The organism is Paenibacillus endoradicis (assembly GCF_024721975.1).
In genome coordinates, this window is record NZ_JANQBB010000004.1 from 230,686 (window position 1) to 288,356 (window position 57,671).

51 protein-coding genes (1 of these 51 running past the window's edge) are annotated in these 57,671 nt (G+C 37.6%); 32 read left to right on the forward strand and 19 right to left on the reverse strand.

Annotated elements, in window-relative coordinates; translation table 11 throughout:
- Positions 1-249 carry the end of an NAD(P)H-dependent oxidoreductase gene (locus NV377_RS15080; RefSeq protein ID WP_258201614.1) on the forward strand. 369 nt of this gene lie to the left of the window's left edge, so 249 of the gene's 618 nt are visible here — the last part of the coding sequence; its start codon lies off the left edge, out of view; the stop codon is at positions 247-249.
- Between the two features lie 123 nt (positions 250-372).
- On the opposite strand, the gene NV377_RS15085 is transcribed toward NV377_RS15080, so the two are convergent.
- The 11 genes from NV377_RS15085 to NV377_RS15135 all read right to left on the reverse strand — a co-directional run bounded on the left by NV377_RS15085 (position 373) and on the right by NV377_RS15135 (position 12,714).
- A complete protein-coding gene (locus NV377_RS15085; protein ID WP_258201615.1) occupies positions 373-1,581 on the reverse strand; it encodes an MFS transporter in 1,209 nt (402 codons plus the stop codon).
- A 162-nt stretch (positions 1,582-1,743) separates the two neighbouring features.
- Positions 1,744-2,262: a PCYCGC motif-containing (lipo)protein gene (locus tag NV377_RS15090; RefSeq protein WP_258201616.1), complete on the reverse strand. Its 519-nt coding sequence runs from the start codon at positions 2,260-2,262 to the stop codon at positions 1,744-1,746.
- Between the two features lie 111 nt (positions 2,263-2,373).
- Positions 2,374-3,231, reverse strand: a complete 858-nt coding sequence (locus NV377_RS15095) for a metallophosphoesterase (RefSeq protein ID WP_258201617.1) — start codon at positions 3,229-3,231, stop codon at positions 2,374-2,376.
- A 130-nt stretch (positions 3,232-3,361) separates the two neighbouring features.
- A complete protein-coding gene (locus tag NV377_RS15100) occupies positions 3,362-4,768 on the reverse strand; it encodes a sensor histidine kinase (RefSeq protein WP_258201618.1) in 1,407 nt (468 codons plus the stop codon).
- Positions 4,761-5,411, reverse strand: a complete 651-nt coding sequence (locus NV377_RS15105) for a response regulator transcription factor (protein WP_258201619.1) — start codon at positions 5,409-5,411, stop codon at positions 4,761-4,763. The genes NV377_RS15100 and NV377_RS15105 overlap by 8 nt, the downstream gene beginning before the upstream one ends.
- A gap of 170 nt (positions 5,412-5,581) precedes the next feature.
- On the reverse strand, positions 5,582-6,679 hold the full coding sequence (murG, locus tag NV377_RS15110) for an undecaprenyldiphospho-muramoylpentapeptide beta-N-acetylglucosaminyltransferase (protein WP_258201620.1): 1,098 nt from the start codon (positions 6,677-6,679) through the stop codon (positions 5,582-5,584).
- A complete protein-coding gene (locus tag NV377_RS15115; RefSeq protein ID WP_258201621.1) occupies positions 6,676-7,662 on the reverse strand; it encodes an SDR family NAD(P)-dependent oxidoreductase in 987 nt (328 codons plus the stop codon). The genes murG and NV377_RS15115 overlap by 4 nt, the downstream gene beginning before the upstream one ends.
- A gap of 188 nt (positions 7,663-7,850) precedes the next feature.
- Positions 7,851-8,945, reverse strand: a complete 1,095-nt coding sequence (locus tag NV377_RS15120) for a Gfo/Idh/MocA family protein (RefSeq protein WP_258201622.1) — start codon at positions 8,943-8,945, stop codon at positions 7,851-7,853.
- Between the two features lie 89 nt (positions 8,946-9,034).
- Positions 9,035-9,904, reverse strand: a complete 870-nt coding sequence (locus NV377_RS15125) for an aldose epimerase family protein (protein ID WP_258201623.1) — start codon at positions 9,902-9,904, stop codon at positions 9,035-9,037.
- Positions 9,905-10,082: 178 nt separating this feature from the next.
- Entirely contained in the window at positions 10,083-11,960 is a 1,878-nt protein-coding gene (locus tag NV377_RS15130) for an FtsX-like permease family protein (protein ID WP_258201624.1), read from the reverse strand.
- A complete protein-coding gene (locus NV377_RS15135) occupies positions 11,947-12,714 on the reverse strand; it encodes an ABC transporter ATP-binding protein (RefSeq protein WP_258201625.1) in 768 nt (255 codons plus the stop codon). The genes NV377_RS15130 and NV377_RS15135 overlap by 14 nt, the downstream gene beginning before the upstream one ends.
- A gap of 358 nt (positions 12,715-13,072) precedes the next feature.
- On the opposite strand from NV377_RS15135, the gene NV377_RS15140 reads away from it, so the two are divergent.
- The 6 genes from NV377_RS15140 to NV377_RS15165 all read left to right on the forward strand — a co-directional run bounded on the left by NV377_RS15140 (position 13,073) and on the right by NV377_RS15165 (position 19,628).
- Positions 13,073-13,747: a response regulator transcription factor gene (locus NV377_RS15140; RefSeq protein WP_258201626.1), complete on the forward strand. Its 675-nt coding sequence runs from the start codon at positions 13,073-13,075 to the stop codon at positions 13,745-13,747.
- Positions 13,744-14,769 (forward strand): sensor histidine kinase, encoded by a 1,026-nt coding sequence (locus tag NV377_RS15145; RefSeq protein WP_258201627.1) that lies wholly within the window; start codon positions 13,744-13,746, stop codon positions 14,767-14,769. Before NV377_RS15140 ends, NV377_RS15145 begins: the two co-directional genes overlap by 4 nt.
- A 34-nt stretch (positions 14,770-14,803) precedes the next feature.
- Positions 14,804-15,139: an MGMT family protein gene (locus NV377_RS15150; RefSeq protein WP_258201628.1), complete on the forward strand. Its 336-nt coding sequence runs from the start codon at positions 14,804-14,806 to the stop codon at positions 15,137-15,139.
- Between the two features lie 21 nt (positions 15,140-15,160).
- Complete coding sequence (locus NV377_RS15155) at positions 15,161-15,619, forward strand: SRPBCC family protein (protein ID WP_258201629.1); 459 nt, start codon at positions 15,161-15,163, stop codon at positions 15,617-15,619.
- Positions 15,620-15,822: 203 nt separating this feature from the next.
- Complete coding sequence (locus tag NV377_RS15160) at positions 15,823-17,772, forward strand: ABC transporter ATP-binding protein/permease (protein WP_258201630.1); 1,950 nt, start codon at positions 15,823-15,825, stop codon at positions 17,770-17,772.
- The gene (locus NV377_RS15165) at positions 17,772-19,628 is read left to right on the forward strand and encodes an ABC transporter ATP-binding protein/permease (protein ID WP_258201631.1); all 1,857 of its coding nucleotides are present in this window, start codon (positions 17,772-17,774) and stop codon (positions 19,626-19,628) included. Before NV377_RS15160 ends, NV377_RS15165 begins: the two co-directional genes overlap by 1 nt.
- 152 nt (positions 19,629-19,780) lie before the next feature.
- Here the strand turns inward: NV377_RS15165 and NV377_RS15170 are convergent, their stop codons facing one another.
- The 3 genes from NV377_RS15170 to NV377_RS15180 form a co-directional block, all read right to left on the reverse strand.
- Positions 19,781-21,445 carry a sensor histidine kinase gene (locus NV377_RS15170; protein WP_258201632.1) on the reverse strand — a complete coding sequence of 555 codons (1,665 nt, stop codon included), beginning with the start codon at positions 21,443-21,445 and terminating at the stop codon, positions 19,781-19,783.
- 7 nt (positions 21,446-21,452) lie between these two features.
- On the reverse strand, positions 21,453-22,136 hold the full coding sequence (locus NV377_RS15175) for a response regulator transcription factor (RefSeq protein WP_258201633.1): 684 nt from the start codon (positions 22,134-22,136) through the stop codon (positions 21,453-21,455).
- Between the two features lie 159 nt (positions 22,137-22,295).
- A complete protein-coding gene (locus NV377_RS15180; RefSeq protein ID WP_258201634.1) occupies positions 22,296-23,378 on the reverse strand; it encodes a peptidoglycan-binding domain-containing protein in 1,083 nt (360 codons plus the stop codon).
- Between the two features lie 213 nt (positions 23,379-23,591).
- On the opposite strand from NV377_RS15180, the gene NV377_RS15185 reads away from it, so the two are divergent.
- The gene (locus NV377_RS15185) at positions 23,592-24,650 is read left to right on the forward strand and encodes a bifunctional transcriptional activator/DNA repair enzyme AdaA (RefSeq protein ID WP_258201635.1); all 1,059 of its coding nucleotides are present in this window, start codon (positions 23,592-23,594) and stop codon (positions 24,648-24,650) included.
- A gap of 262 nt (positions 24,651-24,912) precedes the next feature.
- Here the strand turns inward: NV377_RS15185 and NV377_RS15190 are convergent, their stop codons facing one another.
- On the reverse strand, positions 24,913-26,280 hold the full coding sequence (locus tag NV377_RS15190; protein ID WP_258201636.1) for a dicarboxylate/amino acid:cation symporter: 1,368 nt from the start codon (positions 26,278-26,280) through the stop codon (positions 24,913-24,915).
- Positions 26,281-26,633: 353 nt separating this feature from the next.
- Between NV377_RS15190 and NV377_RS15195 the strand changes: the two genes are divergently transcribed.
- The 3 genes from NV377_RS15195 to NV377_RS15205 all read left to right on the forward strand — a co-directional run bounded on the left by NV377_RS15195 (position 26,634) and on the right by NV377_RS15205 (position 32,174).
- Positions 26,634-27,401: a hypothetical protein gene (locus NV377_RS15195; RefSeq protein ID WP_258201637.1), complete on the forward strand. Its 768-nt coding sequence runs from the start codon at positions 26,634-26,636 to the stop codon at positions 27,399-27,401.
- Between the two features lie 61 nt (positions 27,402-27,462).
- Positions 27,463-30,483, forward strand: a complete 3,021-nt coding sequence (locus NV377_RS15200) for an S-layer homology domain-containing protein (RefSeq protein ID WP_258201638.1) — start codon at positions 27,463-27,465, stop codon at positions 30,481-30,483.
- Positions 30,484-30,758: 275 nt separating this feature from the next.
- Entirely contained in the window at positions 30,759-32,174 is a 1,416-nt protein-coding gene (locus NV377_RS15205) for an alanine/glycine:cation symporter family protein (protein ID WP_258201639.1), read from the forward strand.
- 65 nt (positions 32,175-32,239) lie between these two features.
- Here NV377_RS15205 and NV377_RS15210 read toward each other — a convergent pair whose 3' ends face one another.
- Both NV377_RS15210 and NV377_RS15215 read right to left on the reverse strand, forming a co-directional pair.
- Positions 32,240-32,809 carry a dihydrofolate reductase family protein gene (locus tag NV377_RS15210; RefSeq protein ID WP_258201640.1) on the reverse strand — a complete coding sequence of 190 codons (570 nt, stop codon included), beginning with the start codon at positions 32,807-32,809 and terminating at the stop codon, positions 32,240-32,242.
- Positions 32,810-32,845: 36 nt separating this feature from the next.
- Positions 32,846-33,385, reverse strand: coding sequence for a dihydrofolate reductase family protein (locus tag NV377_RS15215; RefSeq protein ID WP_258201641.1), 540 nt, complete (start codon positions 33,383-33,385; stop codon positions 32,846-32,848).
- 67 nt (positions 33,386-33,452) lie between these two features.
- On the opposite strand from NV377_RS15215, the gene NV377_RS15220 reads away from it, so the two are divergent.
- The 18 genes from NV377_RS15220 to NV377_RS15305 all read left to right on the forward strand — a co-directional run bounded on the left by NV377_RS15220 (position 33,453) and on the right by NV377_RS15305 (position 50,056).
- Positions 33,453-34,355, forward strand: a complete 903-nt coding sequence (locus tag NV377_RS15220) for a helix-turn-helix transcriptional regulator (RefSeq protein ID WP_258201642.1) — start codon at positions 33,453-33,455, stop codon at positions 34,353-34,355.
- 112 nt (positions 34,356-34,467) lie between these two features.
- Positions 34,468-35,472 carry a sigma-70 family RNA polymerase sigma factor gene (locus NV377_RS15225; protein ID WP_258201643.1) on the forward strand — a complete coding sequence of 335 codons (1,005 nt, stop codon included), beginning with the start codon at positions 34,468-34,470 and terminating at the stop codon, positions 35,470-35,472.
- Positions 35,473-35,685: 213 nt separating this feature from the next.
- Positions 35,686-36,933: a glycosyltransferase family 4 protein gene (locus tag NV377_RS15230; protein ID WP_258201644.1), complete on the forward strand. Its 1,248-nt coding sequence runs from the start codon at positions 35,686-35,688 to the stop codon at positions 36,931-36,933.
- Between the two features lie 441 nt (positions 36,934-37,374).
- The gene (locus tag NV377_RS15235; RefSeq protein ID WP_258201645.1) at positions 37,375-38,907 is read left to right on the forward strand and encodes a sensor histidine kinase; all 1,533 of its coding nucleotides are present in this window, start codon (positions 37,375-37,377) and stop codon (positions 38,905-38,907) included.
- Complete coding sequence (locus tag NV377_RS15240; RefSeq protein ID WP_258201646.1) at positions 38,900-39,679, forward strand: response regulator transcription factor; 780 nt, start codon at positions 38,900-38,902, stop codon at positions 39,677-39,679. The genes NV377_RS15235 and NV377_RS15240 overlap by 8 nt, the downstream gene beginning before the upstream one ends.
- A 156-nt stretch (positions 39,680-39,835) precedes the next feature.
- Positions 39,836-41,482, forward strand: coding sequence for an extracellular solute-binding protein (locus NV377_RS15245; RefSeq protein WP_258201647.1), 1,647 nt, complete (start codon positions 39,836-39,838; stop codon positions 41,480-41,482).
- 30 nt (positions 41,483-41,512) lie between these two features.
- The gene (locus NV377_RS15250; protein WP_258201648.1) at positions 41,513-42,403 is read left to right on the forward strand and encodes an ABC transporter permease; all 891 of its coding nucleotides are present in this window, start codon (positions 41,513-41,515) and stop codon (positions 42,401-42,403) included.
- A 15-nt stretch (positions 42,404-42,418) separates the two neighbouring features.
- On the forward strand, positions 42,419-43,306 hold the full coding sequence (locus NV377_RS15255; RefSeq protein WP_258201649.1) for a carbohydrate ABC transporter permease: 888 nt from the start codon (positions 42,419-42,421) through the stop codon (positions 43,304-43,306).
- A 29-nt stretch (positions 43,307-43,335) separates the two neighbouring features.
- The gene (locus NV377_RS15260) at positions 43,336-44,058 is read left to right on the forward strand and encodes an SDR family NAD(P)-dependent oxidoreductase (protein WP_258201650.1); all 723 of its coding nucleotides are present in this window, start codon (positions 43,336-43,338) and stop codon (positions 44,056-44,058) included.
- A 43-nt stretch (positions 44,059-44,101) separates the two neighbouring features.
- Positions 44,102-44,737 carry a ThuA domain-containing protein gene (locus tag NV377_RS15265; RefSeq protein WP_258201651.1) on the forward strand — a complete coding sequence of 212 codons (636 nt, stop codon included), beginning with the start codon at positions 44,102-44,104 and terminating at the stop codon, positions 44,735-44,737.
- A gap of 9 nt (positions 44,738-44,746) precedes the next feature.
- Positions 44,747-45,967 carry an MFS transporter gene (locus tag NV377_RS15270; RefSeq protein ID WP_258201652.1) on the forward strand — a complete coding sequence of 407 codons (1,221 nt, stop codon included), beginning with the start codon at positions 44,747-44,749 and terminating at the stop codon, positions 45,965-45,967.
- A 221-nt stretch (positions 45,968-46,188) separates the two neighbouring features.
- A complete protein-coding gene (locus NV377_RS15275) occupies positions 46,189-46,746 on the forward strand; it encodes a TetR/AcrR family transcriptional regulator (protein WP_258201653.1) in 558 nt (185 codons plus the stop codon).
- Positions 46,746-47,060, forward strand: coding sequence for a DMT family transporter (locus tag NV377_RS15280; protein ID WP_258201654.1), 315 nt, complete (start codon positions 46,746-46,748; stop codon positions 47,058-47,060). Before NV377_RS15275 ends, NV377_RS15280 begins: the two co-directional genes overlap by 1 nt.
- A gap of 14 nt (positions 47,061-47,074) precedes the next feature.
- Entirely contained in the window at positions 47,075-47,425 is a 351-nt protein-coding gene (locus NV377_RS15285) for a DMT family transporter (protein WP_258201655.1), read from the forward strand.
- Between the two features lie 273 nt (positions 47,426-47,698).
- On the forward strand, positions 47,699-47,968 hold the full coding sequence (locus NV377_RS15290; protein WP_258201656.1) for a CD3324 family protein: 270 nt from the start codon (positions 47,699-47,701) through the stop codon (positions 47,966-47,968).
- Between the two features lie 152 nt (positions 47,969-48,120).
- The gene (cysC, locus tag NV377_RS15295) at positions 48,121-48,687 is read left to right on the forward strand and encodes an adenylyl-sulfate kinase (protein WP_258201873.1); all 567 of its coding nucleotides are present in this window, start codon (positions 48,121-48,123) and stop codon (positions 48,685-48,687) included.
- Between the two features lie 21 nt (positions 48,688-48,708).
- Positions 48,709-49,290 carry a GNAT family N-acetyltransferase gene (locus NV377_RS15300; protein ID WP_258201657.1) on the forward strand — a complete coding sequence of 194 codons (582 nt, stop codon included), beginning with the start codon at positions 48,709-48,711 and terminating at the stop codon, positions 49,288-49,290.
- A 43-nt stretch (positions 49,291-49,333) separates the two neighbouring features.
- The gene (locus NV377_RS15305) at positions 49,334-50,056 is read left to right on the forward strand and encodes a Stf0 family sulfotransferase (RefSeq protein ID WP_258201658.1); all 723 of its coding nucleotides are present in this window, start codon (positions 49,334-49,336) and stop codon (positions 50,054-50,056) included.
- A gap of 145 nt (positions 50,057-50,201) precedes the next feature.
- Here NV377_RS15305 and NV377_RS15310 read toward each other — a convergent pair whose 3' ends face one another.
- Positions 50,202-51,617, reverse strand: a complete 1,416-nt coding sequence (locus NV377_RS15310) for a glycoside hydrolase family 18 protein (RefSeq protein ID WP_258201659.1) — start codon at positions 51,615-51,617, stop codon at positions 50,202-50,204.
- A 230-nt stretch (positions 51,618-51,847) separates the two neighbouring features.
- Between NV377_RS15310 and NV377_RS15315 the strand changes: the two genes are divergently transcribed.
- Positions 51,848-52,858, forward strand: a complete 1,011-nt coding sequence (locus tag NV377_RS15315; RefSeq protein WP_258201660.1) for an RluA family pseudouridine synthase — start codon at positions 51,848-51,850, stop codon at positions 52,856-52,858.
- Between the two features lie 82 nt (positions 52,859-52,940).
- On the opposite strand, the gene NV377_RS15320 is transcribed toward NV377_RS15315, so the two are convergent.
- Positions 52,941-53,840, reverse strand: coding sequence for a LysR family transcriptional regulator (locus tag NV377_RS15320; protein ID WP_258201661.1), 900 nt, complete (start codon positions 53,838-53,840; stop codon positions 52,941-52,943).
- 133 nt (positions 53,841-53,973) lie between these two features.
- Here NV377_RS15320 and NV377_RS15325 point away from each other — a divergent pair, with 133 nt between their 5' ends.
- Positions 53,974-55,164, forward strand: coding sequence for a coenzyme F420-0:L-glutamate ligase (locus tag NV377_RS15325; RefSeq protein WP_258201662.1), 1,191 nt, complete (start codon positions 53,974-53,976; stop codon positions 55,162-55,164).
- A 270-nt stretch (positions 55,165-55,434) separates the two neighbouring features.
- On the forward strand, positions 55,435-57,459 hold the full coding sequence (locus NV377_RS15330) for a Na+/H+ antiporter (protein ID WP_258201663.1): 2,025 nt from the start codon (positions 55,435-55,437) through the stop codon (positions 57,457-57,459).
- Positions 57,460-57,671: the final 212 nt, after the last annotated feature.

Genomic DNA, 57,671 nt, shown 5'->3' on the forward strand with positions numbered 1-57,671 from the left:
GGTAGACCTTTTGTTAGTCAGTTAAAAAAACTTAAGGGAGTTTCCTTAGTAACGGTAATGGCTACTCCAGCGTTTGCGTATAGATGGATTTTTGGAAATCCAATTACTAAAATACTATTTCGTGGCACGTTCCGTAAAATGGGCTTCCACAAATTGAAATGGTACAATTATGCTGGTATGGATAATCGAACACTAGAAGTTAGAAAAAAATATTTAGAAAAAACAGAGAAACGGTTTGCATCACTATAAATTCCACACCATAGTACAAGTAACTATCGTCTGATCGGTTGAAAATTCATCAGGTATAACATGTAATAAATAGCCATCCCTTCAATTTCTTAATTGAATGGGATGGCTATTTGAGATCTGGATTTACAATATTGATGTGCGGGAGCTAGATGGTTCATCTTTTCTTTCTAGAGCACGTGCCCATCCAGTTAATATAACGGCTCCGAGAACCATAATTGCTCCTACCCATGGAGTATGAATAATCCCGATTGAGTCGGTTACTACTCCGCCCAAATATGCTCCAATCGCAATGCCAGCATTGAATGCGGCGATATTAACAGCAGAAGCTACGTCTACCGACTTCGGTGTATAACGTTCTGCTAGCATTACGACATAGACTTGTAATCCTGGTACGTTCATAAAAGCTAACAATCCCATAAAGAAAATAGTAATCAACCCAGCAACTTTGAACGGGATTGTGAATGTTAGAACGATCAGTACAATGAATTGTAAAATAAACATATAGAACAGGGCAGATACAGGCTTACGGTTAGCGGCTTTTCCGCCGATGACGTTACCGATAGCTATGGCAATACCGTACACGAGAAGAATAACGGTCACTGTACTTTCACTAAATCCAGTGATGTCTTGCAGTAATGGTGATAAATAGGTAAAGACTACAAAAGTTCCCCCGTAGCCAATAGCAGTAATGGCAAATGCAAGCAGTAATCGTCCATTCGTAATTAGTTTTATTTGATTATTGAACGATGTTCGGGTTCCTTTGCGCAAATTAGAAGGAATCAATATCATATTGGCGATGAAAGCTATGATGCCTATGATCACTATTCCAATAAAGGCTGCTCGCCAACCCATATGTTGACCGATCCAAGTACCTAATGGTACTCCAGTAACCGTAGCAACTGTAAGTCCAGAGAACATAATGGCAATCGCAGTAGCTCTTCGATTTTCCGGTACAAGATCAGCGGCAATCGTTGAACCGATTGACATAAATACGCCGTGAGCGAACGCAGAAATAATACGGGCGACTAGTAACATACCGATTCCAGTTGCAGAAGCAGCTAGACTATTCCCTATAATAAATACAATCATAATCCAGAACAATAATGTTTTCCTTGGTATATTAGAAGTTAAAGATGTTAATATTGGTGCTCCAAAAGTTACCCCAAGCGCATATAAAGTAACGGTTAAGGCAGATGTTGTAACAGATATATTTAAGTCGTCAGATATGAGTGGTAGTAGCCCTACGCTGATAAACTCTGTTGTCCCTATTGCGAAAGCACTTATTGCTAACGCAAGCAGTGCTAAGGTGCTTCTTTTTTTATCTAGTGTCATGTGAATGCTTCTTTCATAATGTATTACCGGCCAGTAGATGTTATTATGATGCCTCGAAGCACAAATGAATAGTACGTACTTTTAAGTAATATAGGCACTAATAAGTACCTATCAACAAAAAAACCTCCCTTTTTCAAGTAAAAGGGAGGTTTGTGCTATTATTTATGCTGGAAAATCAGTTTTGGTAGGTTCTGCAAATCCTTCAGCGTAAGTTTCATCAATAATCGTTCTGATTTCTTTCAATGACTTACCATCTTGTGTCATTCTTATAGAATCAACCGCGATTTGTAAGCATACGCCACAACGGGTTCCATGGTCATCCCATACAACAGTTCCATCAGCTTTAACTTCCTTAATAAAGCAGTTCATATTACTTTTATGTCCTACACTTTCACCGCAACCGCAATAACATGGCATCCACTTTAGAATGTCAGTTGCCTTTCCGGCTGCCTCATACACTAATCGAATTTGATCACTCTGTCCATCCAGAAAAGCAGGTAATATATTTGCTGAAGCTGTTTCTTCTTGTATATCTCCACTTACATGTTCATGCGGAGTAGTTTCTCCTTGCGCATTTCCATTAGAATGTTCTTGATGCGTTACCTCATTTTGTGAACTACAAGCAGTTACAATAATAACAAGCGTTAATAAGATGCTAACCTTAGTAATAAGAGCTCTCATTTCTTCACCCCAATGTATAGTCTCAATTACCAATATATCACACATATAGAGCAGAAATAGTTTTTCGAGAAATGTTCAAAATTTAGACGCATTCAAGGTATGCAATAGTCGTTAGGCCTTTGTTAATGTAATCACGCTAATCTCAGGTCGACAATTAAAGCGTACAGGTAGTCGCGTCGTACCAACGCCGCGTGTCGTATACACTTGTAAACGGCTATTCGCAATTTGATATAGTCCATTCGGATATTTGCTTCCATAAGGAGGCGTATATAATGCGCCAATCAATGGGACGCGAACTTGTCCGCCATGACTATGTCCTGACAATTGTAGATCGATCGGTAGTTGGCCATATTCATCTGCAAAATCAGGTTCATGAGCCAGTAAAATCGTACAGGCCTCTGACGGTATATGAAGTAATGCTTGCTCGATATCCGGTTTACCGACCCAAGGATCATCAATTCCTGCGATATATAGTCGATCTTGTCCTCTAATAAGTTCAATATGTTCGTTATGAAGAAGTTGAAAGCCTGCTTTTGCTAGTCCTTTCGTTACAGCCTTCCGATTACCAAATGCGTCATGATTACCTATAACAGCATATTGACCTAAAGGTGCCTCTAGTTGCGAGAAGAGTGACACCGCTTCTGAGATATAGCTTGCTGAATGATCCAATAAATCACCTGTAAAACAAATAAGATCAGGTTTTAAGCGCTGGATTTTCACCATTAAATGCTTTAGATACTCCGAATTGGAATGAATACCCAAGTGTAAATCGCTGAAATGAACCATTCTTAACTGATCAAAAGAAGCAGGGAGATGAGCAATCTTCACTTCAATTGCATTGGTATCAATCCAGTTAGGCTCTACATAGCGTGTGTATACACCGGATAGACTAGCAAGACCGACTAGACCTATGCCTAGCTGCATACTCTTTTTCAAAAATTGACGTCTACTAATTGGTGTTGAGAGCATAATACCTCCGATGTCCTTAATTATTACAATAAGACCATCATAGGTGATCAATGTTACATCAAAGTGACAATAAAAAAAAGACCCAATCAGATGACCTTGAGAAAGGTCTATCTTATTGGGTACATATCAATCATCGTGATGCCTTTTGTATGTCTTGTGAAGCTGTTGGTAATGAGAAATGAAATGATATTTCACCATTTTGAATATGGAAGCCATATGGTGAGTTATGCTTTTGCAAAATCGTTCTAACAATCGAGAGACCTAAGCCAGTGCCACTTAGTTGCTTGTTGCGGGAACTCTCCATTACGAAGAACGGCTCCCATATGCTGTCCCATTGTAAGAGATGGTCATCCGTAATGCTATTTCTAATGGTAAAGACCAAATGATCATCGTTATTTTCGAGAGTGATTTCAATTTGCCCGTTAGTCGTATATTTCATAGCGTTGGAGATAAAATTATTAAGTACCATCTCTATCTTTTGTTGATCTGCTATAACCGCTGAATTGGTGATCGAGCTATCATGAACGCTCAGAGCAATGTCCTGCTGCAAAATAGCAAGATCATATTTCTGGAGAGTTTCATGTAGTAACGCTGCAAAGTCAAATTCGCTTTTCTGATACACATCGACTTGTAACTTAGACAATTCGAGCAGTTCATTTACCAATTTGGCGATATCATCAGTCTGTTTCTGTATGACATCCAAATAAGTCCCATCATCCATGCCATCCTGTATTCCAGAAGTATAGGCTTTAATTAAGGATAGTGGCGTTTTCAGTTCATGAGAAATGTTTGCAATAAATGTTCGTAAATTTTCGTTTTTGCTTTCTAGTTCTAGATGGGCTTGCTCTAATTTATCGCTCATCCCATTAATGCTCTCCGCTAAAGATTCAATCTCATCACCAGTCTGAATATGAACCTTTGTAAATGAAAGCTTGGAGATGTCTTCTGCTGCTTTCTGAATTTTTGCAAGCGGCTGAACAATCTGCCTAGCGAACAGTACGGACAATATAATTAAGAGTAGTAGCTCACCTGCAAAGATGTATAGGTTGAATTTATTAACAATCGCTACTGTTTCTGTGGAATGAGAGATGGATTCACCGATCACAAAGATCATATTATCCTTTTTCATGAATGTTACAAGGAAGCTCGACTTTAATTTTTGTTGGTTATAAATCTTTCTAACCATCTTATTTTCATTAAGCTTTTCAACGCTTTCGGCGGTTATCCAAAATTTACTCAGTGTAATTCCTTTTTTCCGCAATTCATCAATGATTGTATCATTCAGTAGATCTATATTATTAATTAGAATAGTATGCACAATCGTTACACCGTGTTCATTTTCTAAAGGCTTAATATTGTGGATTAGATGTTGAGTATCCATCGTTTCAAGCTGTGTAGTCAAAGCGGCTAGTTCATTCTTTTTCTCATATAACAAATATCTAGGTAAGAAAAATGTATTGATAACAATAGATAAGATGACAACGATCAAAAACATGAGGGAAAAGCGCAATATTAGTTTTTTATTCAACTTATTCATGTGATTCATCCAGACTGTATCCCATACCTCTATGTGTTGTAATGATATGGTCACCTATTTTCGCCCGTAATCTGCGGATATGTGTATCCACTGTTCTTTCTTCACCTACATAATCAAAGCCCCATACATGGTCTAGCAACGCTTTTCTAGATATGATGATTCCTCTATTTTCGATCAAATATTTCATAAGATGAAACTCAGTATTTGTAGCTTGTACATCTTGGTGGTTTCTATAAATACGTTGACCGTCCATATCGATTTGCAGATCTCCAATTATAATGAGACGTTCCATCTGTAGCAGTTTTCTTACTCTTACTATTAGTACACGCGGGTCGAAAGGCTTACTAATATACTCATCCGCACCTGATTGTAATGCGATCAGTTCATCGTCAGCCTCACCTTTTGCAGTTAACAGCAGTACTTTCGTTGTTTTACTTTGGCTTTTAATCTCTTTGCAAACTTGGATGCCATTACGCTTTGGCATCATCCAATCGACGATAGCCAAATTAATTTTGTTCGTATAAAAAAGATGGAGTGCTTCTTCCCCATCTCGAGCTTGATAAATAGTAAAGGATTCTTTTTCTAAATAAGCTTGTAGTATTTTGAGCATGAAGGGCTCATCATCTGCGATTAATATATTCATAAAGAGCTCCTTATAGAAAATGACATGCATAATCTCTTATTAAAATACACCTATTGCAAACTTTTCATTCGGTAGTTTTTTCAAAGCTGTAGAGAGTGTCCATAGAAATAAAGAGCACTGACGATAATGATGAAACAGAGGAGTAAGAAAGTAGCTAATCTTCTCATAAGCTAGAATCGATCTTTCAATAACTTGTTCATATGTTGACCACTAACTACTCTGATCAAGTCCATGATGCTATCGGCTCCTCCGCCGTGTTTATAAGTTTTCATAGCATTTCTATAGTTGATTCGGTTCTCATATAATTGCTCAATTGCCGCAAGAAAGTTAGGCTCGGTCATTTCTTCTTCAAGCAGTATGTCCGCGAAGCCAGCTTGCTGAAAATATTGTGCTTGAGCCAGTTGTCCTGATCGATTCCCGCCATTCGTATGTGGAATTAACAACATCGGTTTTTGTAAAGTAAGCAACTCCATAATGGAACTGGACCCTGCACGGGAAACGACGATATCTGCCAATGCCAACAAGTCGGGTAGCTCATCATTAACAAATTCATAACAGTGATACCCTTTAATAGCTGCCGAATGTTCGATTTTTCCTTTACCGCATATATGAATGACATAGAATCTTTCTAGAAGTTCAGGTAGAACCTTAGTCACCATTGCATTAATACGCTGTGCCCCTTGGCTACCTCCCATAATAAGTAGAACGGGCTTCTCAGAAGCAAACGTGTAGGAGGATAAACTACGTATGTTATTAGAAAGGAATCCTTCCTTCAATATAGCGCCTACATACACAGCATTCTGTTTTTCATATTTGTGAGCAGTTTCTTGAAAGGTAGTCGTCATTATATTGGAGAAAGGAAGCGTAAGTTTATTAGCAAGCCCAACGTTTAAGTCTGGCTCATGAATAATAATCGGTACTCTATTGAGCTTTGCTCCAATGACAACGGGTACAGAGACGAAACCACCTTTGGCAAAAATAACATCCGGTTTGATGTTTCTAATTAGTCGAAAGGATTGCATGATGCCTCTAATAACTTTGAAAATATCGGTGACATTATTCCAAGAGAAGTAACGTCTTAGCTTACCTGTTGAAATAGGATGATACGTTACATTTTTTAAGTCAGATATTAGTTTTCTTTCAATTCCTTGTTCCGAACCAATGTAGTGGATTTTCCAATTTTCTTGGGCACATTTGGGGATCAGGACCAGATTACCTGTGACATGTCCTGCTGAGCCACCTCCGGTGAACACGATAGTTCGACTCATGATAGGCACCCGCCTCTGTGTAACATCTCTTTGATCTCAATTTTGCTCATCAATTGTTGATCGGAATGGTATCGGTGAAAATCTACAGGAATACTGCTAGCGTAATGCTCTTGTAATCCTTCTATTGTATATGGGGGCAGAATGACATAAGACTGCTTGTCCACGTTAAATGAATAGCCGCTTTCATATTCGGAAATCAGTGATTCACCAAGACTTTCTCCAGGACGAGCGCCCGTTTCGTTAATATGGATCTTTTGCGTAGATAACTCTTCAATTAATACTTCAGCGAGATCTTTGATGTTACAAGCTGGCATTTTCGCTACATACACTTCTCCGCCTTTGTTGTCTTCTGACACTTTAAGTAGTAAAGCAATAGCATCTTCTAACGTTACGAAAAAGCGAGTCATTCTACTATCTGTTAGTGTAATGTCTAGTCCTTGAGCAATTCTTTGTTTGAATATAGGTACGACACTACCCGTCGTACCTAATACATTGCCACTTCTTACGCACACGAATTGCGTCTTACAATCTATTTGATTAGCTTGAACAATTAGTTTTTCCCCGAGTGCCTTGGTCATTCCATATGTGCTAGAGGGATCAGCTGCTTTATCCGTAGATACATAGATCACTTTCTCAACGTCATTGGCAATAGCCGCTTGAATAAGATGATGAGTTCCCATCACGTTTGTCTTCATTGCACTATCAGGTTGCTGTTCACAAATCGGTACATGCTTTAAGGCAGCTAAGTGATAAATGTAGTCCACCTGCTGACAGGCGTGCATAAGCTCATATTTATCACGAATATCTCCAATAATGAAAGTTAACTTAGGGTGATGGTGAAACTGTTGCTGCATAGTCACTTGAAGAGATTCATTGCGTGAGAATATACGAATTTCTTTGGGTTCTCTTTCTAGAAGGTTTTTAACCAGTTCCTGTCCCCACGAACCTGTTCCTCCAGTAATTAAGATCACTTTATTTTTCAAGGCTTGTTCCTCCTATAATTGGCTTAACTGTGTGATGATATTAAGCCAATTATAGTTCCCGTATGTTACATCAATATGGCGAAGTAGTATTATACATTGGAGATTGTAAATACAAGAAGGCATTGCAACGTTGGGAGCGTCACAATGCCTTTTCAATGTTAAGGACATAAATAGTAGTAATGCATATACTATAATATTGTTTTACTAGCCCAAGGTTGCTTTACTGATACTATGGTTTCTCCTGTTCTAATAGATTGCTCAATTAGCATTCCAATATAATGGTCTTGAGACGCCTCTGGCAAACCATAGAAGGATGGGCCACCTGCAACATAATCTGCCATCTTGATTAGACAACTAGCAATAGCGATTTCATCGTCATATAATCTTGCAGGTATAAATGGGTTTTCATATACCCATCGCTCACCTGTCATAATTCCTTTAAGGAAATAGCCCTCCGCATTCTCATACTCACCCTTATTGATCCGCTTTAATTCCATTTGGATCTGTGTGCAAGTGGGGTCTTGAATGCTAATCCGATGATCGAAAATTTCTCCGCGTTCTCCTCTAATACATAGATGATTGGATCGAGTCCATGAGCGGTGTTGGTCTTTGGTGAAGTCGTAAATACCAAGCTTGCCACCAAAATCTAGCCAAGCGAGATCCCTCTCTGACGCTACTAATTTATCTTCTGTCGGTGGACCACCTCTATTAGGGCCGGCTACCCAATCGGAGTAAAAGCGCATGCCTTTAATGCTCACGTTCTCAAATTGTACGCCTAACATTTTTCGGATGAGGCTAACAGCATGATAAAATTGAGATATCGATACCGTCACTTGATTAACATTACCTAGTTGACCTGACTTAATGACTGCAGAACGCGCCTCTTGGATCGGATGATATTGATATTGTTCAGCCACTTGAATTCGTGCACCTTGAAGGGTAAGTTTGTCATGCAGCATAAGCAGTCCATCAAGATCAGGCGCAGGAGGAGTTTCCACTAATACAGGAATACCTTGCTTTGCTAGCTCAAGCATGTAATGAATAGATGCTGATGGATTAACGGATAGAACAACGAAATCGGGGTGCTCACTTTTTAATAGCTGATCTAGTGTACGATACGTATTGACATGCCATAAGTCTTCCATAGTTTTTCCTAACGCTTCGTCACGGACCACCATTCCACTAATATTAAATTGTTCAGGTAATGCCTGGGCAATCCGCAAAAAATATTGTGCACGGAACCCTCCACCACCTACGATGCTGAACTTAATAGGATTTCCCATGTAATACACCGCCTTTTTCTATATATGAAAGGTCACTGCTTAAAGCGGGCTAACGAATGTAGTCAGCTTTAAGGTTTACAGTATATCCTTTAGCGTAACTCTTCAGCTTTTATGTGAATAATGGACGTATGAGATTGATTAGCTTCAAGGTATTGGATACCTTCGCCAACATTCATACCATCTACAGGTGCCATCCAAGGTTCAATGCAGACGAAAGGTTTTCCTTGTAATGCCCACAGTACAACATACTGATAAATATCATCTGAAGTCATCGAGATTTTGAGTTGTCTAGTACGATCAATCATCTCGCAGACATTAGATTGTAATTCATTATGAATTGTATTAGATTCTAATTGATTAAAGTTGAATTTATTTTGTGAAAAGCTATTTGGAATTAACTCATCGACATGAGTAGATGGAATGTTTAACTCTAGGTTGTCTTTGTCATCAACGTAGAAATAAGGATGATAACCCAAATAGAAAGGCATCACTTTATTGTCATGGTTATGAACGGTAGCTTGTACACTTAAGCCGTCAGTAGTAAGTGTATATTTCATAATTAGACTAAAGTGAAAGGGATATCTTACATAGGTTTCTTCATTATGTACCATTTCAAGTGTAATCGAAGCACTGTTCTCATCAGCATGAATATCAATGACGTTACCTGCAAGATTACGAGCAAATCCGTGCTGCTTTAGCTGATATGCAGTATCGTTATAATGATATGTTTCGTCAACTAAGTAACTGCTAATTGGAAATAATATTGGATTTCCACCACGTACATTTTCAGAAGGATTGTCTAATGTTTCTTGCTCCAAATAAAAAATTGTTTGATTATTATGTACATACTTACTAATAATAGATCCTCTTTCAGGGACCACTTCAATATACGTCTCGTTAGTCGTATTTTCTAAAACATACGTTTCAAATTGGTCTTGCTTCTTCAAGTAATTGAACATAATAATCTCCTAACTCGATCTTGGATTTGTCATTGATTTCAAAGCATTGAATCGTACACAAGAATCATTGATTGCTGGAAGTGATATACAACATAGTATTGTGTTAATAGTACCCAATTTAACTTGAGCAATCAATACACTAATAAAGCATCTCCTAATGTCTAGGAGATGCTTTATGTTACTGATTCACAATTCTGTTATACGAACTAACGGTTAACACGTAATATACGATGTAGATTACACCATACGCCGTTATAGCTAAAACAAACGAATTAATATTTTGACTTAAACTCATATTATATTGTAGAACAAGGGAGAACGTTAGCATGCCTGCATTTAAGATTCCGATAAGTAAAGGAAGTATAAATACAAATAATGTTTGTTTCGATATCGTCATTCGAATTTCTTTTCTGCTTACGCCAATTTTTCGCAAAATCTCATAACGATTTCTATCTGAATGTGCTTCAGTTAGCTGTTTGAAGTATAGGACACTTCCTGTTGCAGCTAGTAGTACTAACGCTAACGAGCTGACAACAAATATTTTCATGCCTGATAATGCTTGAAATAATTTATATCTATCATAAAATGTACGAATCTGAGTATCGTTCTCACCCAGTTTCATTAAGTTCTCAGATGTTTCTTTTGTTGTTTTTTCATTTTCTACTTTATAAGCTTTATAGGTGATCGGACTTACTTGTTCAGTAATACTGTGAAACATCGTATCATCAACTACAAGATATAAAAGTTCAGATCCAGATGTTAGAGTTATCCCTTTTTTCTCTAGACTATTGAGCGTAAATGTATGTTCCCCTTGCGGCAATTGAACATTCAATTTTTTGCTAGCAAATTCAGCAACTGGTTCATTGATGTAATATTTAAATGCAATGGATTGGTCGCCAGATAATTCGGGAATATCACCTAGATCTAACACGGTTTTCATATTATGAAAGGTTTGTTCAGAGATCAGGTTAACTATAAGATCATTGTTGTCTTGGAATGGTGCTGAAGTATTTCCTTTCACTTGAATAACCGGAATATCTAGTTGGTCTGTTATCGGATGAGCTTTATCCCCCGAAATAATCCGATGAACATGAGTGTCGAATGCGTCGTCTTGCGAAAGATGAATATAGCTAAAGGGGGCCGCTTGATGAGCCTCCTTTTCAGTAGTAGAGAATTCAGAAAATGCTGCTTGAAGGTAAGGTAGTGCTACAGTCATTAGTAATGCAATGAGTGTTAGCATAAGAGTGTTCCCTTTCACTCGGTACAACAAGTGAGAAGTTCCAATGATATTGATTCCTTTATAATATTTCGCTTTATTCTTTTGTGCACGTGTAAGTAAGTACACAGTCAAAGAGCGAAAGAGTAAATACGTTCCAATAATAATTAGAGGCATAGAAAGCATAGCCATCGAGTTGAACATAAGCCAATAGCTACTTGCGAGTAAAATAATTGAAATAGTTGCTGAAACTAGTGAAGCTCTCGGCACTTTCTCTCCTTTATGGTCAGCATGGAATAACTCAATTAATTTGAAACGATAAATTAATAGATACGACTGAAGTGACGTGAATAGAGTAATGACGGCAAACACAATAGTTGTAGTTGTTATTGCTTCTAATGGAATGCTGAAATTCACAACGACTGGAGCACCTAGTAGCTTAAGGAGTAGCAGGATAGACAATCTGGATAGAAGCACGCCTAATATAAGACCAGATAGTAAAGTAATAACCCCGATCATAATATTTTCAAAAAACAGCATTCGTGCAATTAGTTTTTTTCGTACGCCAAGAAGAGAATATAGCGCAACTTCTTTTTTACGTTTTTTTGCGAAGAATGCATTTGAATATCCGATAAATATGATTAAGAAGGCTATTAGCATATAGGATGTCTGTGACATCGAACTATCCATTTGTGGAACAGCATCTGTAATTTCTGGTGTGTATAGTAATGAATTAAATGTATAGAAGATGACTACACTGATCACCATCGAGAAAAAATACAGAAGGTAGTTTTTCATGTTTCCGGTAATATTTTTTTTCGCTAAATTAAATAACGTCACTTACACCACCTCCAAGAACGGACAATACATCTAATATTTTTTTGAAAAATTGTTTGCGTGAATCTTCACCTTTTACTAATTCGGTGAACAGGGCACCATCTTTAATAAAGAGCACACGGGTACAATAGCTAGCTGCAAATGCATCATGTGTAACCATTAATATCGTTGCTTTATCTGTCTTACTGAGGTCTTGTAAACTTTCTAATAAGTCTGTCGCAGATTTGGAATCTAATGCACCAGTTGGCTCGTCCGCTAATATTAAGCTTGGCTGGGAAATGATTGCACGCGAAGCAGCGGTCCGTTGTTTCTGACCACCAGAAATTTGATACGGGTATTTATTGAGAATAGCGCTAATCCCAAATCGCTCAGAAATTTCATCAACTCGTTGCTCTATTTCTTGAACATTCATTTTTGCTAATGCTAATGGCAACAAGATGTTATCCTTTACAGTTAACGTATCTAATAAGTTGTAATCTTGAAAAATAAAACCTAATTTATCACGACGGAAATTCGATAGTTGTTTTTCATTCATATTGAGAATGCTAATCCCATCAATTAATATTTCTCCCGATGATGGTTGATCTATCGTAGCTAAAATATTCAGTAGTGTGGATTTACCAGCACCTGAAGGTCCCATAATTCCAATATACTCACCCTTATGAATCGTGAATTCAATATCAGTGAGTGCGGTAAATGTATTTCCTCGCGATCCATATACTTTGTTAATTTGTTTGGCTTCGACTACTGTTCTCATATATAATTCCTCCGCAGAAAAAGTTTATTTGTCTTTATAGGATTTATTCTAATCGATGCAATCTTACAATGGTCTTACAGTTGCTTAAGCTAACCTTACATTAACACTACGTATAATTTATGTAGCTCTGTATTGCACTTGTAGCTCTTTATTGCAATTGTTACATTACTCGGCTACTTCTAAAATAGCCTTACTTCGAGTATTGACCTTTGTTCATGTTTATAACGATTGACTATAATATCTTCTGTACTATTTATGAACTACAATGTGATAAGTATAGTAACGCGATATAAAGAGAATTTACATATCAAGCAAAGTGTATATAATCGGATAGTTATTGGAAGGAAATAATGAAAACATGAAAATTATGATTGTAGAAGATGAACAAACGATTAGAGATATGGTCGGAGAAATAATTGGAAAATGGGGATTTCATATTGTGAAGGTAGAAGATTTTAATGAGGTATTACAACTATTTCTACAAGAAAATCCACACTTAGTATTATTGGATATAAATCTGCCTGCTTACGATGGGTTTTATTGGTGCCAAAAAATAAGAGAGACATCGAAAGCTCCGATTATATTTCTGTCATCTCGGGACACACCGTTGGATATGATTATGGCAATGAATATGGGCGGGGATGATTTTATTAATAAACCTTTCCATACTGATGTTCTTATGGCAAAGATTAATGCGCTTCTTCGCAGGACGTATGCGTATATAGAAAATATGGAATTCAATGTCGTAGAGCATGACGGAATTGTGCTCAATCTTAATAGTTACGATCTTTCGAACAAGCATCAAAAGGTTGAACTAACTAAAACCGAATTTATTATTTTGAAGCTTCTCATGCAAAGTAAAGGAACGGTCGTTAGTCGAAGAGACATTATTCGTAGCCTATGGGCAGACGAAAGATTTGTAGATGAAAATGCATTATCAGTAAATATGACTCGTATCCGCAAAAAAATAGCTGATCTTGGCAAGGGTGACTTCATTACTACGAAGAAAGGGTACGGGTACATCATATTATGAGCTTGTTGCAATATATTAAAGACAAACGATTTTTTTTGCTGCTGTACATCATATTAATGCTTTTTGTCTCATTAATGATGATGATTAACGATAGTTGGATTGAAGCAGCTCCAAACCTACTATATACTCATCTGGTTGGATTGTTTCTGGTCAGTTTATATATTACGATCGGATATTATTACCGCAGGTCTTTCTATCTGGAGCTATATGAATTAACTGAAACTAAGAAGGAAGATTTTTTTGCAGCAATACCTAAAGCTCAAAATAATGAACAAGCGTTATATATTAATTTAATAAAAATATTGGATGATAACTACAGTAAACAGCTGCGAGAATTAATGGTTGAAAGGCAGGATCATCAAGATTTTATTATGTCTTGGATTCATGAGGTAAAACTTCCGATTGCCGCAAGCAGTTTGCTAATGGAGAACAGTAGAGGGAAATCAGTAGGGTTTTTAGTCGATAAATTTGAAGATGAGCTTAACAAAATTGATAATTACGTGGAACAAGCGCTGTACTATTCACGGATTGATTCTTTTTCGAAAGATTATTTCATTACAGATATTTCGTTGGATCAAATCGTAAAAAATAGTGTGAAAAAATATGCTAAACTTTTTATTACGAAACGGATTCGTTTTCAAATGGATGAGATACGACAGTTTGTACAGAGTGATAGTAAATGGCTTGCTTTTATTGTAGATCAGATTACGGCAAATGCTTTGAAATATACATATGAAGAAGGAGAAATATCTTTTGTTTTTGAGGAAGATCGTTCGGAGAAACGATTACTCATTCAAGATACTGGTATTGGAATTAAACAAGGTGATTTACATCGTGTATTTGAAAAGGGGTTCACTGGTTCTAATGGGAGAATCCATATGAAATCTACCGGTATGGGGCTCTATCTTGCAAGGCAAATGGCGTTGAAATTAGGACATGAACTTTCTATTCAATCTGAAGAAGGAATCAATACTAGGGTAACTATACATTTTCCGAAAATGAGAACTTACTATCAGTTTTAATTAGTATTTAAGAAAAATAGGGGAGATCTCATTAATGAAACCATTTACTAGCAAAGTCGTTGAGATTATAAAAAGTATTCCAGCAGGTTATGTGATGACTTATGGGCAGGTTGCGGAGCTAGCAGGAAGTGCAAGAGGCGCGAGACAAGTAGTAAGAATTCTTCATTCGATGAGCCGATTATATGAACTACCTTGGCATAGAATTGTTAATGCTAAAGGAGAAATTGCAATTAAAGATGATGAGTCTCGATTCCAGCAAATGGTCAATCTACATGATGAAGGTGTTATCACAGATGAAAAGGGCTTAATTGATCTGGAGAAATACCGATATCGACCAACTCATGAGAGCTTTATTATGAACGAAGAATAGATACAGGAGGTGGAAACGAGATTGAAGCAATGGACAAGAGAGATTGAAATAAATAGACCAATTGAACATGTCTGGTCTTATCTAAATGGATCTTTAGAACAAATGCATAAGATTATGCCACAAGTTGTAGAAAATAAACCAATCAAATTGACTGACGAAGTTGTGGGTAGCGTGTATCGTCAGAAATATAAAGAAGGTAAGCGAATCGAGGAATATGATGTACATACATTGGAATATGTTAATCATCCCAACGATAAGAAATTAAAAATTGGATTTACATTAGCTAATATGTTTGAGATTACAGCTCGATATGAGTTGCGTCGAGTTAATGATCAGAAAACAGTGCTTACATATACTGCTACCAATAAAGCGTTAAAGTGGTTTGTGAAGCTATTTATGATATTTGCAACGGAGAAAGTCGTTGTTAAGTTTTTGGAGACAGTGAAAAAAGTTGCCGAATCTGAGTATCAACAAGATTGAAATTGAGCGTGATTAATACAGTTTCACCGATGTATCTAAAAAGACGAAGCCAGTTCAGGCTTCGTCTTTTTAGAATGGTCTCAGCTTGTTCTACATTGGTATGAATAACTTCACTCCCTTGCCATCTAGTTGACACATTACTCATATATAGTATTCAAGTATTAAGATCGAATAACTATTATATGAAGACAGGAGTAGAATTCATGTTTGAAATAAAAAATGTATCAAGGCTATTCGGGAAAGAGTATGCATTGAAAAACATATCTGTTGAAATAAAGGGTGGACTTAACTTTATTATTGGGGCATCAGGAAGTGGGAAGTCGACACTCCTCAAAATTTTATCTGGTTTGGATCAAGATTTTACAGGGGAAGCTTATTACAATAAGCAAAATCTTAAAACATTGAGTGCAGCAGAAAAAAGTGAGTTCCATAACCAGAAAATCGGGATTGTATGGCAAGAATTTAATTTAATTGAGGAATTAACCGTATTTGAGAACATTAAAATGCCTCATTACTTGAATGAAACAATTTCAGATGAGCTAATAAAGAAAACGATGAAGCAGTTGAAAATTGATGATCTTGCAAGGCAGAAGGTGAGCCGCCTATCTGGGGGGCAAAAGCAGCGGGTTGCGATCGCTAGAGAGCTAGTAAAAAATCCCGAAGTTATTATTGCAGATGAACCAACAGCTGCTCTTGATCCGAAGTCTGCGAGCATTATTGTCAATATCTTAAAGCATATTTCCAAAACAAGAACGGTCATTATTGTAACCCATGACAGCTCAATGCTCGATAATAGTAGCAGTATTATTGAATTGGATAAAGGTGAAATTGTATTTCATGAAATTAAGGAACATAGTAAGTCGGGGATATCGCCAGTAACAGTCCAACCAGCATTGTTATGGAAACGAGCAATGTCTATATCAATGACGAATGTAAGAAATAAGCTAGGAAGATATGCCGTGCTGGTACTTGCTATACTTGTATCTACAAGTCTTCTACTTATGAATACATCTGGTAGCATTCAAAATACGAGTGAAAGCAGTTTTGACGAGTTATATGCTTCGATGGGTGAGGGACTACTCGATATTAGTATTGCTGCTAGTTTTATGAGTGCAGCAGGTAGCTCGAGTGGAGAAGAAGAGGAGACAAAGCCGAATGTCAATGTGACTCAAGATATAGCTGGACTTTACGATAAATATTTGCAAGATGAACGTGTAGAACATGTTGTCTTTGCTCAAGCAGTAGGAAATATTAAGTTAGTCGTTGATGGGGAAGAACATCAGATTGAAACATCAAACAATGTTCCTGTTATGAAGAAATTGTTAGCAGGAAAAATGCCTATGGGTAATGGCAATGAAGTCGTTGTATCCGGTAGCTTGGCAGAGTTGCTAGGTACTACGAATAAAGAGCTTATTGGTAAAACGATAGATGTTAGCGGTACTGTATTCAATTGGGATACAGGAGAACCTATTGAGATGCCTGTAAGCACGACTGTTACAATTGTTGGTATAGCAGATACGACGGCAGTCTATGAAATGAACGGTGAAATTATAACGTTTCCGGTTAATGATTCTTTCTTCTTCAGCAAATCAGCTGTTATAGAGTTACGTACAAAGGCAGAAATGAAGGCAAAAACCTCTAACTTCTCTATAAGAGCAAAAAGTGCGAAAGATTTGATCTCATTGAAGGACGAGCTGTTAGCGATGGGTATTGTACCGATGGGGCAGTTTGAACTTGTTGAAGATATGGTTCGCCTTAATGATCAAGCCAAGGAACAATCAGGATCAGCTGTTATTGTAATTAGTATTTTTGCTCTCATTGTTACAATAGCTACTGCATTCATGACGGCAGTTATGCGTAAAAAGGAATATGCTATTTATAAAGTTAATGGATACAGCAATGGTCATTTGTCTAAAGTTTCTTTTGTTGAATCTTTATTGGTTGGAGTGGCAGCTATAGCGTTATTTATAGTGACATCCCCGCTCATTAATATAGCCATGAAGTCATTTGCGGATGCTTCTATTATGAATATCCAATCATTCTCGGTAGCTAGTGGGTTGATCGTTGTACTAAGCATTTTATGTGGACTGATCGCTTCAATTGTTGTGATTACTGTAAATGTGCTTAATAGTTTGAAATCAGGTGATAGATAATGATTACTCTAGATAATGTTACGAAGAAGTACGGCGAGCTAACGGTACTGAATCGTATTAACTATCAGTTTCGCAATACAGGAATAACTTGTGTGCTTGGGGCATCTGGAAGCGGGAAGAGTACTTTATTGAACCTAATAGCTGGGTTTGATTCTGATTATAGTGGTCATATAACGGTATGTGATGAGAGAATTACAACGATGACTTCAGGTGAACTTTGTCAATACCGGAAAAATCATATCGGCTTCGTCTTCCAAGGTTATAATCTCATAAGTGGTTACACCGTTACTGAAAATATATTGCTTGCTGCTGAATTAAATGGGAAACCACTAGAAGAAAATAAAGTGAGCATAGTAGCTCTTCTAACAAAACTAGGGATGGAAACGAAGGCAGAAGAAAAGGTAGAAAATCTATCAGGCGGGCAGAAGCAGCGCGTAGCCATTGCGAGAGCTTTAGTGAATGATCCTCAAATTCTATTTGCGGATGAACCGACGGGAGCACTTGATCGGGAGCTATCCAATCAGATTATGGATATTTTACAAGAGATAGCGAAAGATCGACTAGTCGTAGTTATTACTCATGATCGTAAATTGTGTGCGTGGTCTAATGAAATTATATCGATTGTGAATGAGAAGCTAGAAGTCGTTTCATCTGAAGCAGAATCTAAGGCGCTTGAAATAATGCAAGGAGCGACACAAGCCATAACAAATGTTACTAAGGCAGAAGCTTGCACAACATTACAATATCATAACGACCAAAACAGATCATCTATCTGGAAGCGAGCTATGCAAAATTACAAAGTTCGTCTGTTGCGCTATATCGCAGTTAGTGTTGTTATTGCATTAGCTATATCTTTATTCATAGTGTCTCTTTCATCAAGTAATAGGATGGGTAATTCTATTACTGAATTTACAGAAAAAAATACGGCATTTAATAACGGCTACATTGCAATGAAAAATCAGGAGCAAGATCCATATTTATTATTAAGCGAAGATAGTAGAATTGAAAATGTTTATTATCAGTATATAATGAATGATATTTTTCTTACCGTTAATGATAAAATAGTTAGTTTTGAAGAAAAAATACCAATGCCAAAAGCTACTGAAACGATGTCTTATGGAATTATGCCAAGAATCGGCGAGAAAGAGATTGCGATTACGCCAAGCGTCGGTAAGCAATTCGCACATAATATCCATGAACTTATAGGGCAGCAGTTAACAGTTGAACATGAAGGTAACAGTTATCAGCTAACGATTAGTGGAATTTATAACGCAGCATATGATGACTTTTTTGTCAGTAGCGATGTGGAGCAAGCGATGAACGGAGTTGTAAGGAAAGAAAATCCACTATCCATTTCTTATGATGTTACAAACTTCTCTGATATTGTAACTGTAACGGAGGAACTAGCTGACCGCAATATAGCAACCAAAACGGCAGTGGAACAGGTTGCTTCTTTGGAAAAAACTTTCGACCATTTACAGAAGCTATTTTTCATTATCTCTATAATAATATTATTGATTGCGCTGTTCATCAGTATCGTATTGTTGTCTAAGCAAGCTAATAGTCGATACCGTGAAATAGGGGTGTTAGCAGCACTTGGTTATAATAAGCGGTGGATTAGTGGGATTATAGCAGCGGAAAACATTCTGCTTGCTTGTACAGCAACGACACTCAGTATAGTAATGTACTTCATAATTAATTATTTATACAGTATGTTGCTAGGTGGCGAAATGAGTGTACAGTTGTTACAGATTGTTGTTACTGTAATATCAACATTTGTCATTATTATTATGTTGAGTTCGATTGTAACTAGGAAATTAATTGCCACTGAACCAGCTGAAGCACTTCGGAAATAATAATTTTATGGTGTAAGGCGATTGTTAGAAAATAAGAATAGAGTATGAACTTGAAGTGTACCTCAATTGTTAGTAGTGTCTAAAAAATTGAGGTACACTTCATTTCTTTAAGGGCGTCACTTCAGTGTTACTTCAGTTTTTAGATTGTTTTGTTACGTATTATGTTGCAGGGGAAGCGTAAAATAAAACATTACACCATCTTTTTCATTACATACACCATATTCACTTTCATGTAGCTGTAGAATAGCTTTAACAATAGATAGGCCGATACCAGTTCCGCCAAACTCACGGCTACCTGATCGATCTGCTCGGTAGAAGGTATCCCAAATATAGTGCAGTTCTTCTTCAGGAATTGGTTGTCCCTCATTTTTAATTTCTAATCGTACATTGGAGTGCTCAATCTTCACTCGTACTTCTAGATGTCCTTGAATGGGCATATGGCGAATAGCGTTGCTCAGTAAGTTGATAAGTACCTGTTCCAAACGCTGTCGATCCGAATGTACCCATAATTCTTCGATATCTATACCAATGAATTGGGGATGAATCGATTTATCAACTAGGAGCGGGGCTAATTTAACGAATACTGATCTGATCGTTTCTTGCAATGGAACCCTTGACCAATGTAGTGCAAAGCGACCGCTTTCCAATTGGGATAAGTCCAATAAGTCAGTGACAAGTCGAGCCATTCGTTCTGACTCTTCGATGATCACTGTTGCGTATTTGTCGCGTTTCAAACCTTGAGTAACATTATCTTTGAGAGCTTCAGCATAACCTTGAATCAGACTGACTGGCGTTTGCAATTCATGCGACACGCTTGCTACAAATTGCTTGCGAAGTTGCTCAAGTTGTTTTTCCTTCTCTATATCGGCTTGCAGTTTCGTATTTGCTTCCTGTAAATCAGCCATCGATTGCTGTAAATTTTGAGCGAGGCTGTTCATCGTACCTGCTAGCTGACCGATTTCATCCTTTCGGTTTGTCTTCACAACTGCCGTGAAATCAAGTTTATTCAAGCGCATAGCAAGTTTGTTCAATTGTATAAGTGGCAATGTAATGGTGCGCGAAAGAAAATAAGCAAACAATAATATCGGTAGAGCAGCAAGTAGATAGATATAAATATAAAATCTGCTCATCACTTGGACGGCATCACCTACTGGTTGAAGTGTAGCTAGTGCAATAAGATAAGCATCTCCGTCCAATGTATGTACTGTGCTTGGAAGTTTGACTGCTGCGATGAGTAAGTTTTCATGATCCGCCTCTAGTGATGGTATTTGGGTTACTTGCACTTCTCCTGCTGTAGATAGGTTATTGAATCGGTTGGTATCCTCTAACCATATGCTTAAAGCGCCTGATAGCTGCTCATTATAGCGATTAACATAGGTTGCTGGAACAAGTTTTTGCATGCCAGCATTTTCATCTTCCAAGAGTGATCGTTCAATAGCTTGAAAAGAATCGGAATGTATAGCTATATCATAGGTAGGCTGAATAGTAGACGACGGCTTCATCGGAATTGCGGGTATTGCATTATAGCCACCAGTGTAAACGTTGATCTGATTACCTTGCTTATATAACATGGCTGTTAGTCCATAAAAACGTTGTTCGAAATTAAGCACTTCGGCTGGTTTAGTGTCTAATTCGTACTCTCCGTCGGCATATTTTTGATAGATGATTTCCAATTGCTCTGATAGTTCATTTGATTTTTGTCTGTTATAAAAGGAACCAAAAAAGGCAGTTTGCAGTATCATCCATAGGATGATAAACAACATCATAGCGACTAACGTAAACCAAAATATTTTGAAAGACAATCGTTCTCGCTTCATAATGACCTCATCGTTTCATTTGAAATTTGTAGCCAATGTTACGTACTGTTTGGATACAGTCAGCATTGTTTCCTAGCTTTTTACGAAGGCGTTTAATTTGCGTATCTACCGCGCGTGTATCCCCAAAGTAATCCATTCCCCATAAACGATCCAGTAAATTATCTCTTGTTAACACGCTATTGGGATGCTGAGAGAACAATAGCAACAGTTCATATTCTTTCGGCGTTAAGTCAAGTAGCTCACCGTTAAGATGCACTTCATGGGCATGTTCACTAATGACGATAGCTTGATTATTATTGGGTGGCGAAAGCTCATTGAGAGTATTCCAGCGGTTTAACAATGCTTTAATTTTAGCGATCAATAATTTAGGACTGAATGGTTTCGTCACGTAATCATCAGCCCCTAATTCGTAGCCGTATAATTTATCCGAATCATCTGACCTGGCAGTTAACATGACAATGATAGTTTGAGAGTGAGTACGAAGCTGTTTGCATACTTCGAAGCCGTCTATTCCTGGCATCATAATATCAAGTATGACGAGATCGGGAGGCGTATGGCGAGCGTGTTCAAGTGCTTCGAAGCCGTTAGCTGCTTGTACAATATGATATCCCTCTTCTTCTAAATAATCTGCGACTAACTCCCTCATTCGAGGTTCATCTTCGACGATTAATATTAAAGGCTGCTTAATCATTGTGTATTCCATCCCTCTTTTGTAACAAAAATTACTTCTTATTGAACAATAACAAACGGATTATGACAATACAACTTTCTATGCGTTTGTGTTACTTCATCTAACATTGGAATAGCAAGAGCCTTTCCACAGGGAAAGGCTCTAACTTGAATGATTATTTTATTCTTGGACTTTAAATTTTGATGGAGCACTGTTCGGTGAGTTAGAGTTACCTTGCCCAGCATTGTTACCAGCGCCTTTACCGTTGCCAGTACCTTGACCTTGACCGGCACCTTGTCCGTTGTTAGTACCTTGACCTTGCCCAGCGCCTTTACCGTTGCCAGTACCTTGACCTTGCCCAGCGCCTTTACCGTTGCCAGTACCTTGACCTTGCCCGGCACCTTTACCGTTGCCAGTACCTTGACCTTGCCCAGTGCCTTTACCGTTACCAGCACCTTGTCCGTTACCAGTACCTTGTCCGTTACCAGTACCTTGTCCGTTGCCAGTGCCTTTACCATTGCCAGTACCTTGTCCGTTACCCGCACCTTGACCTTGGCCAGTACCTTGTCCGTTACCCGCACCTTGACCTTGGCCAGTACCTTGTCCGTTGCCCGCACCTTGACCTTGGCCAGTACCTTGTCCGTTGCCAGTACCTTGTCCGTTGCCAGTACCTTGTCCGTTACCAGTACCTTGTCCGTTACCAGTACCTTGTCCATTACCAGTACCTTGTCCATTACCAGTACCTTGTCCGTTACCAGTACCTTGTCCGTTGCCAGTACCTTGTCCATTACCAGTACCTTGTCCATTACCAGTACCTTGTCCGTTGCCAGTACCTTTACCGTTGCCAGTACCTTGTCCGTTACCAGTACCTTGACCTTGCCCAGTACCTTTACCGTTGCCAGTACCTTTAGATGAAGGGAACTTCAGAGTTGAATAAGAGTAAGTGATTGATTGGAATGTCAGATTATCAACCGCACCTGTAACAGGTAGACCGTGTTGTTTTTGATAGTATTTAACACCTCGAGCAGTAGTTCTATCGTACTTGCCATTAATTTTACCTTCATAGCTACCAAGAGATTTTAACATCCCTTGAATGACATATACATCGGGTCCTTGAGCACCTTTCCCAACAGCTAATGCTACGTTGGACATCGACAACACGAGCATGAAGGCTAGTGCAAAAACACCAATATACTTTCCTAAAGTCTTTTTCGTTATAGTTCTTGTTCTGAAAGAACTAAAAATTGATTCCCATTTCTTCAACTAACACACCATCCTTAAGAGTAAGTATTTTCTTCAACAGAGTTACTTTTCCCAAAAAAGAATTAAATATTGATCATTTTCAGAAGATTTTATAAAAAGAGAGTTTGCCCATTATGAAAAACTATGTTTTTCTAAAATAGATGCCTGATTTTCGGCTACGAAAGTCGTAAGGGAAGGGTATAATAAACTTATTCTTAAAATGTAGGTGTCAACATGATAAATAACCAAGAACGAAAAGCCGAATATTATAAAGCGCTTATTGAGAAAAGATCCGAATACGAAGGTGTCTTCTATGTGGGCGTTACGTCTACCGGCGTGTTTTGCCGACCGACTTGTCCGGCTAGGAAACCAAAGTACAATAATTGCGAATTCTACGAGACAGCGCAGCAGGCGCTTCTAGCTTCCTTCCGTCCCTGTCAGCGTTGCCGTCCCTTGTCACATCCGAATCAAGTTTCGGACATTGTCCGGTTCCTCGTCGAGGCGGTTGAGCAGAACCCAGAGAAGCGATGGAAGGGGCAAGATTTCAGGGATTTGTCTATCGACGAATCTACTGCCCGCCGTCAGTTCAAGAAGCGCTTCGGTATGACATTCGTTGAATATGCCAGGGCTCGTCGAATGGGATTGGCCTTGAAGAGCATCCGATCGGGGGAGAAAATTATTAACACACAAATAGCTTCAGGTTACGATTCCAGCAGTGGTTTCAGAGACGCATTTTCTCGCATCATGGGCGCACCTCCTACGCGTCTGGACGATAGCCGAATTCTCAAAGCAGCGTGGTTGGACACTCAGCTCGGCCCTATGGTCGCTATAGCAGACGAGAGCGAGCTGTATCTCTTGGAGTTCGTAGATCGCAGAGGATTAGAACGCGAAGTTGAGCGGCTTAGAAAAAAAATGAAAGTGGCGATTATTCCGGGACAAACATTACCTATCCAGTCGATGGAACGAGAACTCACTCAATATTTCCAAGGGGTTTTAACTGAATTCAAGACGCCACTACATCTAATAGGATCGCCTTTTCAGCAAGGCGTGTGGGATCAATTAAGACAAATTCCACCGGGGGAAACCCGTTCCTACGCTGACATCGCATTGGCACTTGGCAAACCGACTGCTTATCGCGCAGTAGCGCAAGCGAACGGTGCCAATCAATTGGCGATTGTCATTCCCTGTCACCGTGTGATCAACTCCGATGGCGAGCTCGGAGGATATGGAGGCGGCGTCGCACGCAAAGAATGGCTTCTGAATCATGAGAAAAGAGGGACTTCAAACAAATAAAAATCAACTTGAGCAAGCACAGAAATTTCACAAATTACACAGAAGCGACAGCCCGCTCATTCTCGTCAACGCATGGGATGCCGGAAGCGCATGGACCATGCACTTTGAAAACCATCAACACCCGACACGACATTGACGAACTGCTTCAGGACAAAGTCACTCTTAACATGAAAAAGCCCCAAATGTTAGTTATAACTAACATTTGGGTGCTTTTATTTCTATAGCGAGGATAGAGGTTGTTAATTTATATGAGTATAGATTATTATACTGCTTGCAATTCAATCTCTTCATCGTCATTACGATTGAAAGCTTCGCGATCGAATTCACCTTCGGAATTTGCTACAAGTAAAGATGTTACGGTAGTACCAGTTGCATTGACTGCCGTACGACCCATATCAATAAGTGCTTCAACACCAGCAACAATACCAATGCCTTCTAGTGGCAAACCAAGAGCTGTTAGTACGACAGTTGTAGAAATAACAGCGGGACCAGGTACTCCAGCTACACCAATTGACGATATAATGCTAACAACGACTAGAATAATATAGTCTGTTCCAGTTAATGTAATGCCGTAAACCTGTGCAGTAAATACGGCAACAATTGCTGGCCATATCCCACCGCAAGCATTAAAGTTAACAGATGCCCCTAACGGAGCTACAAAACTAGCAATTCGTGGAGAAATATGCAAACGTTTTGTAATAACATCTAGGTTCACAGGAAGCGTTGCATAGCTACTGCGAGTTGTAAATGCAACTGCAATCGTTGGGTAAATTTTCTTGAAAAATTTAATCGGATTTACTCTTGCAACAAAGAATACTAGACCACCAAAGACAAGAACAAAATGAATAATCATTGCGACATAAGAAGTGACAATAATGCTACCAAGTTCTTGCAATGTATCCAAGCCATAGCGAGCTGTAATTCCAGCGATTAGTGCAAAGACGCCATATGGTGTCAATCGAATGACAAACTTAACAACTTGATGTAGTACTTGTGTTGCCGACTGAATAAGATCACGAATTGGTTTTACAGATTCTTCATTTTTAGAACCGACTTTTATAATAGCAACAGCAAGGAAAATAGCGAAAATTAGTAATGGAACAACCTTACCATTTGCTGCTTCGTTGAATGGGTTAGAAGGGACAAGATCTAGAATAACTTGTGAAAATGTAGGTATTTCACGTGCTACGAATCCGTCTGGTACCACTTCTTGAATACCCTTGCCGGGATTCATAATTAAAGCGACAGATAAACCGATGATCGAAGCAACGCCGGTTGTACCTAGAAACCAAGCAAACGTTTTGAAACCAATTTTTCGTAAATAATCTAGACTAGTTAACGATGATATACTATTTAATACAAGTACAAAAACTAGAGGAATAACTAGCATCCGAATGAGACTTACATAGATGCTTCCGAATGTAGTGATTGCTTTATATTCGAGTGCGCCCAAACTTTGAAATAAGATACCTACTCCTAAACCTATACCTAAACCTATGAGTACTCGTTTGCCAAAACTTACTCTCTTACGTGCTAAATAATACAGTATTCCAAATACAAAAATTGATGTGACAAAGCCATACCAATTTGTTTGGATTGCTAATAAAAAGTTGTTATTTATTGTATCCATCACAATTTCCCCCTAAACCAAGTTGTTTAATATGAATTACAATTTCAATTTACATACGTTGGCTATAAAAGTCAATTTATTTTTTTTGGGGAAAACTAGTTCTAAAAAATAAATCCGATAAAACCTATAGGAATAAATAAAAATGTGTTGACAGTTTAATCCCGAGTGAATAAGATGGAATTATAAACCAAGAACAATAAGTGTTATGTAGGATAATAAAAGACAATAAGTCTACTGGTCGACCAGAGATTTAGCGAGTGTATAAGTATACACTGCGTTAAGTCTCTTTTTTTATGCCATAACGCTGTATTGTACTACTAATAATAGCTCACAGAGCGAAAGGAAGATTAATTATGAAAAAGATTACAGCATCAATTATTACAGCTTCACTTGCTTTTGGAATTTTGACTTATGCAGCTGTATCTGCAAATAAAAATACGGAGGAAGCTTCAGCTGCTGCACTTACAAGTAATCAGCCTGCGGCAACTGAAGTAGTTATTGAGCCTATAGTATCTGAAGTACTACAAGCAGCTGAGGTTGCTGTAGATCTGCCAGTAGAACAAGCTACTTCTGAAGCTAGCCAAGTGGAAGAGCCGATATCTTCTGGAGCGGAAGTTCTATTAGTGGAAAGTGCTACTCCAGTAGCACAAAAATCTGAATCAACGGAATCAGTGACTAAGCAAGCGAATGATTCTGTGAAGACACCACTGAAAGAAGTGAAAACAACTGACACTGCGACTTCGGAAGTTAAAGCTACTGAAACAAAGCAACAACCAGTTGTGAAATCCTCAACACCAGCGGTATCAAAAGAATCTGAAAAGTCAGTACCAACACCTACTACTGCTCCAGTAGTGAAGGAAGCTAGTCAACCGGAAGCTCCTAAGCCAGCGACTGCAGAAACAACAAAATCTAACGCCGTTACTTTTACAAATAAAACATCGTCACAACCTAAAGCAGTACCAACAACTGAACCAGCAACAGAATCAACTAAAACAACAACTTCTTCAACTTCATCATCATCAAATTCTACAAAGGAAACTACATCATCTACTCCTCAAGCACCTGCTCCTTCTACACCAGCAGCACCTGCGCCATCTTCATCTGATGAAGAGGATTGCTAAGAAAGAGTATTGACATGAGATTCTGCTATTAAATTAGACCAAGAAAGAGTGATGAAAAACGATGAAGAAATATATTGCCATACAGAAAATTGTCGCACTACTTTTAGTAGCAGTGCTTACCTTACCAATCGTCAACATTAATGGTGCCTATGCTGCTGATGGAGCTTCAACTAGTAGTCCTGTTACTAAATTTGATTACTTTAGTGCGGTATATCCACATTTAAACGATGAGAACCATATTTTGAAAACAGTAACGTATGAGGACTTAGTAACTATTTTTAATAGTGAAGGTTCCTATGCGATTCTATTCGGCGGTGCTTGGAGTGATGAAACACAAGCTGATATTGGCTTTATTAATCAAGTTGCCAAAGATTATGGCATTCAAACTATTTATAATTTCGACACAAAACTAGATGGTGACGAGCTACAAATTGCTGACAGCAGTAACAAATATGCACATTACTATGTTGACTTAGTAAACAAATATTTGACAAATATTGAGACGCTGAATGATGTAGCTGAAGAGAATGTTAGTTATACAAAAGACAATATTACAACTGTAGCGAATAAGCTCCAAGCCCCATTTTTATTCGTATATAATAAAGACCACGTGGTGGATGGTGAATCATCGCCAATCATCGCCTCTTTGGAAAAACACAATAATGATGAAAGTTACGAATGGAGTTATTTCAATACAGAAGAGAATGTAGTGGATACAGAAAAGGTGGACGCTTATAAGGCACAAGTTCTTGATGTATTCAGCGAGATTCCTGTTGCCAATTACAGCACTCTTACTAGTTGGGAATTTATAGGTAACGCCTTCAATCAAACGTTTTGGAGTGAAAACCCAGCATACAATCCATCTAATCCTACTCAAAATACTAAAGTGACTATTTTTGATAAAGCGGATGGCTATTACGATGTATTTGAACATGTAACTTATCATCAATTGACTCAAATTCTCGAAAGTGATGGGAATTATTTAATCTTATTCGGTGGATCTTGGTGCCCTAATACACAAGCTGATATTAAATATATTGGTAAATATGCGAAAGAGCATAATATCGATAACATTTACATCTGGGATACGAAGCTAACTGCTGGTGTGGATGTTGCGAGTAATTTGCATCCTCATAATAACGATGAACTTCAAGTTAGGTTGAATAACCATGACTACGCTAAGTTATATGGAGATGTAGTATCACAATATCTAACAAATATTAAGACTCAAAACAATTCTGCTACTACGCCAACTGTAATTACTTATCAAGATGGTAGTGGTAATACAGTAACAGCAGATCGTCTGCAAGTGCCATACCTATTTGCATACAATAAAAACAACTCATATGGTGAAGACCTAATTAGTGCACCGATTCTTGGTCACGTGGAATTAATGTATTCATTGACGAGCAGTACAGGATCAAATATTGCACCTGATTATGTATTCGGTGGAGAAATTGCAAATGGCTATAACAATAAAGCACTTGCCATTGCTTTACATTCACTTTATTCAAGATTAGAAGCAATTCCAACGGATTTAGAAGGCGTTTCGCCTACATCTGTTAACGGCAAGAACGGAAAAATTACTGGTACTACAAACAAAGCTTTAGAGTATAAATTAGCTGGATCAGATGATGCTACTTATCTTCCTGTAGATGGCGATTCTATTACAAATCTAGTTGCTGGCACGTATAGCGTTAGATATAGAGCTAAAAATGGCTATCAAGGCCCTGTTACAGCATCAAGATTACCTATCGCTCCAGTTGCAGTAGCATATCAAGCAGGCCAATCCGTTGAAGTTGTTGTGCCTGCATATGAAGGCAGTACACCTACTCCAACACCGGTAACACCAAGACCAACACCAGAAACATCAGAAACACCAACACCAACTACTCCTGTTGATAGTGATATTGATTTAAAGGTAGAAATTCAAATTACTGCAACAATAGATAAAGATACAGGTGAAGCTGTTGCAGTAGTTACAGAAAAAAGTGTTCAAGATCTAATTGATCATGCTAAGAAGGTTGAGAAGCTAGGAGAATCTGCAGTAATAGTATTCAATGTGGCAGGTAATACTGGGTCAGGATATACTCAACTAACATTACCGAGAAATGCATTTAAAGATTTGGCTACTAGCACCGATGCAGTCGTTCAAGTCAATGTTGGCTATGGAACGGTAAGTTTTGAAGCAAAGGCTATTGATGCTATTCAAGCTTCCACAGATCAGGGAGATATTAGTATTATTATTGAAAAGTCTTCGTTAACTGAGGAAGGCCAGCAAGTATTGGGAGACAGACCAGTTTATACATTCTCCGTGTTTGCGGGTAAGACATCTATTTCAAGCTTTGGAGGAGGTAATGTACACATTAGTTTACCTTACACCCTGCAAGCAAATGAAGATCCGAATGCAATAATTGTGTATTATATTGCTGAATCAGGAGATTTAGAAACAATACGTGGTCAATATCATACATCAACTAAAACTGTAGATTTTACGACAACACATTTTTCTGAATATATCATTGGGTACAATCGAGTATCCTTTACTGATGTTTCCCAATCAGCATGGTATAAAGATGCAGTTACTTTCTTAGCTGCAAGAAATATTACTAGTGGTACTACAGTTGATCAATACAGTCCGAATGCTGAAGTAACAAGAGGTCAATTTATTGTATTATTACTAAAAGCCTATGGAATTGAGGCAGATGAGAACGTTACAAATAATTTCGCTGATGCTGGCAATACGTATTACACACCATACTTGTCAACAGCGAAGCGTCTAGGCATTACTACTGGCATTGGTGATAATAAGTTTGATCCTAATAGCAAAATTTCACGTCAGGATTTGTTCACGTTGTTGTATCGCGCACTTGATGTGCTTGGTGAAGTTCCTACTAAATCTACAAATACTTCCGTATCAAGCTTTAGTGATGCAGATCAAATTGCTGGATATGCTAAGGATGTTTTCAATATTTTTGTAGATAGCGGTGTTATTAAAGGTAATAACGCGAAACTTGATCCAAAAGGGATTTCTACAAGAGCTGAAGTAGCGCAAGTACTGTATAACTTACTTTATCAATAAGCAATAAGAAGTTAGATGAGATGGATAGCCGAAAGGTTATTCATCTTTTTTTTATTCGTATAATTGTCATCACGATCTATTGATTACAGTTTCAGAGTGACTAATTTACTATAGTGACATATCGATTAACTGAAAATCAGTATTAGCTATTTCAAATATCTACAATTTATTGTTTTTATTTGGTTGTTGAAATAAGGACAGATTTATTTGAGAATAATAAGTTGGAGAATGTTTAGCAACTGGGTATCGACAGCATGCGTGAGAGGCGGAATTAAATGCAACAAGTGTTAGATAATATAATTAGTGTCACAAATGATTTTCTATGGTCAAAAATTTTGATCGTTTTACTTATCGTTTGTGGACTTTATTTCACCATTAAATCGAAATTCGTACAATTTGGCATGTTCAAGGAAATGTTTGTCGTTCTGAAAGGTTCTAATGAAAGGTCACCGGATAGCATTTCCTCATTCCAAGCATTTTGTATTAGTATGGCAGCAAGAGTCGGAACTGGTAATATAACGGGCATTGCGATTGCCATTGCAATAGGTGGACCAGGGGCTATATTCTGGATGTGGGTTATTGCGATTATTGGTTCAGCTTCGAGTTTTGTGGAAAGTACATTAGCTCAAGTATATAAAATCAAAGATAAGACGGGGTTCCGTGGCGGTCCTGCATATTATATGGAACAGGGTTTAAATAAGCGTTGGATGGGAGTAATATTTGCGGTACTCATTACATTATCGTTCGGTCTTGTATTTAACGCAGTACAGTCCAATACGATAACCATTGCTTTTGAAAACTCTTTCGGAACAAATCGTGTCGTAGTTGGCTTAGTCATGGCTGCAGCCTTTGGAGTAGTTATTTTTGGTGGTATTAAACGTATTGCTAGAATGTCCGAATATATTGTTGTCGTTATGGCTGTCATCTATATCGGAGCAGCCTTTTGTATCGTACTACTTAATATTGAAAAAATGCCTGAAGTTATTGCGCTTATTGTGAAAAATGCTTTTGGATTTGATCAAGCGGTCGGAGGAACTTTTGGCGCGGTTATTTTACAAGGTGTGAAACGTGGTTTATTCTCCAATGAAGCAGGGATGGGTAGCGCACCGAATGCAGCGGCAACAGCAACGACAAGTCATCCTGTAAAGCAAGGACTCATGCAAGCGCTCGGTGTACTTACAGATACGTTACTAATATGTTCGAGTACTGCTTTTATTATATTGCTATCAGATGCATACAAGCAGCCTGGGTTAGACGGTATTATGCTGACTCAAGCTGCATTAAGCGAGCATATCGGCTCATGGGCATCTGGAGCATTGGCTATTATGGTTTTCTTATTTGCATTCAGTACATTAATCGGCAACTATTACTATGGTGAAACTAATATTGAATTTCTAAATTCCAAGAAGTCAGTGGTGAGGATTTATCGCTACAGCGTATTGGGAATGGTTATATTTGGTTCGGTAGCAAAAGTTCAATTGGTCTGGAATTTGGCTGACTTGTTCATGGGTTTAATGGTAATCGTGAATTTAATTGCGATTGTTCTGTTATCTAAAGTTGCCTTTGCAGCTTTGCATGATTACAAGCAGCAGAAACGATCAGGTAAAGACCCTATTTTCTATAAAAATAGCATTAAAGGCGTGGAAAATGTAGAGTGCTGGGACAACTCGCAAGAAATGAAGAGTAAGTAATAGAGGGTTAAAATTTAGGAGATGGCGTCTGTACTTTTCAGACGTCATCTCTTTTTTAAGTATTATTAATTTCCATTCCAATGATAGATTATTTGAACAACGCCAGAAGAGAACGTTCTTGTACTAACCACTTTTAAGTTTAATTTCTGTTTTATATCAATAAACAACGGTTTTCCTTCTCCCAAAATAACAGGGTGAATTGATAATCTAAATTCATCAATTAGTCTTAAATTGATAAAAGTTGTAATGAGACTTGCTCCGCCATATAGCCATATGTCTTTAGCATCTTTTTTCTTTAATGCGTTTACTTCTTCAACAATATTTTCATTTATAAATATGGCTTGGTTATCAATTTCTTTTTGTGTTCTGGAGAACACATATTTCTCTTTACTATGAACCAATTTCCAAATTTCTTTTTCGGTATCAGAGTCTTTATTGTCTGGAATATATTGTCCCCATAAATCATAGCTTTTTCTACCATATATAATAGTATCAATTTGATTCAAAAAATTAGTGAACCCCATATCAGGATCCATAATGCACCAATCAACTTCCCCGTTTTTCCCTTCAATAAAACCATCTAAAGTAACGGCTAAATCTAAAATAATTTTTCTCTCGTTTACGTTATTTGACATATTTCATCCTCCCTTTATCCTATGTTCAATAACTGTTCAATGCCCGCTTACTTTGTATAGGAGTGAAACCATTTGTCCGATCTTATTCACATTCATTAATTGGAGATTAGTAGGGACAACTCCTATTGGAAACAACGGAATACCATCTCCAAGTATTTTGGGGATAATAGCAACATGAAGCTCGTCTAACAACCCCTCTTGTAAAAAGGCAGCTGCAAGCTGTCCTCCTCCTACAAGCCAAACGTCACCCTCAGAGGTACTTTTTAATGTTGGTATAAGCGTGTTAATTGATTCATCCGTAAATGTAACATGTGGAGCAGAAGCTTGCTTCGATCTGGAAAGGACGTAGCATGGTTTGTCCGCATAAGGAAATTCATCCGCCAGTATGAGAACCTCCTCATACGTCAGGCGACCCATTACAATCGTACCTACTGTATTATAAAATTCACTATAGCCGCCATCTCCTCCACCCACTTCGACATTATCAAGCCAATCCACTGAACCATCTAGTCTTGCAATATAACCATCTAAACTTGTCGCAATATAAAGAACTACTTTATTATTGTTCATATTCATTCACTCCTTTGTATTGCTTATGATACATTATAACTATGACAAAATATGACGTAATTAGGTGATGTACTTGAATAATAGAATTTTAACCATGATGAGGCTATTAGATTCACGAAAAAAATTTACCGCTCGCGAGCTTGCGGATCGATTTAATGTCTCGATACGCACCATTCAGCGAGATCTAGATCATTTACAGCAAATGGGCTTTCCGCTCTATGCAGAAGTTGGTGCTAATGGCGGTTATCGCGTGCTGCCGAACAGGATACTGCCGCCGCTTCAGCTTACAAAGCATGAAGCATTTGGGCTCTTTATGATGATTGAGTATTTGGAGAAAGTGTCTGACTTTCCGTATGGCTCTATTCGTGTCCAATTAGCGGATCAATATTTTACAAGCTTACCTGAAGAGGTACAGGATGAGATTATACAAATGAGGCAACATATTGCCTTTGTTCAACATCATGCGCTGCATCCAGTGCCCTTGACTACTTTAATATTGGATGCAGCAATGGGAAAGCGTAAACTTGAGTTCAATTATGCCTCTCGCAGTGGTACAAAGCAGGTGCAAGTTTATCCGCTGGGTGTCTACTATGAGCATGGATATTGGTATATGCCTGCCCAAAGAGGAGATAAAGTGTTACTGTATCGAGTTGATCGGATGAAACAACTAGAGATCCTTCATTATATAGATCAATCGGTTCCGACACTTAATGATTGGCTTAGTTCGAAGGATAGTAGGCAAAGTGTCGAGGTGATTGTGCAATTTACTGACTTTGGAGGAAGACTGGCACAATCGGATACGCTGTTCGAATCTACTCTGAACAATCAATATTGTGGTCAGATTCCGCCAGAGGAGTTTCCATTCGTAGCAAGGAGGCTACTTGCTTACGGATCAGATGCTAAAGTTATTAGCCCGCAACAATTGAAAGATTTAGTAATAGAGCTGCTTGAATGTAGTCTAAAGCAATATGAGTGAAATCTATGTATTTCCTATATTCAGCGCGATAGCGAAAAAATATTTAACATGAGGACGGTTTCTCATCTGTTCTTCCGTCTAATGTAATGAGATTGATATGAGGAGGATAAAAGTGGCTGGAGTCGATGCTGAGCTGATAGATAGGGTGCGTAATGGTGATAATGATGCATTCAGTGAACTTATTAGTAAATATGCTAATGCCGTTTATGGAGTGGCTTACGGCAAATTGGGTAATTTCCATGCAGCAGAAGATATTGCACAAGAAGTGTTTCTAAAGACTTATAGGAGATTATCCAACGTAAAAGAACCCGAAAAACTTGGCAGCTGGTTATATGCGGTGACTACGAGAGAGTGCATGGATTGGTTTAGATCCAGAAAAAGTAAGACCGTTTATGAATTGGTGGATCAACTAGATACTCCGCAACTAGAAACTACTGAAGACAAACTGCTAAGGAAAGAACTCCAGAGTGAAGTTTGGGATGCTCTTAATACGCTATCAGAAGCAAATCGTACCGTCACGATTCTTTACTACATTGATGATTATAAAATTAGGGAAATTAGTGATTTCCTTAGTATATCAGTCGAGGCAGTAGAGAGTAGACTCCGCAGATCAAGAAAGTTATTAAAGAAGGAGATGTTACGTATGGTTAACGAAAATCTCAACGAGAACAAATTGAATGAACAGTTTAAGAAGAAGGTATTTGAAGATGAACGAATGACAGAAACTCAATTTCGTCGCATTGCTATGGGAGAAAGTGATTTTGATGACATTGATATGTACAAAACAAGATTCTACAATATTAATCTTGAAGGATCTAAATTCGATAATATTAATATGAGTAAGACATATTTCAATGATATCAATATGCATCTTGCTAAGTTTGAAGAAGTAGGACTTTGGGATATTGAAATTGGTAAATGTGCGATGGGTGGTGCTTATTTCCATGATATTGCTTTAGAGGGGAAAAGCAATAGATTTGAAAACGTAGAATTAACCGGGACCACTTTCCGTAACTGTAATCTTTCAAACGTAGATATTAAAGATTGTGACACTACAGGACTTACGATCAATGGGATATCTATCGAAGCTCTGCTCGAGAGCTATAACAATAAATAATCACTTGATGTAAAGGACAGATTGATGGACTACATGTTAATGAATGTATAGAAATCGCTTCTAAGTAATGGTTGGATATTGCCCCGACTATACGAAGAAGCGATTTTTTGTGGGGATTTTCAGTGAGTATAATAGCTGACTATTTTGAATATATTCATTAGATAGTTAATGTGATTAAGGCTTATTCATTCGATGCTGGAAAGAGGTGTACGTATGCGAAATAAAAAAACATTTTATTTACTAGCACCTTATATAATAGACGATCATTTGACGAAAGACATAGGGATAATTCCATACCTTATGCAAAAATATGAAGGATACAAGGCGGTATACGCGATATATAAACCAAGCTTAGGTGAGGTTTCATGGCCGTCGTTACAGATGTATTCCGAGCAGGTTGAGTTTGATTTTATAGAGCCGAGCTTTGACTATCATCCAGACCGTGTCATGAGTACAATATACGGTAGTAATTTCTATGATTGCGCTAATGATTTGGAACATTACATTGAATGTAACGCATCAAAAATAGATGTATTATTTATATTTGGATTTTACCAATTTTATTATAATGCGATTAATAAATACAAAGAATTAAATCCAACGGGTAAAGTTTATTTGAAACTTGATGCCAATATGATATGGATTAATAATACGATGCTCACGGAACCGTTTATCCAGTTTCTTAATAATTGCGATCTCATAACAAGTGAAACTTTAGTAGAGTATATTAGTGAAAAATGGTCCGTACCGATTCACTATATACCTAACGGTTATTATACTTTTGGTAATGCTGAAAACAGTATGGACAGAACATTTTCATTCGATGAGAAAGAAAATATTATAATCACTGCTGCTAGGTTAGGGGTACCAGCTAAAGCAACGGATACACTACTCGAAGCATTTTTAATGGCATCACCCCATATACCTAGCGATTGGAAGTTAGTGTTAGCAGGCAATATTGAAGAGTCGTTTAAACCATATATTGCAAGGTATGCTCAAGAAAATCCTGAACTGAGTGCTAAAATTATTTATTTGGGATTTATGAATGATCGAAAAATACTCAATAATTGGTTTAGTAGAGCCAAAATATTTGGGTTCCCTTCAGTATATGAAGGATATGCTAACGTTTTGGCTGAAGCAAAAGTTCATGGTTGCTATCTCATGGCTTCAGATATTGAATGCAATCGAGATGCAGCGTCGAAACATGAAGTAAGATTAAAAACAATAGATGACCAATATAAATTACAACATCGGCAATTGGCATATGGTTCTCTGCATACCGCTGGTAATAGCTATGAGTTAGCTCTTAGAATGATCGAGACATGCAATGATCAGGAGCGATTAGAAACGGTATGTTATAGTACGCAGCGTGATGCTAGCGAACATTTTGACTGGATTAAGTTATGCAAGAAGATAGATTTACTTCTTCAAGAGACTACATCTAGCACAGTTAAACAATAACTTGACGTAATGAAAAAAGTCGTTGTAAGGTTATCCCAATAACTTTATAACGGCTTTTTGTTGCTGTCATAAGATCAAGTTTGCTTCTTCTATCAAATCTAGTCACTATAATTAATAACGCTAAATCGCACAAGAAACAACCATTTCCGGAGATATAGAATATTATATAGCCATGGTATGATAAGTTTGTTTATTCAGTTTTGTAAGGAGTGGGATATGAAAATACTAACTGGAGTAACTAAAAGATTGAAAGGAATGAGGTATAGGTTGTTTACTTCCTCTTTAAAATCTCGGCTATATATTCTAATGATTATCTGCTCAACTATTCCAATAATTTTAATTGGTAGTCTATCTTTTTATTCTATTTCATCTATTTTGGACAATAAAATTAACAAGGGATTAATGAACCATCTAGACCAGGTTAGAGGAAACCTGATTACTATGCTGAACAATTTGGAATACTCGTCACAACAATTCACAATAAATGGATTGATTGGAACAGACCTTGCTAAATGGCTTGAAATAGAGGATTTGCATGATTCCTTAACGTTAAGTAGTGATATCCAAAAAAAAATAAATTTATTTAATTTCACCAATCCTACAGTTGGACTAACGATGTATTATAATCGAAATTCTGAAAGCGTTGTCATGTCTAATCAGCTTGTAAAAGAATTCGAGCTGGATAATTTGTCATTGTTAACGAATATTGCCGGTGCGAGTTATTATGGTCCACACTATTCTAACTACAAATATAGTAATACGAATATGGTTATATCCATTGTTCGAAAATTTGATATAGGATTGCAATCACCTCAAACTTCGAATATAGAGATATATGTTGAAACTAATTTTAAAGTATTCGAAAAAATATTGAATTCAGCTCAGTATGGAATGGGAGCTTTTCACGTACTCGTCGACAAGCAAGGTTATGTTGCTTATTCACAAAATAATGATCTGCTACCCATTGGCAGTCTATATCACAGTGAAGGGCTCGCTCAGTACGTTGCTTTCGAGGACATGAATCAACAGGATCTAAGGCTAGTCGTTTTTGTAGATCGATCAGATTATAACAGTGAATTTATCAAATGGATTTGGTCCTTTGTTATTGTTATTATTCTTTCTATTACGGCTAGTATACTTATTGCGATTACGATTCGTAATTATGTATATCGACCACTTATTAATATTAAGAATGGGATGAACCTAGTATCCGCTAATAATTTTAATACGAGACTACAACATAGTGGGTTAATAGAGTTCGATTATATGATTGATCAGTTTAATAATATGAGCTATAAAATACAAGAGTTAATTAAACAACTTGAAATAGAAGAGAAAATGAAGCGGGATACAGAAGTTGCCAAGCTTATGGCGCAGATCAATCCTCATTTTCTGTACAACACACTTAATACGGTACAGTGGCTGGCTAGGATGAATGGACAAAAGGAAATTGATCATTTCATTGCGAGCTTTACTAAAGTACTTAGCTATAATTTAGGCAAGGATGGAATTATTGTCACTGTTCATCAAGAGCTGGAAGCCTTAAAAGATTATATTGCTCTTCAACAAGTTAGATATGACCATCAGTATGATATCCGTCTCCATGTTGATGAAGCTATGTTAGATGTTCAAGTTCCTCGTTTCCTTATGCAACCATTAGTAGAAAATTCTCTATATCATGGACTTGGTGATGTCGGCGGAATAATTGAGGTCATTATAGAACAAGCAGGTCAAGATAAATTGAATATTATTGTACGGGATAATGGGTCAGGTATTGATCAGAAAAAAATCGATCAATTACTTTCAGATGGAGTGAATAAGACAGGTTTTGGGATAGGTCTTAATTATGTATACAAAACAGTAAAAAGTAATTATGGCGCACTAGGAGAGCTAATTATTACGAGTACGAAGGGTGAAGGTACATCTATTCAAGTTACATTGCCGTTGAACAAGGAGGGGGTACATCATGATTAAAGCATGTATTGTTGACGATGAAAAATTAGTACGTAAAGGTATTATAACAATTATGCCTTGGAATAAGTTTTCGATTGAGGTAGTAGCGGAGGCATCTAATGGAGTACGTGCATTAGAAATTATGTCTGAGCAACAGATTGATTTACTTTTTACAGACTTGAATATGCCCGAGATGGATGGCATGCAATTAATCCGTGAAGTAAAGGAAACGTATCCTAATGTGCAGATCGTTATTCTAACATGCCATCCAGAATTCGAATACGTGCAGGAGGCTCTGAGACTCGGAGCCATTGATTATATATTAAAAACACAGTTGGAAAATGATTTAATGGAAGATATGCTTCAACAAATTGTAACTCGCTATTATGAGCGGCTTTCAATGAGTTCTCAACCGAAACCAGTGGATATAAATATAGTGAACAAGGGTAAGTATCCGGATGAGATTGTACAATCCATTGTGAAAACAGTTATCTACATGCAGGAGCAGCATGAGATGAGTTTTACACAGGAACACATCGCAAAGGTTGCAAATATGAGTAGAGGATATTTCAGTCAATGCTTTAAGGATATTATGGGGACAAGCTTTCATAAGTATTTGAAAAATATGCGTTTGACGCGGTCAAAAAAATTGCTATTAAGTACGAATCGCCCAATATATGATATTGCTCTGCAAACAGGATTTAAGGATGAGAAGTACTTTAGTAGACAGTTTTTGTTAGAGGTAGGTATGCTACCCTCCGATTTTCGTAATCAAGATCCAATGAACCTATGAAAAATGTTGCCGAAACGGTGAATTTTGTCCGTTTCGGCATTTGTTTGCTTACAGGAATAATACGCTTCTCGGTCAGAAATCTAAGTCGGGTTTTCCCCTATTGAGGATATACTTAACGAGAACAAATCAATTACAGACTTTGGAGGGGATCAAGTCATGGTATTTGGAACAAAAATGAAAGCGATTTTATTAATCGCTATGTGTACAACGTTAGTAGCTTGTTCAAGCGGTGGAAATGGAAAAGGAAACAAAGAGGAAGTTGAAAAAACTCCTGTTGTGGCAGCAGATCCATTTGGTCGCTTTGATGAAACAGTAACTGTTAGTTTAGGTAAGGCAATGTCTGTAGATATAGAACTACCACCTGGTGATACACAAGAAAATAATGAATATGTTCGATTTATAGAGGAAGAGCTTAACGTAAAGTTTAATTATGATTGGCAAACCGCTGACGGAGATCCTTACAAACAGAAAATGGATCTCGTTATCGTAAGTGGAACTGTTCCAGATGTTATGCTCGTTGATGAAGCACAATTAAAGCTACTTGTTGATGCAGATCTAATCGCAGATTTGACGGATGTATATGAGGCTAATATTTCTCCTGAACTTCGAGAAGTATTCGAATCAACTAAGGAGTTAAGCTTAGCATCTGCCACATTTGACGGTAAATTAATGGCTGTTCCTAACTCTTCTCCAGGTGCTGACGCGATGAATTCATTGTTCATACGTAAAGACTGGTTGGATGCAGTAGGTCTTCCTGTTCCAAAAACATTGGAAGATATTGAAGTGGCAGCTAGAGCGTTTATTGATAACAACTTAGGTGGCGGCAATAATCAAACGATTGGTCTAATTGGCCAACAAGATATTGTCAACATCGGTAATAGCATATTCGGTTTTGATACGATATTCAGTTACTTTGATGCTTACCCAGAGCTATGGGTTAAAAACGACGAAGGCATTGTAGAATATGGCTCAATTCAGCCTGAGACGAAGGTAGCTCTTGCTAAGCTTCGTGATATGTACGCTAATGGCGTTATTCACAGAGAATTCGTTGCTGAAACTGGCTCAAGTGGTCGTGAAAAGATTATCTCTGGACGTGCAGGTATGTTCTTCGGACCATTCTGGATGCCGTCATGGATAATGATCGATAACCTGAAGCTTGATCCGAAAGCTGAATGGGTAACAGTAGCTGTTCCACTAGATAAAGAGGGTAAATTCAAAACGCACACGATGTCTCCGACATCCAGCTATCTTGCTGTTAGCAAAAAAATGGCTAATCCAGAAGCAGTTATCCGTATTTTGAACCAAGAATACATAATTGACCAAACTCGTGGAAATGAGTTTTACATTGATCAAAATGTGAGATACAACCGTGTTAATCTACCATTTGGCCATATGATGGCTCCGTTCGATGAGAAGGAAATTGCGGTTGTTAAAGTAGATGAGGTACTTGCTGGTACTAGAGAATACGATACTTTGCTAGCTCATGAGAAGATTCAATATGACCGCATTGTATATAACAATGAAAATCCTAAAAAAGATCTGCTTGCATGGGCGAGTACGACAACGGTTGCAACAACAAGAGAGATGATCCAAGATAACGTCGAGAAAGTAACAGGAGCGTTCTATGGAAAGACAGCTACAATGAAACGCAAATGGGTTAACCTGAAAAAGCTTGAAGACGAGACATTTATTCAAATTATTATGGGTGATAAACCAGTCGATGCCTTTGATCAATTCGTAGAGGATTGGAAAAAACAAGGTGGAGATGAGATCACTAGTGAGGTAAATGAAGCAGTTAAGTAATTTTAGTCAAGAGCGGATTGGAGTAGCGATATGAGAACATCACGACATGTATGGGGCTATTATTTAATGCTTACTCCACCGATATTGCTAGTGCTAATTTATGAAATATTCCCATTGTTCGGCCTAATCATTGCGTTTCAAGATTTTGTGCCGGGCAAGGGAATGTTTGGCTCTACCTTTATCGGTTGGGACAATTTTATTTATATGTTTCAGCTTAAGGAAAGCTCCCAAATCTTTTACAATACAATTTTTATAGCAGTGAGCAAAATTGTATTGAATTTGATTGTCCCGTTAATCTTTGCATTAATGTTAAATGAAGTGTTACAGAACACGCTAAAACGTTGGATACAGACTATTGTTTATTTGCCACACTTTATGTCTTGGGTAATATTAGCAGGGGTTCTAACTAATCTATTAGCTTCTGACGGGATTTTCAATAGTGTGATTACAGCACTTGGTTTTGAGTCTATCTTCTTCTTAGGAAGTAATACGTGGTTTCCAGTCGTAATTATTGGAAGTGACGTATGGAAGGAATTCGGATTTAATGCAGTTATTTTCTTGGCAGCACTAACAGCGATTAATCCAAGTTTGTATGAGGCAGCTAAAATTGATGGTGCGTCTAAATTCCATCAATTACGCTACGTAACTATACCTGGGATTGCACCTACGATTGTACTACTAGCTTGTCTAGGTGTAGGTAAAATCATGAATGCAGGCTTTGAACAAATATTTAACCTATATAATCCAGCTGTATATGCATCTGGGGATATTATTGACACTTATGTATACAGAATTGGTCTTACTCAGCATCAATATGGTTTGGCTACTGCCGTAGGAACTTTAAAGTCAGTTGTAGGATTCATCTTAGTTGTACTTTCTTGGAAGCTGGCGGACAAATGGGCCAATTATCGTATCTTTTGATGAGGAGGAGTATCAATGTTTAACAAGCAACAAACTGTTGGTGAGAAAGTAGCATATGTGCTTCTTCTCATCGTGCTAATACTAATTACATTGGCTTGTTTGGCTCCTATATGGCATATGGTAGCAATTTCACTTAGTGATAATTCTGCAGTTTCAGCAGGGCAAGTCACATTTTTTCCAGTAGGATTTACATTAACGCCGTATGAATATATTTTACAGGATCAGAGATTTTTCCAAGCATTTGGTGTATCCTTTCAACGTGTATTGCTAGGGGGAGCTATTAACTTTGTAATGACAATTTTGGCAGCTTATCCACTATCGAAGGAAACATCGGAGTTTCCTGCCAGAAATAAACTAATGTGGATATTTATTTTCACAATGATGTTCAACGGAGGTTTAATTCCGTGGTATATGACAATTAAAATGACAGGTGTTATGGATAGTATTTGGGCATTAGTATTGCCAGGAGCAGTTCCAGTGTTCAACGTGGTTCTACTTATGAACTTCTTCCGTGCTATACCGAAGGAAATTGGAGAAGCAGCCAAAATCGATGGTGCAGGAATATTTACTACGATGTGGAAAGTATATATTCCAATGTCTATGGCATCGATTGCTACGGTTACGTTGTTTAGTATTGTTCATCATTGGAATGCGTTCTTTGATGGTATGATTCTAATTAACACACCATCAGGTCAACCGTTACAAACATATATTCGATCATTGGTGGTGTTACCAGCTTTAGCGGATATGAGTTCTGGAAGTCTAGAGGATTTAATGAAATTATCTGAGAAGACTTTTAACGCCGCTAAAATTGTAGTAACAATGATTCCAATTTTACTTGTATATCCATTCCTTCAAAGATACTTTGTTACTGGTATTACATTAGGTTCTGTGAAGGAATAACAAATCAATGAGGTAAGGTGGAGACTATTATGACCAAAACAGTATTTGTAACAGGCGCAGACAGAGGATTAGGGTTTTCATTCACCAAGTTTCTACTTGAAAAGCAATACAAAGTGTTCGCGGGACAATTTATTGAAGAATGGAATTTTCTAAGTGAGCTGAAAGAGCAATACCCAGATACACTTGAGATTGTACCATTAGATATTGGCGATGATACTAGCGTGAAGAAGGCTGCACGCCAAATTGCTTCCAAAACTGAACATTTAGATATGGTAATTAACAACGCTGCTATTGGATCAAAAGATGATCACTCCAATATATTAGTAGATTTAGATTTCGATAATATGAAAAATATGTTCAACGTTAATACGCTTGGTTCTCTTCGAGTAACGAATAGCGTTATGGGTCTACTGCTACAAAGTCAAGATAAACTTGTAATAAATATATCCTCTGAAGCAGGAAGTGTTGCCCGTAACCATCGTATTTCTGGTTATGGCTACTGTATGTCAAAGTCAGCGCTTAATATGCAATCTGCGATTGTACATGAGCATCTCAAAAAACTAGGTGGTCAAGTGATGGTATTCTATCCGGGTTGGCTGCAAACGTATATGAGTGGTCAATTAAGTACGACTGCCCCAACAACTCCTGATGAATCAGCACAAAAAATTATTGGTTTAATTGATAATCGTGAGCAGTATAGGGGTGACGATCCTATTTTCCTCGATATGGATGGTCAAGTTTGGCCTTGGTGATATGATAGAAACAATACTATAGAGATAATGGAGTGATATTGAGATGAACAAATTCAAAGCACTAGCACTAGGCAACTATACGGATGTAAAATATCATCCATTTGAAAAAGTCGATCGTGAGATTGAAGGCAGTCTTGAAGAAGTTGCAGAAGTAACGAGCACAGGCGATTACGGTGTTCTTAATAAGGAAACATTAAAGGATTATAATCTATTTATTTCTTATACAGAGTTTTCTCAAGTACCTGAACCACAAGAACGTGTAGCAGCATTACTAGATTACGTAGCAAACGGTGGCGGTTTACTTGTTATTCATAATGGTATTTCACTTCAGCGAAATAAAGAATTAATGGCAATGATGGGTGCGAAATTTACAGGACATCCAGAGTTTACAACATTACCTGTTCAAAATTCATTGCCTGATCACCCAATTATGAAAGGTATTGAGCCCTTCGAGATCGATGATGAGCCTTACCGCTTTGATATGATTCCACATTTCGATACGACAATTCTAGCTCAATATGAGCATGACAACCAGCTGTGGCCTGCGGCTTGGGCTCATGAGTATGGTATGGGAAGAGTGGTATACTTAATGAATGGTCACCAGCTTTCCTGCTTCTCTGTTAAGCCATTCCGTCAATTGATTAAACAAGCTGGCTTATGGGCAGCTAAGGTTTGGTAGGGAATTAACTTGTCAGCAATAGAAGCTACGAAAAAGCAGGCAAAAACATTATTCCCAATTCTTGGTCTAGTAAGTATGGCTCATCTACTTAATGATTCCATGCAAGCCGTTATTCCAGCATCGTACCCAGTTCTCCAAGAGGCACTGGGTTTGTCTTTCACACAGCTAGGATTTATTACGTTTGTTCTATATTTCTCTTCCTCTGTTATTCAGCCTTTCGTAGGTGCAATTGCAGACGCAAGACCGACACCAATGATCTTACCAGCAGGAATGCTTATGGCAGCACTTGGTATGTTTGGTCTTGGTATTGCCCCAGGATATTGGTCAGTGTTAGGTGCTGTTCTGCTCGTCGGCATTGCATCAGCAATGTTTCATCCTGAAGGAGCGAGAATTGCCTATATGGCAGCGGGATCGAAGCGTGGGCTCGCGCAATCAATTTTCCAGGTTGGCGGAAATATGGGAGGTGCGCTTGCACCAATCATGACCGCATATATTTTCTTTCCGTTTGGACAAAAAGGAGCCTATTGGTTCATTGTCTTAGCAGGCGTAGGATTTGTTATTCAAGCTTTTGTTGCAAGTTGGTATAGTAGCCAGTTGAAATTAATGCCTCCGTTGGAACGCAAAAAAGCAAAGAAAAAGACATCAGATGGTAATGATAAAGTAGTAAGAAAATCTATCTTTTATGTTATCTTATTAGTATTTGCACGTTCGTGGTTTAGTGCAAGCATTGGAACGTACTTCGTCTTCTTTCTTATGGATAAGTTTGGTCTTTCCATACCAAATGCCCAAATGTATATCTTTACGTATATGGCAGCAGGTATTATTGGAACATTTCTTGGCGGTCCTTTATCGGATAAAGTCGGTCGCAGAAATGTGATTCTACTTTCCTTGTTAGGAGCAGTGCCATTTGCTATAGCGTTACCTTTCGCTGGTCTTGTTGCCGCTTACCCACTATTATTCTTGCTTGGTCTTATTAACCATAGTAGCTTCTCCGTTACAGTGGTATACGTTCAAGAGATGGTACCTGGTAAAGTGGGAATGGTGTCAGGACTAATTACTGGTCTGGCATTTGGTATGGGTGCACTAGGTTCTATGGTATTAGGTATTATTATTGATTTAACTAGTATTCAAGCGGTTATTATTGCATGCTCCTTCATGCCTTTATTAGGAGTAATAGGCTTCTTACTTCCCCCTGACAAACGTAAAAATAGTACACCAGCAGCAGTATAGCAATGGAGCAATGTACGTTATGTTTTGGACATGAAACATTTACCAAGTTAGACAGGAGTATATTCTTTCGAGAATATACTCCTATTTTCATTTATGCTCGATTATGCTAATAAATGAAGCGCTGATAACAAAGACTAAGTTGTAAACTAGACGATTTCTTTTTTCTATAATACAATAAAACCGTCTGGACGGTATAGTTGTTATTTGAAAGGATGACCGATATGAATAAACATAATATCTCACAAACAAACATTAAAAAATTGCGTATCCTCGAAGCGGCCTCCAAAGTTGTTCTCTCAGAAGGAGTCAATCGCTTAACGTTAGAAGCGGTTGCACTAGAGGCTCAGATCAGCAAAGGCGGATTGTTATATCACTATGGAACGAAAGATGAGCTTATTAAAGCAATGAACCTTCGTGTAATCGAACAATTTAGAGAGTTTATTGAACACGAGCTTGTTACTGGTGCATCTTATCCTAAAGCTTACTTACTTGCTTCATTAAAGAGTTTGCAAGATACGGAATACCTTAATATAAGCACGAGTTTACTGGCTGCGATCTCTAACAATCACGCGGTTCTCGATCTATGGAAGGAAGACTACCAGAAGATTAAAGAAAATTTCAATAAAGCTAAAATTCGTAATGAGCTTTCTTTACTTATTCAAGCTACTTGCGATGGAATATGGTTCTCTCGAGTATTAAAAATGACGTATATCGATGCGGCTGAAGGAGAGAAAATTATTATGGAATTACTACGCCAATTGGAAGGAGAGTCGACATAATGGCTTACTTACTTTTATTAACTTCAATTATTACGGAGGTGTTTGCTTCAACGATGTTGAAGCTCTCTAATGGCTTTACAAAGAAACTACCGATCATAGGTGTTGTTGTCGGTTATGGTTTATGTTTTTATCTACTGTCATTAACATTACTTGAGTTACCGTTAGGCTTTAGTTATGCGGTATGGAGCGGGCTCGGCACCATTCTTACTGCTGTAATGGGTGTCGTCTTATTTGAGGAAAAGATTAATCGCCAAGGACTGCTCGGTATCGCATTGCTGCTTGTCGGCATTATTTTATTGAATATTTCGAAATAAGGAGGGTTATGAATATGAATACAAAAGGCGCTATTTATTTAACATGTGCTATATTATTTGAGGTTTGTGGCTCTACCATGCTGAAATATTCAGAAGGCTTTACAGTACTTTGGCCATCGATCGGTGTCGTTATCGGTTTTCTAACTTCATTTACTTGTCTCGGTTTGGCACTTAAAAGTATGTCCCTCTCTACCGCATATGCAATCTGGTCAGGAGTTGGCACTGCACTTACCGCTTGTGTTGGTATTCTGCTATTTGGAGAGCAGATCAATGCACTGAAAATAACAGCGTTACTGTTCATTATTGTCGGCGTTGCTATACTGAATAAATCTAATTCAGAACAAGTTAAGACTTCCGAAACATAAATATTAAGTAATTGAATATATTGGAAATGTATTATATATTATTACATGTATTGGTTAAATTGCAATGAATTAACCTAAGGAGGTTACCATTATGTACATGAATAAAGATGTGTCAGAGATCACGCTCTATGCAAAGTCTACACTATAAACAACGGCGGTTGTTTGTATAGAGCGAATCATTTTAGTACCGCCTCAATACCTTTGATGGTGTGATATGTTTATAATGTGACTTTGCTACCTTAAAATTCTTACTATTTAAGGGGTAGAGTAATTATGGAATATATTAATGCAGACGTAGTCTTGCCAGAAGAATTATTAAAAGAAGTTCAAAAATATATTAATGGTGGCATGATTTATATACCTAAACCTAAAGGATTACGTAAAGGATGGGGAGTAAATTCAGGACACCGAACATATTTAACACAAAGAAATGATCAAATCCGTGAAAGTTTCTTACAAGGTGCCAATATTCATCAACTCTCTGATCAATATTTTCTTTCCTGCGATAGCATTAAGAAAATAGTTTATAAGAAGTCAATATAGTTGTACTAGAAGACACATTGGATTAATTTCCGGTGTGTCTTTTTGTGTATAAAACAATTAAGAGTTATTTCTTACATATTTATCTAGTGTTCCTCTAGCTATAATGGCATTAACAGTACTGTAAATTATACCGACAATAGGAGGGTAACGTTATCCAAAGACAACTTATAGAAAGCATGAATGCACATAGAGGTGGAGTCATATGGTTTACGGGGTTACCTGGATCGGGTAAAACTACACTTGCTATTAACGTTCAGTATGAATTACTGCAGTCCAATATACGATGCGCCATTATCGATGGTGATGTTATAAGACATAAACTTAACTGTGATCTTGGTTTTTCAGAAGAAGATCGTATGGAAAACCTTCGACGTGCTGCGGAAGTAACGCGTATGTTCATAGAAGCAGGAATTTTCGTGTTAGCTCCATTTATTACGCCGAGTGACACGTGCAGAGCAATGATTAGACAACACTTCCAGCCTGAAGATTATACGGAACTATATGTGGAATGTTCATTGGCTGCTTGCATCGAACGTGATCCGAAAGGAATGTACGCCCTCGCTCTTGCAGATAAACTTCCCAATTTCACAGGAATATCTGCGCCATACGATCCACCAATTGCTCCAGATCTCACGTTAGATACGCAGCAGTTAGCATTACAACAATGTGTAGATAAATTAATCGAGTATATACAGAATAAAGTGAAAATTAATAACTAAATAATCGTATTGGAGGATATTATGCTAGATATAGATTACAGTAATTATTTTTGGCAGGATGATCAAGTTAGATTACGTGCAATAGGGGCTGACGATTGGGAAAGTTGTTATATGTCTGATTTTGATACTCCTGCACGCCGCTTTCTAGAATGTGCGATTGAATTACCACCCACAATTGCTGGAGCGAAAAAATTCACAGAGGAAAATGCTGATTTTTCTTCTACGAATGGACGAATCATGTTCACGATCGAAAATTTAAATGGAGATAGTATAGGTGGCATTAACTTAAACAGTATAGACCAGAGAAACGGCACGTTTAGTATAGGTATAGTTATTGATAAACAGTACCGTAGCAAAAGTTATGGTACTCGAGCTATGAATATACTTTTAAAGTATGCCTTTCTTGAACGAAGACTAAATAAATTCAATGACTATGTTCTTGAAGGAAACGAAGGTTCTGCAAAAATGATGAAGAAACTCGGTTGCGTTCAAGAAGGCGTACGTCGACAGGTAGTCTATATGAATGGACAATATTTAGATTTCATATTGTTTGGATTAACTAAGGAAGAATTTATTGAGCAGCAAAAGAAAATAGAGAATTAATATATGAATTTTATTATTAATAACTGAAAGAGGAGAGGGTTCTATGAAACCTACATTAAGCTATACGATCTGGTTTTCACAACGTACTGGAAGCACGTTGCTAAACCTTGCGCTTGCATCGACTGGAGTAGCAGGAAACCCTGCGGAATGGATTACATCCCGAGATCCAAATGCGATCACAAAAGAGGATATTGAGTCTATTTGGAGTTATGGTTCAACTTCCAATGGTGTATTCGGAATGAAGACATGTCTTTCACCCAATTGGATTACTGGACTGAGAAAACTTTATGAACTACCTGAAACAACAACACTGGCTGAAGTATGGCGTACAGCTTTCCCTAACAGCAACAAACATATATGGATGACGCGTAGAAACAAAATAAGATTAGCAGTTTCATGGTGGCGCGCAATCGTATCTGGCGAATGGCATAGACAATATGGAGAAAAGCCACAAGAGCATGATATTGCAGATCAATATAACTTTGATGCGATTAATCATTTGCTGGCTGAAGCTGCTTTCCGAGAAGCTGGTATGGAACAATTTTTCAGTGAAGAAGGAATTGTTCCACTTACGATTGTGTATGAGGACTTTATTCAAGATTATGAGGGAACGGTGTTGGGCGTATTAGAATATCTTGATATTTCAACAGACAATGTTGTAGTAACACCACCTTCACTAGATAAATTAGCAGATGATGTTGCTGAGGAATGGATACAAAGATTTCGAAAAGAACGTCAGCAAGGCTGGGAAAATATCGGTTGGTAACTAGTAGGCTTCGGCTTCTAGACTATAACAGTGCTAGCAACTTTAATTTGAAATAACCCTTATCATGTTTACTTAGATAAGGGTTATTTCTATATGGAATTGGACATTTAAGGATAGCTCCATTAATGATATCAAGGACAAGTTACTAAGGCATTAATTTCTTAATTGTAAAGTTATCATCCAGTAGTACCCAGTTTTGTGGATACGGGAAACCGAGTGCCCAATAACTGACGCCACGAAGATGATATTGTTTAACCATATCAAACTTAGCTTGTGCGCTTCGTGCATCTTCAAACCATACTTCATGACGTACCCCTTGTTCATTCACATAGCGGAAATAAGGTGATTGTGTCGTCACATTATACTGGATGGGCGCTCCGTATTGATCTGCTCTGCGAATTGCTTCCTGAGGACTGAAAGTTTCTGCTTCTTGACCTTGAACATGTGGAACAACCCAATCTCTAGCATAGATTTGGAATCCTAAAAATATTTTTTCAGCAGGGATTACAGTTAGCGCATATTCAACTACTTTGCGCATTTGGTTAATCGGAGATATCGCTTGTGGAGGTCCTTTGCGGTAGCCCCATTCATAAGTCATTAGAATAACGAAATCAGCAATTCTTCCATGTTCCTCGTAATCATGCGCTTCATATAGAAGACCAGATTGTTGCACGCTCGTTTTCGGAGCAAGGGCAGTCGACACTAAATAGCCCTTAGGATGAAGTCGGTCTACACATAATTGGAGAAATTCATTGTAGTTCTCACGATCTTGAGGCAATACATTCTCAAAATCAACATTGAGCACAGTATAACCTTTCTCTTCCATCACTTGGAGTACATTATTTATCAATGTTTCTCGTAGTTCCGGACTGGATAATACAACATGAGATAGATTAGAACCAGCCTCAGTTGATGTGAAGTTCGTAATCGACAACATCGGTGAGATGTTGTTGACGATTGCTGCTTCAACCATTTGTTGATCGTCAAATGGTTGCAATGATCCGTCTTCTTTAATCATGTAAGCAAATGGACTGAAATAAGTAAGGAGTTGACCGATCTTATTAAGTGTATTAACAGCGGCTTCATTCGATTGATAAGTGTAGGCATTGACCTCAATCTCGAGCTTTTTTCTAGGAATAATTAATTGCATTCCGATAGTAATGTTATTCGGATTTTCAATATGATTTTCGATCATAATAGTTTGGACTGAAACACCATATCGGTTGGAGATCGCCATTAATGTTTCTCCAGGCTGTACAACATGTATGATCGGTGGAATTATTAGCGACATACCTGGATCAAGTAAGTTAGGATTTGCGAGTTGATTCGTTTGCTCGATAGCATGCACGGTAACCCCATATTGCGCTGCAATAGACCATAGGCTTTCTCCTGCTCTCACCCGATGAGAAGTATACGGTGAAGGTATAACTAACGATTGTCCAATTAGTAATTGATTAGGATTGGGTAGTTGATTCAACTCATTAATAGCATTCGCAGTCGTATGATAGTCGTGGGCAATTTTCCAAAGTGAATCACCAGCACTAACTACATGTATTAGCAATAGAATTCCTCCTTAAACATTTCATGATTCACATGAAATGTAGCATCGAAAGCATAATCTTAACAATATTCATTGGTATATCTTATGCGTCGATGAATAAAATGTGTGTTAGCCTAGAGGGATTATTAGTAGATTTACTACCTACTATGAATATGTATCCGATAACGGTTATAATGAACAATATAATCGATGCCAAATTTTCGATACAACCGAGGAGAAATTAATAATATATGAAAAAGAATAAGCCCTCTTTCCGTCAAAAGTCGGATAAGAAAACCGCTCCAAAACCTTCACGTCGTCAGGATGGACCAGTGAAGAGTACGAAAAAACCAACTATTCGTCATGTAAGTACTTTAAGAAATGCTACTCCACTTAAACAATTTACGGTGACTGAAGATGTAGAGTTACTTGTATTTTTGATTGATAAACTAGCAGGACAAGGAAGAAATTCTATAAAGTCTGTATTAGCTCGTGGACAAGTGTCTGTAGACGATCGTGTAGAGAAGCTCTACAACTATCCACTTAAAGCTGGACAAGTTGTTGCTGTTAGTAAAGAGCGAATTACGGCTGCTCCACAACTTATCGGCCTACGCATCGTGCATGAGGACGATGATCTAATCGTCGTTAATAAAGATACTGGTCTGCTCTCCGTAGCTTCTGAACAAGAAGGAGAACTTACGGCATATCGTCAACTAACTGCGTATGTTCGTGCAACTAATCCAGATAGTCGTATATTTATACTTCATCGTCTTGATCGTGATACTTCTGGAGTAATGATGTTTGCTAAGAGTGAGAAGGTTCAGCAGAAGATGCAAACAGCTTGGACAGATGTTGTGAAAGAACGAACTTATGTAGCTATAGTCGAAGGTTTTGTTAAGAAGCAACAAGGGACAATATCTTCATATCTTAAGGAAACATCAACATTAAAAATGTATTCTAGTCAACACGCTGGTGACGGATTGCACGCGGTTACTCACTATAAAGTTATGAAGGCAAATCGTGACTTCTCCTTGTTAGAAGTAAATCTTGAGACAGGTCGAAAAAATCAGATTCGTGTTCATATGCAGGATCTAGGACATCCTGTTGTTGGTGACAAGAAGTATGGTGCTAAGTTGAAGTCGATTGGTCGTCTTGGACTACATGCTCGTGTACTTGCGTTTGAGCACCCTACTACTGGTAAAATCATACGTTTTGAGACACCAATTCCGAAACAATTTTTAAGTCAGTTTAAAGAAAAATAATAATTCTGTACGATGATACAGCTGAATCGAAAAAGGTTAGGTGATTTTTCACCTAACCTTTTTTTGTTTCGATGTTTTATTATCAATTATTAACCTTGTGGCGTGGTTCAATGATCTGGATGAATGTTTTCGTTGCACGTGACAAAGGGAACATTTTTGAATAACAGATACCGATATTTCGACGTGGAATTTCCTCTGTGAGCTGAATTTCATGTAATAATCCATTTTTCAAATAATGTTCAGAGAACTCTTTCGTGACACAAGCAATACCGAGATTAATTTTCGCAAACTCTAACAATAAATCATGGGAACCTAATTCAAAATCTGGCGAAATCTGATGTCCCTGTTCTTTTAAGTATTGCTCTACATATTTACGGGAATTAGAGTTTTTTTCGAGAAAAATTAAGGGCATGCTTATGAGCTGCTCTAAACTAATTGGATTAGTTGTTAAATGCTTATATTTCTGACCACAAACGAAAATATCACGTACTTCTTTGCAAGGGATGAAATGGAATTTGTTATCTTGAATCGGTAAGTTGCAAATGCCGACATCTGCTTTACCCTCTTTAATAAAATCACAAATTTCAATCGTTGTTCCGTTTATAATATTAAGTTTGATTCCAGGGTATTTTGTATAGAACTCTTCTAAATAGGGCAATAAAAAGTAACGAGAGATCGTATCTCCTACACCTATATTTAATACCCCTGTTAACAAGTTTTTAGATTCCAAAATTTTTTCCTCGGCCATACTTAACAGATTCATGGCAGAATTCACATGTTCATATAGTAGAATACCTTCTGTTGTTAAGGTCACGCCTTTCGTTGTGCGATAAAACAATATAATGTCCAACTCTTTTTCGAGTTTTAGAATGGCTTGGCTAACGGCCGATTGTGTTAAATATAATTGCTCTGCAGCTTTTGAGATGCTTTTCTGAAGTGCAACCTCTTTAAATATTCGATATAAATCTAATTTGCCAATCATATTAATGCTCCTTATGTCCGATATTATAGATATTAATTTTACTTATATCATGTTATAAGGGTATAGTAAATCTATACAGATGAATAACGATAACTAGCAAACATATAATTATTCCGTTAAAGGAGAACTTACATTGCAAAGAGTAGTTGGAACAGTAGTTAGAGGTCTTCGTGGACCGATCATTAATAATGGTGACAATATTGAGCAAATCGTAGTGGATACCGTATTAAATGCCGCTAAAGTTGAGGGCTTTACTATTGAAGATCGTGATATTGTAACAGTAACTGAATCAATTGTAGCTCGTGCACAAGGTAATTATGCAACGATAGATGCAATTGCCGCTGATGTGAGCGCTAAATTTGGAACAGATACAGTAGGGGTTATTTTCCCTATTCTAAGCCGTAATCGTTTTGCTAACTGTTTAAGAGGGATTGCCAAAGGCGTACAAAAAGTAGTGCTAATGTTAAGCTACCCTTCTGATGAAGTTGGTAACCATCTTGTCGATCTAGACGAACTTGATGCAAAAGGTGTTAATCCGTGGACTGATGTATTAACTGAAGCGGAATTCCGTCAACATTTTGGATACAAAAAACATACATTCACTGGCGTGGATTATATAGACTACTATAAATCATTGATTGAAGCTGAAGGTGCATCTTGTGAAGTGATCTTCTCCAACAATCCAAAAACAATTTTAGATTATACAAAGAGCGTATTAACTTGTGATATTCATACAAGATTCCGTACGAAACGTATTCTGGAAGCTAATGGTGCTGAGAAAGTATATGGTCTTGATAATATACTTTCTCAATCTATTAACGGAAGTGGACACAACGAAGCTTACGGTCTACTTGGCTCGAACAAAGCAACAGAAGATAGTGTGAAGCTATTCCCTAACAACTGTCAGCCAATTGTAGATGGTATTCAAGCGAAAATCTTAGAGCAAACGGGTAAATTAGTTGAAGTTATGGTTTACGGAGATGGTGCATTCAAAGATCCAGTCGGTAAAATATGGGAGCTTGCTGATCCAGTTGTATCTCCAGCATATACTATTGGTCTTGATGGAACGCCTAATGAAATAAAACTTAAATACTTAGCTGATAATAACTTCTCACATCTACGTGGAGAAGAGTTGCAAAAAGCAATTTCTGAATATATTACGAACAAGAATGAGAATCTTGTAGGTGCAATGGAAGCTCAAGGCACAACGCCACGTAAATTAACGGATCTTATCGGTTCATTATCTGATCTAACTTCAGGTAGTGGAGATAAAGGAACGCCGATGGTTTATATTCAAGGCTATTTCGATAACTATACAAAATAATTTAATCTGCAAGATGATCTCAAGTAATTATGCGGATACTTAATTACCAAAGACCTTCTAATCGTTAGAAAACGATAACTAGAAGGTCTTTTTTGTAAACTTAAGTTGTATTGCTATTAAGAAGGCTACAATCATTTATAAAATTCTATACAAGTTATTCACTAAAGTATAAACTTAACTTACCGTAATTTATGTGAGAAAAATGGTTATCTTATAATACATATAACATACAAAGCACTAACCTATACTAGAGAATAAGGGGTTAACCGTATGGATTTGTTAATAATGGTATTGTTATTATTAGTTTGCTTATTAGTTTCAAACATAATTAGTCATTATATCCCCTCTATACCTACAGCGTTAATTCAAATTGCACTAGGAATTATACTCACCTTTATATTTTCAGATATTTCATTTGAACTAGAATCAGAATGGTTCTTATTATTATTTATTGCTCCTCTTTTATTTAATGACGGAAGACATTTTCCACGTGAAGCATTATGGAAAATGAAAGTCCCCATACTAGGCAATGCTATTGTCCTTGTTCTAATAACGACGATCGGTGGAGGATACTTTATCCATTGGATGATTCCGGATATCCCGATTGCCGCAGCGTTTGCATTAGCTGCGATTCTTTCGCCTACTGACCCTGTAGCGGTTAATGGAATAGCAAAGCGAATTCATATTCCCGAAAAAGTATTGAATTTGGTAAGAGGAGAATCTCTTATTAATGATGCTTCTGGCTTAGTAGCATTTAATTATGCAGTCGTCGCAGTCGTTACAGGATACTTCTCGATCAAAGAAGCATTTTTTGATTTTACATATGTATTTATTGCAGGTGCAGTAATAGGGTTAGTCTTAATATTACTAATTACTTGGATAACATTTGTTCTGCGTAAGAAAGGTATTACCGATGTAACTTTTCATTCGTTGTTACAAGTATTGACCCCATTTATTATTTATATCGTAACCGAAGAGCTTTTGCATGCATCAGGAGTAATTGCAGTTGTAGTAGCAGGGGTTACGCATTCTTTAACTTCTGAGCGAACAGAGAAGCTAGTGGCTGAAGAGAAAGTACTAACAGAAAATATTTGGTCGATTGTGTTATTTGTATTGAATGGTGTTGTATTCCTACTATTAGGTCTTAACATTCCTTCTTCTATGCAATCCACAGTAGCTAATCCTAACATAGGCAACTGGTTAGCAATTGTATATGTACTTGCGATTGGTGTAGTTATTCTAGCTATTCGCTTTGTGTGGACATATGTATTCTCCTATTATCAATATCGCTTCCTTAAGACAATAGATGCAGAGCGACCAAGCTTCAAAACAAGCTTATTAATTAGTTTAACTGGTGTGCGTGGCGCAGTGACCATGGCAGGGGTTCTATCTATTCCATTTCTCATTAAGAGCGGTGAGCTGTTTCCAGAACGGTCGTTGATTTTATTTATAGCTGCAGGCGTTATTTTATTCACATTAATCGTTGCAACTGTGTTTCTACCATTACTAAGTAAAGATGGTTCTTCAAAAGCGGGAGTTCAGAATAAAAATAATATCGCTAAAGCAAAACAGAAAATTTTACTAGCAGCCATTAAGAAGATGAGACAAGAGATGAATGAAGAGAATGAGCCTGTCGTATATGAGCTCATGAGTGAATATAGAATGATGTTCGAGGGAATGCATCTAGATGATTGGGAAGATAAAGAACATTATCGTAAAAAAATTACAGAAATAAGATTATTAGGACTGAAAGCTGAACGGAAATATATCCATGATCTGATGAACGATAGTCAAATCGATCAAGAGGTGTTTGATACATTTGAACAATCGCTAGAGCATCGTGAAGAGATGCTTTCTACTAATGTTCGCACCGGAGCAAAGTATATTTTAGGACGAGCGATTAGAGGCTGGTATCAGTTTAACGGCAAACATCGTAAGGAAACAGGACTTAATCAAGATAAATTACGTCTTGGAAAACATATTCAGTTAAGAGCAATGCAAGCAGCTATTGCAACGATTAAGGAATATGCCCTTACAAGTGATACACCTGATATTGCCCAAGCAGTAATATTAGACTACAAAAGAATAATAAGTCGTTCCAAAGAAAAAGCAGCAACTAACTATGAAGTAAGAGAAGAGCAAAAAGAGGCACTGCGTCTAATGGTAATGGATATAGAACGACAAGAAATTCATAGTATGCTCGCAGCAGGCGAAATCACCAGTGAAGAGGCGAAAGAATTAAGACGCTTTGTAAACTACATTGAGAGTGTTACGTTGTATGAACATATAGAATGAAAAGAGTAAAATGAGTCTGGTATTTAGATATTTTTAAATTATTGATAGAAAACACATAAAAAAAGTAGGGAGAATATTCTTCCTACTTTTTTTATGAGAAACCCTTCTTAAAACTATTTCAAATGTATGAAGCGGATATTTATAGCAAGTTGAATTACGGTTGGTGCTACGATGAATAACAGTTAGAATAAATAAGTATCCATTTTTCTCCT

Excerpts from the sequence above, each read along its gene's own strand:
- NV377_RS15230 (WP_258201644.1), top strand. The coding sequence starts at position 35,686 with ATGCGAAATAAAAAAACATTTTATTTACTAGCACCTTATATAATAGAC.
- NV377_RS15135 (WP_258201625.1), bottom strand. The coding sequence starts at position 12,714 with ATGAGAACAGTAGTCGAAGCCAAACAAATTAACAAAGTATATGGATCG.
- NV377_RS15235 (WP_258201645.1), top strand. The coding sequence starts at position 37,375 with ATGCTGAACAATTTGGAATACTCGTCACAACAATTCACAATAAATGGA.
- NV377_RS15175 (WP_258201633.1), bottom strand. The coding sequence starts at position 22,136 with ATGATTAAGCAGCCTTTAATATTAATCGTCGAAGATGAACCTCGAATG.
- NV377_RS15280 (WP_258201654.1), top strand. The coding sequence starts at position 46,746 with ATGGCTTACTTACTTTTATTAACTTCAATTATTACGGAGGTGTTTGCT.
- NV377_RS15205 (WP_258201639.1), top strand. The coding sequence starts at position 30,759 with ATGCAACAAGTGTTAGATAATATAATTAGTGTCACAAATGATTTTCTA.
- NV377_RS15285 (WP_258201655.1), top strand. The coding sequence starts at position 47,075 with ATGAATACAAAAGGCGCTATTTATTTAACATGTGCTATATTATTTGAG.
- NV377_RS15255 (WP_258201649.1), top strand. The coding sequence starts at position 42,419 with ATGTTTAACAAGCAACAAACTGTTGGTGAGAAAGTAGCATATGTGCTT.
- NV377_RS15200 (WP_258201638.1), top strand. The coding sequence starts at position 27,463 with ATGAAGAAATATATTGCCATACAGAAAATTGTCGCACTACTTTTAGTA.
- NV377_RS15275 (WP_258201653.1), top strand. The coding sequence starts at position 46,189 with ATGAATAAACATAATATCTCACAAACAAACATTAAAAAATTGCGTATC.
- NV377_RS15140 (WP_258201626.1), top strand. The coding sequence starts at position 13,073 with ATGAAAATTATGATTGTAGAAGATGAACAAACGATTAGAGATATGGTC.
- NV377_RS15090 (WP_258201616.1), bottom strand. The coding sequence starts at position 2,262 with ATGAGAGCTCTTATTACTAAGGTTAGCATCTTATTAACGCTTGTTATT.
- NV377_RS15160 (WP_258201630.1), top strand. The coding sequence starts at position 15,823 with ATGTTTGAAATAAAAAATGTATCAAGGCTATTCGGGAAAGAGTATGCA.
- NV377_RS15105 (WP_258201619.1), bottom strand. The coding sequence starts at position 5,411 with ATGAATATATTAATCGCAGATGATGAGCCCTTCATGCTCAAAATACTA.
- NV377_RS15300 (WP_258201657.1), top strand. The coding sequence starts at position 48,709 with ATGCTAGATATAGATTACAGTAATTATTTTTGGCAGGATGATCAAGTT.
- NV377_RS15305 (WP_258201658.1), top strand. The coding sequence starts at position 49,334 with ATGAAACCTACATTAAGCTATACGATCTGGTTTTCACAACGTACTGGA.
- NV377_RS15290 (WP_258201656.1), top strand. The coding sequence starts at position 47,699 with ATGGAATATATTAATGCAGACGTAGTCTTGCCAGAAGAATTATTAAAA.
- NV377_RS15210 (WP_258201640.1), bottom strand. The coding sequence starts at position 32,809 with ATGTCAAATAACGTAAACGAGAGAAAAATTATTTTAGATTTAGCCGTT.
- NV377_RS15170 (WP_258201632.1), bottom strand. The coding sequence starts at position 21,445 with ATGAAGCGAGAACGATTGTCTTTCAAAATATTTTGGTTTACGTTAGTC.
- NV377_RS15085 (WP_258201615.1), bottom strand. The coding sequence starts at position 1,581 with ATGACACTAGATAAAAAAAGAAGCACCTTAGCACTGCTTGCGTTAGCA.
- NV377_RS15215 (WP_258201641.1), bottom strand. The coding sequence starts at position 33,385 with ATGAATATGAACAATAATAAAGTAGTTCTTTATATTGCGACAAGTTTA.
- NV377_RS15100 (WP_258201618.1), bottom strand. The coding sequence starts at position 4,768 with ATGAATAAGTTGAATAAAAAACTAATATTGCGCTTTTCCCTCATGTTT.
- NV377_RS15330 (WP_258201663.1), top strand. The coding sequence starts at position 55,435 with ATGGATTTGTTAATAATGGTATTGTTATTATTAGTTTGCTTATTAGTT.
- NV377_RS15185 (WP_258201635.1), top strand. The coding sequence starts at position 23,592 with ATGATAAATAACCAAGAACGAAAAGCCGAATATTATAAAGCGCTTATT.
- murG (WP_258201620.1), bottom strand. The coding sequence starts at position 6,679 with ATGAGTCGAACTATCGTGTTCACCGGAGGTGGCTCAGCAGGACATGTC.
- NV377_RS15240 (WP_258201646.1), top strand. The coding sequence starts at position 38,900 with ATGATTAAAGCATGTATTGTTGACGATGAAAAATTAGTACGTAAAGGT.
- NV377_RS15145 (WP_258201627.1), top strand. The coding sequence starts at position 13,744 with ATGAGCTTGTTGCAATATATTAAAGACAAACGATTTTTTTTGCTGCTG.
- NV377_RS15120 (WP_258201622.1), bottom strand. The coding sequence starts at position 8,945 with ATGGGAAATCCTATTAAGTTCAGCATCGTAGGTGGTGGAGGGTTCCGT.
- NV377_RS15125 (WP_258201623.1), bottom strand. The coding sequence starts at position 9,904 with ATGTTCAATTACTTGAAGAAGCAAGACCAATTTGAAACGTATGTTTTA.
- NV377_RS15250 (WP_258201648.1), top strand. The coding sequence starts at position 41,513 with ATGAGAACATCACGACATGTATGGGGCTATTATTTAATGCTTACTCCA.
- NV377_RS15320 (WP_258201661.1), bottom strand. The coding sequence starts at position 53,840 with ATGATTGGCAAATTAGATTTATATCGAATATTTAAAGAGGTTGCACTT.
- NV377_RS15165 (WP_258201631.1), top strand. The coding sequence starts at position 17,772 with ATGATTACTCTAGATAATGTTACGAAGAAGTACGGCGAGCTAACGGTA.
- NV377_RS15265 (WP_258201651.1), top strand. The coding sequence starts at position 44,102 with ATGAACAAATTCAAAGCACTAGCACTAGGCAACTATACGGATGTAAAA.
- NV377_RS15195 (WP_258201637.1), top strand. The coding sequence starts at position 26,634 with ATGAAAAAGATTACAGCATCAATTATTACAGCTTCACTTGCTTTTGGA.
- NV377_RS15315 (WP_258201660.1), top strand. The coding sequence starts at position 51,848 with ATGAAAAAGAATAAGCCCTCTTTCCGTCAAAAGTCGGATAAGAAAACC.
- NV377_RS15260 (WP_258201650.1), top strand. The coding sequence starts at position 43,336 with ATGACCAAAACAGTATTTGTAACAGGCGCAGACAGAGGATTAGGGTTT.
- NV377_RS15095 (WP_258201617.1), bottom strand. The coding sequence starts at position 3,231 with ATGCTCTCAACACCAATTAGTAGACGTCAATTTTTGAAAAAGAGTATG.
- NV377_RS15150 (WP_258201628.1), top strand. The coding sequence starts at position 14,804 with ATGAAACCATTTACTAGCAAAGTCGTTGAGATTATAAAAAGTATTCCA.
- NV377_RS15245 (WP_258201647.1), top strand. The coding sequence starts at position 39,836 with ATGGTATTTGGAACAAAAATGAAAGCGATTTTATTAATCGCTATGTGT.
- NV377_RS15190 (WP_258201636.1), bottom strand. The coding sequence starts at position 26,280 with ATGGATACAATAAATAACAACTTTTTATTAGCAATCCAAACAAATTGG.